General features: G+C 53.3%; 44 protein-coding genes (2 of these 44 running past the window's edge). 22 read left to right on the forward strand and 22 right to left on the reverse strand.

Going from position 1 to position 57,671, the window contains the following annotated elements; genetic code table 11:
- The 3 genes in view from U5L07_10420 to U5L07_10430 are tightly spaced (at most 50 nt apart) and all read right to left on the reverse strand, a layout consistent with a single transcriptional unit that may run on beyond the window.
- On the reverse strand, window positions 1–581 hold the start of the coding sequence (locus tag U5L07_10420) for a PAS domain S-box protein (GenBank protein ID MDZ7832154.1). Its footprint begins 1,417 nt before the window's first position; the window shows 581 of its 1,998 coding nt (coding positions 1–581); the start codon lies at window positions 579–581; its stop codon lies beyond the left edge, outside the window.
- Complete coding sequence (locus U5L07_10425) at window positions 578–1,249, reverse strand: hypothetical protein (GenBank protein ID MDZ7832155.1); 672 nt, start codon at window positions 1,247–1,249, stop codon at window positions 578–580. The genes U5L07_10420 and U5L07_10425 overlap by 4 nt, the downstream gene beginning before the upstream one ends.
- Window positions 1,250–1,299: 50 nt before the next feature.
- Window positions 1,300–2,271, reverse strand: coding sequence for an electron transfer flavoprotein subunit alpha/FixB family protein (locus U5L07_10430; protein ID MDZ7832156.1), 972 nt, complete (start codon window positions 2,269–2,271; stop codon window positions 1,300–1,302).
- A gap of 366 nt (window positions 2,272–2,637) precedes the next feature.
- On the opposite strand from U5L07_10430, the gene U5L07_10435 reads away from it, so the two are divergent.
- On the forward strand, window positions 2,638–3,396 hold the full coding sequence (locus tag U5L07_10435) for an SDR family oxidoreductase (protein ID MDZ7832157.1): 759 nt from the start codon (window positions 2,638–2,640) through the stop codon (window positions 3,394–3,396).
- 171 nt (window positions 3,397–3,567) lie between these two features.
- Window positions 3,568–4,452: a Rossmann-like and DUF2520 domain-containing protein gene (locus U5L07_10440; GenBank protein MDZ7832158.1), complete on the forward strand. Its 885-nt coding sequence runs from the start codon at window positions 3,568–3,570 to the stop codon at window positions 4,450–4,452.
- Window positions 4,453–4,517: 65 nt separating this feature from the next.
- Here U5L07_10440 and U5L07_10445 read toward each other — a convergent pair whose 3' ends face one another.
- Window positions 4,518–7,511, reverse strand: a complete 2,994-nt coding sequence (locus U5L07_10445) for an insulinase family protein (protein ID MDZ7832159.1) — start codon at window positions 7,509–7,511, stop codon at window positions 4,518–4,520.
- Window positions 7,512–7,834: 323 nt separating this feature from the next.
- On the opposite strand from U5L07_10445, the gene U5L07_10450 reads away from it, so the two are divergent.
- Window positions 7,835–8,257 carry a four helix bundle protein gene (locus U5L07_10450; GenBank protein MDZ7832160.1) on the forward strand — a complete coding sequence of 141 codons (423 nt, stop codon included), beginning with the start codon at window positions 7,835–7,837 and terminating at the stop codon, window positions 8,255–8,257.
- A 179-nt stretch (window positions 8,258–8,436) separates the two neighbouring features.
- On the opposite strand, the gene U5L07_10455 is transcribed toward U5L07_10450, so the two are convergent.
- Window positions 8,437–8,817, reverse strand: a complete 381-nt coding sequence (locus U5L07_10455; protein ID MDZ7832161.1) for a hypothetical protein — start codon at window positions 8,815–8,817, stop codon at window positions 8,437–8,439.
- A 220-nt stretch (window positions 8,818–9,037) separates the two neighbouring features.
- Here U5L07_10455 and rsmA point away from each other — a divergent pair, with 220 nt between their 5' ends.
- Window positions 9,038–9,901, forward strand: a complete 864-nt coding sequence (gene rsmA, locus U5L07_10460) for a 16S rRNA (adenine(1518)-N(6)/adenine(1519)-N(6))-dimethyltransferase RsmA (GenBank protein MDZ7832162.1) — start codon at window positions 9,038–9,040, stop codon at window positions 9,899–9,901.
- 12 nt (window positions 9,902–9,913) lie between these two features.
- On the opposite strand, the gene U5L07_10465 is transcribed toward rsmA, so the two are convergent.
- Window positions 9,914–10,321, reverse strand: coding sequence for a hypothetical protein (locus U5L07_10465; GenBank protein ID MDZ7832163.1), 408 nt, complete (start codon window positions 10,319–10,321; stop codon window positions 9,914–9,916).
- A gap of 169 nt (window positions 10,322–10,490) precedes the next feature.
- Here U5L07_10465 and U5L07_10470 point away from each other — a divergent pair, with 169 nt between their 5' ends.
- Window positions 10,491–11,099, forward strand: coding sequence for a hypothetical protein (locus tag U5L07_10470; GenBank protein ID MDZ7832164.1), 609 nt, complete (start codon window positions 10,491–10,493; stop codon window positions 11,097–11,099).
- A gap of 53 nt (window positions 11,100–11,152) precedes the next feature.
- On the opposite strand, the gene U5L07_10475 is transcribed toward U5L07_10470, so the two are convergent.
- From U5L07_10475 to U5L07_10485, 3 genes are read right to left on the reverse strand one after another with little or no spacing between them, the layout of a single operon-like run.
- Window positions 11,153–11,803, reverse strand: coding sequence for an ABC transporter ATP-binding protein (locus U5L07_10475; protein ID MDZ7832165.1), 651 nt, complete (start codon window positions 11,801–11,803; stop codon window positions 11,153–11,155).
- On the reverse strand, window positions 11,803–12,498 hold the full coding sequence (locus U5L07_10480) for an ABC transporter permease (GenBank protein MDZ7832166.1): 696 nt from the start codon (window positions 12,496–12,498) through the stop codon (window positions 11,803–11,805). Before U5L07_10480 ends, U5L07_10475 begins: the two co-directional genes overlap by 1 nt.
- A gap of 20 nt (window positions 12,499–12,518) precedes the next feature.
- Window positions 12,519–13,343 carry a substrate-binding domain-containing protein gene (locus tag U5L07_10485; protein ID MDZ7832167.1) on the reverse strand — a complete coding sequence of 275 codons (825 nt, stop codon included), beginning with the start codon at window positions 13,341–13,343 and terminating at the stop codon, window positions 12,519–12,521.
- A 311-nt stretch (window positions 13,344–13,654) separates the two neighbouring features.
- Between U5L07_10485 and U5L07_10490 the strand changes: the two genes are divergently transcribed.
- The 3 genes from U5L07_10490 (at window position 13,655) to U5L07_10500 (ending at window position 19,258) form a co-directional block, all read left to right on the forward strand.
- The gene (locus U5L07_10490; protein ID MDZ7832168.1) at window positions 13,655–14,572 is read left to right on the forward strand and encodes a helix-turn-helix transcriptional regulator; all 918 of its coding nucleotides are present in this window, start codon (window positions 13,655–13,657) and stop codon (window positions 14,570–14,572) included.
- Between the two features lie 231 nt (window positions 14,573–14,803).
- Complete coding sequence (gene nifJ, locus U5L07_10495) at window positions 14,804–18,358, forward strand: pyruvate:ferredoxin (flavodoxin) oxidoreductase (protein ID MDZ7832169.1); 3,555 nt, start codon at window positions 14,804–14,806, stop codon at window positions 18,356–18,358.
- A gap of 255 nt (window positions 18,359–18,613) precedes the next feature.
- On the forward strand, window positions 18,614–19,258 hold the full coding sequence (locus U5L07_10500) for a YkgJ family cysteine cluster protein (GenBank protein MDZ7832170.1): 645 nt from the start codon (window positions 18,614–18,616) through the stop codon (window positions 19,256–19,258).
- Here U5L07_10500 and U5L07_10505 read toward each other — a convergent pair.
- Window positions 19,239–21,866, reverse strand: a complete 2,628-nt coding sequence (locus U5L07_10505; GenBank protein ID MDZ7832171.1) for an MMPL family transporter — start codon at window positions 21,864–21,866, stop codon at window positions 19,239–19,241. The two genes, U5L07_10500 and U5L07_10505, sit on opposite strands and share 20 nt — an antisense overlap.
- Before the next feature lie 728 nt (window positions 21,867–22,594).
- On the opposite strand from U5L07_10505, the gene U5L07_10510 reads away from it, so the two are divergent.
- The 8 genes from U5L07_10510 (at window position 22,595) to U5L07_10545 (ending at window position 35,083) form a co-directional block, all read left to right on the forward strand.
- Window positions 22,595–25,333, forward strand: a complete 2,739-nt coding sequence (locus U5L07_10510; protein MDZ7832172.1) for an efflux RND transporter permease subunit — start codon at window positions 22,595–22,597, stop codon at window positions 25,331–25,333.
- Window positions 25,323–26,063, forward strand: coding sequence for an outer membrane lipoprotein-sorting protein (locus U5L07_10515; GenBank protein MDZ7832173.1), 741 nt, complete (start codon window positions 25,323–25,325; stop codon window positions 26,061–26,063). Before U5L07_10510 ends, U5L07_10515 begins: the two co-directional genes overlap by 11 nt.
- A gap of 188 nt (window positions 26,064–26,251) precedes the next feature.
- Window positions 26,252–27,736, forward strand: coding sequence for a DUF1302 family protein (locus U5L07_10520; protein MDZ7832174.1), 1,485 nt, complete (start codon window positions 26,252–26,254; stop codon window positions 27,734–27,736).
- On the forward strand, window positions 27,723–31,106 hold the full coding sequence (locus U5L07_10525; protein ID MDZ7832175.1) for a hypothetical protein: 3,384 nt from the start codon (window positions 27,723–27,725) through the stop codon (window positions 31,104–31,106). Before U5L07_10520 ends, U5L07_10525 begins: the two co-directional genes overlap by 14 nt.
- Window positions 31,107–31,300: 194 nt before the next feature.
- Complete coding sequence (locus tag U5L07_10530) at window positions 31,301–32,179, forward strand: TRAP transporter TatT component family protein (GenBank protein ID MDZ7832176.1); 879 nt, start codon at window positions 31,301–31,303, stop codon at window positions 32,177–32,179.
- A 12-nt stretch (window positions 32,180–32,191) separates the two neighbouring features.
- Window positions 32,192–33,247 carry a TRAP transporter substrate-binding protein DctP gene (gene dctP / locus U5L07_10535; GenBank protein MDZ7832177.1) on the forward strand — a complete coding sequence of 352 codons (1,056 nt, stop codon included), beginning with the start codon at window positions 32,192–32,194 and terminating at the stop codon, window positions 33,245–33,247.
- A complete protein-coding gene (locus U5L07_10540; protein ID MDZ7832178.1) occupies window positions 33,247–33,804 on the forward strand; it encodes a TRAP transporter small permease in 558 nt (185 codons plus the stop codon). Before dctP ends, U5L07_10540 begins: the two co-directional genes overlap by 1 nt.
- 1 nt (window position 33,805) lies before the next feature.
- Window positions 33,806–35,083 carry a TRAP transporter large permease gene (locus U5L07_10545; GenBank protein MDZ7832179.1) on the forward strand — a complete coding sequence of 426 codons (1,278 nt, stop codon included), beginning with the start codon at window positions 33,806–33,808 and terminating at the stop codon, window positions 35,081–35,083.
- Between the two features lie 158 nt (window positions 35,084–35,241).
- Here U5L07_10545 and U5L07_10550 read toward each other — a convergent pair whose 3' ends face one another.
- The 8 genes from U5L07_10550 to U5L07_10585 all read right to left on the reverse strand — a co-directional run bounded on the left by U5L07_10550 (window position 35,242) and on the right by U5L07_10585 (window position 43,874).
- Window positions 35,242–36,051 (reverse strand): nitrilase-related carbon-nitrogen hydrolase, encoded by an 810-nt coding sequence (locus tag U5L07_10550; protein MDZ7832180.1) that lies wholly within the window; start codon window positions 36,049–36,051, stop codon window positions 35,242–35,244.
- Window positions 36,052–36,564, reverse strand: a complete 513-nt coding sequence (locus U5L07_10555) for an AsnC family transcriptional regulator (protein ID MDZ7832181.1) — start codon at window positions 36,562–36,564, stop codon at window positions 36,052–36,054. It lies immediately after the preceding gene.
- A gap of 239 nt (window positions 36,565–36,803) precedes the next feature.
- Window positions 36,804–37,121, reverse strand: coding sequence for a TusE/DsrC/DsvC family sulfur relay protein (locus U5L07_10560; GenBank protein ID MDZ7832182.1), 318 nt, complete (start codon window positions 37,119–37,121; stop codon window positions 36,804–36,806).
- 269 nt (window positions 37,122–37,390) lie between these two features.
- The gene (locus U5L07_10565) at window positions 37,391–38,236 is read right to left on the reverse strand and encodes an FAD/NAD(P)-binding protein (GenBank protein MDZ7832183.1); all 846 of its coding nucleotides are present in this window, start codon (window positions 38,234–38,236) and stop codon (window positions 37,391–37,393) included.
- Between the two features lie 15 nt (window positions 38,237–38,251).
- A complete protein-coding gene (locus tag U5L07_10570; protein MDZ7832184.1) occupies window positions 38,252–39,325 on the reverse strand; it encodes a 4Fe-4S dicluster domain-containing protein in 1,074 nt (357 codons plus the stop codon).
- Between the two features lie 59 nt (window positions 39,326–39,384).
- A complete protein-coding gene (locus U5L07_10575; GenBank protein MDZ7832185.1) occupies window positions 39,385–40,332 on the reverse strand; it encodes a 4Fe-4S dicluster domain-containing protein in 948 nt (315 codons plus the stop codon).
- A 2-nt stretch (window positions 40,333–40,334) separates the two neighbouring features.
- Window positions 40,335–40,766 (reverse strand): hydrogenase iron-sulfur subunit, encoded by a 432-nt coding sequence (locus U5L07_10580; protein MDZ7832186.1) that lies wholly within the window; start codon window positions 40,764–40,766, stop codon window positions 40,335–40,337.
- Window positions 40,767–40,829: 63 nt separating this feature from the next.
- The gene (locus U5L07_10585) at window positions 40,830–43,874 is read right to left on the reverse strand and encodes an FAD-dependent oxidoreductase (protein MDZ7832187.1); all 3,045 of its coding nucleotides are present in this window, start codon (window positions 43,872–43,874) and stop codon (window positions 40,830–40,832) included.
- 407 nt (window positions 43,875–44,281) lie between these two features.
- Between U5L07_10585 and miaA the strand changes: the two genes are divergently transcribed.
- The 3 genes from miaA (at window position 44,282) to gltA (ending at window position 47,662) form a co-directional block, all read left to right on the forward strand.
- A complete protein-coding gene (gene miaA / locus U5L07_10590) occupies window positions 44,282–45,220 on the forward strand; it encodes a tRNA (adenosine(37)-N6)-dimethylallyltransferase MiaA (protein ID MDZ7832188.1) in 939 nt (312 codons plus the stop codon).
- Between the two features lie 157 nt (window positions 45,221–45,377).
- Window positions 45,378–46,211, forward strand: coding sequence for a sulfide/dihydroorotate dehydrogenase-like FAD/NAD-binding protein (locus U5L07_10595; protein MDZ7832189.1), 834 nt, complete (start codon window positions 45,378–45,380; stop codon window positions 46,209–46,211).
- 38 nt (window positions 46,212–46,249) lie between these two features.
- Window positions 46,250–47,662: an NADPH-dependent glutamate synthase gene (gltA, locus tag U5L07_10600; protein ID MDZ7832190.1), complete on the forward strand. Its 1,413-nt coding sequence runs from the start codon at window positions 46,250–46,252 to the stop codon at window positions 47,660–47,662.
- Between the two features lie 76 nt (window positions 47,663–47,738).
- Here gltA and U5L07_10605 read toward each other — a convergent pair whose 3' ends face one another.
- The 4 genes from U5L07_10605 to U5L07_10620 form a co-directional block, all read right to left on the reverse strand.
- A complete protein-coding gene (locus U5L07_10605) occupies window positions 47,739–48,413 on the reverse strand; it encodes a response regulator transcription factor (protein ID MDZ7832191.1) in 675 nt (224 codons plus the stop codon).
- Window positions 48,414–48,702: 289 nt separating this feature from the next.
- Window positions 48,703–49,629 (reverse strand): zinc metalloprotease HtpX, encoded by a 927-nt coding sequence (gene htpX, locus U5L07_10610; GenBank protein ID MDZ7832192.1) that lies wholly within the window; start codon window positions 49,627–49,629, stop codon window positions 48,703–48,705.
- A gap of 298 nt (window positions 49,630–49,927) precedes the next feature.
- Window positions 49,928–51,025, reverse strand: coding sequence for an SMP-30/gluconolactonase/LRE family protein (locus U5L07_10615; protein ID MDZ7832193.1), 1,098 nt, complete (start codon window positions 51,023–51,025; stop codon window positions 49,928–49,930).
- Window positions 51,026–51,239: 214 nt separating this feature from the next.
- Window positions 51,240–53,078: an alpha/beta fold hydrolase gene (locus U5L07_10620; protein MDZ7832194.1), complete on the reverse strand. Its 1,839-nt coding sequence runs from the start codon at window positions 53,076–53,078 to the stop codon at window positions 51,240–51,242.
- A 485-nt stretch (window positions 53,079–53,563) separates the two neighbouring features.
- On the opposite strand from U5L07_10620, the gene glpK reads away from it, so the two are divergent.
- From glpK to U5L07_10635, 3 genes are all read left to right on the forward strand, one after another.
- Window positions 53,564–55,066 (forward strand): glycerol kinase GlpK, encoded by a 1,503-nt coding sequence (glpK, locus tag U5L07_10625; GenBank protein ID MDZ7832195.1) that lies wholly within the window; start codon window positions 53,564–53,566, stop codon window positions 55,064–55,066.
- Between the two features lie 164 nt (window positions 55,067–55,230).
- Window positions 55,231–55,479: a ferredoxin gene (locus U5L07_10630; GenBank protein ID MDZ7832196.1), complete on the forward strand. Its 249-nt coding sequence runs from the start codon at window positions 55,231–55,233 to the stop codon at window positions 55,477–55,479.
- A gap of 142 nt (window positions 55,480–55,621) precedes the next feature.
- Window positions 55,622–57,671 carry the 5' portion of a hypothetical protein gene (locus U5L07_10635; GenBank protein MDZ7832197.1) on the forward strand. It continues 65 nt past the right edge of the window, so only the first 2,050 of its 2,115 coding nucleotides appear in the window; its start codon is at window positions 55,622–55,624; its stop codon lies beyond the right edge, outside the window.

Below are 57,671 nucleotides of genomic sequence, written 5' to 3' on the forward strand. Positions count from 1 at the left end.
ATAAATTCTCCGGATCTGGCGGTGATGTAAATGGTGTCGCGGGAATCCTCAAAAAGGGCCCGGTATTTGGCTTCGCTTTTTTCAAGCGCCCGCTGGGCGGCCACCCGGTCCGATATATCCCGGGAAACTCCGATTATCCGGGTCATTTCATCGTTTTCATCCATTATAGGCCGGGCGGTGACTTCCACCCATACCGTTGAGCCGTCCTTGCGAAGATATTCCAGCTCCAGTTTATGAGTTTTTTGGTCGGCCCCTTTTTTGTCTTTAAACTCCCGGCTCGCGGCGGCAAAATATCGGGTCGCATATTCAAATGATTCAGGCGTGATAATTTCGGAAAACGGCTTTTTCAGGATCTCTTCCAGGCTATAGCCGAGCATCTGCTCCGCAGACGGGCTTAAGTAATGGAGCGTTAGTTTCTCCGTGGACATGATCCATATCATGTCCGGCACATTTTCAACCAGCAGGCGATAGGTCCGGGCGTTTTGTTTGAGGCTGTTGATTTCAGACTGACAGCTCTCAACCTGGGCTTCCAGCTCTTTTATTCGTTTCTGCGGGGATTCCGGGTTTTTGGGATCAATCATGGCAAAGACTCCATCGGGCCGCTGCACTGGTCTGCCAGCGGGCACTGGGCACAGATCGGCTGCCGTTTTTTGCATATCCGGTTGCCCAGATGCACGATCTGGGCATGATAGTCATTGAATAATGCGACGTCTTGGGGAAGCCGGGACATGAAAAACGCCTGGTATGCCTGGTAAGACCACCCCGCTTCAGTCAGGCCCAGCCGTTCAAAGATCCGCCGGGTGTAGGCGTCAATGACAAAAATCGGCTTCTCCGCGGCATAAAGCAGGATGGAATCCACGGTTTCTCCGCCGAAGCCCTTTAATTTGAGCAGGGCCTTTCGGGCCGGGGCAGGGTCTAAACCAAACAACGCATCCAAATCCCCGTCAAACTGGTCGAATAACAGGGTGGTGAAATTTTTGAGCCGTTCGGCCTTTTGGTGATAGAACCGGGAAGAGCGGATCAGCGGAGCCAAATCTGAAGTGTTTGTCTGGTGGATGGCAGAAAGGGACAGGAGACGGTGCTGATTGAGGGCTTCCATGGCTTTGCGCGCGTTTTTCCAGGCCACGTTCTGGGTTAGTATCGCCCCGATGACCACTTCCTCGGCGGTATCTGCCGGCCACCAGTGCCGGGGGCCGAAGGCGGAGAGCAGTTTTTGATATATGGATTCCAGGTGCGCGCCGGTTGTCATCGGTGATTTCCTAAAAAATTCGTAGCATTTTTAAGCGCGGGCCACAGCAGTCAATCCCCATAGCCTTTATAGGTCTTTATTAACAGGGGAATAAAGGTGGTCAGGTCCTCGATAACACAGATATCCGCCGCATTGCAGATGGCGGCCCGGGCATCCTTGTTAATGGCCACAATGGTTTTGGTCTGCCGGATGCCGGCCAGATGCTGGCTGGCGCCGGAGATACCGCAGGCGATATAGAGCCTGGGGCTGACAATCGCGCCGGTCACGCCCACCTGCCGGCTGTGGGGCAGCCAGTTCTTGTCGCAAACCGGGCGGGAGCCGCAGACCGCGGATTTGGCAAAAAGGGCGGCCAGTTGATGGATAAGCTCCAAATTTTCCGGCTCCTTAACACCGTTTCCGGCGGCTACCAGCACATCCGCCTGATCCAGAGAGGCTGTGTCCGCAGATTCTTTGAAAATTTCCTTAAATCGGGAGCGTTTTTTGGCTGTTTCGACATGGCGAACCGAGTGCGCGCCGGCTGTCTTAGAGGCTTGGGGCTCAGCGGCAAAAGCGCCGGTTTGAGCAGTGATCACAGCATTTTTCGTTTCAGGGGTTAGACGGGCTGTGAGTTTGCCGTTAAAGATTTCCCGGGTAAAGCAGATGCGACCATCCGCTGTTTCAATTTTTTCAACCCCGGTTATGCAGGCCGCACTTAACTTTACGGCCAGTGCCGGCGCGGCATCCAATCCGGCGGCGGTATGCGGCAGGACAATCCATGCAGGGGCTGTCTCTGCAGCCATATCCGCAAGAACGTCGCTAAAGACTTCCGCCGTAGCCGCTTCAGGGCGCTCGATCGGTACGGTTAAGACATCAATGCCAGTTTCGTCAGCAATTTTTTGGCCGTCTACCATACCCTGAAAACCGACACTTAGCATCCGAATCGGTGTTTCGGTAAGCGCCTGAAGCCTTCGGGCGCACGCCACCAATTCAGAAACCACGCCTTCTGATGCTGTATGCGGGGGTATGGCAATGATGATCGACATAATATTATCCATCCATATGTTGTAAATACCCTAATCTGTGCAGAAAAGCACCAAATCTCAAATTACAAATTACAAACAATAATCAAATCTCAATGACCAAAATTTCAAACAACAAGCGAGGCCGAATGGGGTTGTTTGGAAAATTGGTGCTTGGAATTTGGGATTTGTTTGATATTTGGGATTTAGAATTTGGAATTTAGCGGTCGCGTGCGGGATTGTCAATTTAAAAAAGCGAACAATCGCTCGGTTTTTTAAATTGACACAAAATCTGCCGGATCGTATGATGAACCTGAATTTGATGGTCCATAGACGGCACAAGCTTTTGGGGTGCGAAATATAGTCATTGGTAAATGAAAGGAGACAGGTATGGTCGATTTTTCCCTAACTGACAAAATTGCACTGATTACCGGCGCAAGCCGGGGCATCGGCGAATCCATCGCCAAAACCCTGGCCGCCCAGGGGGCCAAATGCATACTGGTGAGCCGAAAGCCCGAGGCCCTTGACAGGGTGGCCGGTGAAATCAACCAGGCCGGCGGACAGGCGGAAACCATGGCCTGCCATGCCGGGTATCTGGATCAGATCCAGGCCCTTTTCGATAATGTCAAAGAAAAGCACGGCAAGCTGGATATTCTGATCAATAACGCGGCCACCAATCCCCACTTCGGGGAACTGACCTCCGCGGAGGAGAGTCACTGGAATAAGATCATGGATGTCAACCTGAAGGGGCCGTTTTTCATGATCCAGAAAGCCGTTCCCTTGATGGAGGCGGCCGGCGGCGGGGCCATATTAAACGTGTCTTCGGTAAATGGTCTGCGTCCGGCTTTTCTGCAGGGCGTCTACTCCATATCCAAGGCGGCCCTGATATCCATGACCAAAGCCTATGCCAAGGAACTGGTAGCCAAGCAGATTCGGGTCAATGCCCTGCTGCCGGGGATTACGGATACCAAGTTTTCCCAGGCCATTCTTGGCAATAAGGAGATCCATGATTATGCTATTCAACAGATCCCCATGGGCCGGGCAGCCCAGCCGGATGAAATGGCCGGAGCGGCCCTGTATATGGTTTCCAATGCGGCCTCATTTACCACGGGCACATGCATCGTCTGCGACGGCGGCATGCTGGCGTGAGAAAAAGGCAGGGTATAGGGGATAGGGTGTAAGGTGTAAGGTGCAAGGTGCAAGGTTAAGGGGGGCAGGAATAAGGACGAAGCAGGGGCATGCCCTAAACCCTGGACCCTAAACCCTGAACCTTGAACCCTGCACACTAGAATCGCGTAGCAGGACAAAAAAGGTGTGTTCATGAAACCCTCATTTGCCGTTATCGGGTGCGGGCGGGTCGGTACGGCGCTCGCCCGCCATCTGTCTAAAGCCGGGTATCAGCCGGCGGGTTTTGCCAGCAGAACCCGGGAATCGGCCCTTCAGGCGGCCGAAGCCGCTGGTGCGGAAGGCGCCGTGTACGATCATGCCTGGGAGGCTTCCGCCAAAGCGGATGTGGTTTTTATCAGTACACCGGATCAGGCCATCGCCCCTGCCTGCGAAGAGATTGCCGAAAACCGGGGGTTTCAGGAAAACGCGGCGGTGCTTCACTGCTCCGGGGCGTTTTCCTCCGACATCCTTACTGCTGCCAGGCAATGCGGGGCGGCAATTGGCTCCATGCATCCGCTCCAGAGCTTTGCCGCGGTCACGGAGGAAAATCCGTTTGCCGGCATTAAAATGGCCATTGAGGGAGACGCCGGGGCAGCGGATCAGGCATGGCAGATGGCCGAGGCGCTCGGTGCCGATCCCGTCAGCATCCTGACCGAGGGCAAAACCCTTTATCATGCCGCGGCGGTGGTGGCCTCAAACTACCTGGTTACCCTGATGCGGCTTTCATTCGATCTGCTGAAAGCTTCGGGTGTGCCCGAATCCGAGGTGTATGGGGTGCTAAAGCCGCTGATCAGCGGAACTTTGAAAAATATTGAACAGGCAGGCATCCCCGACGCCCTGACCGGCCCGATTGCCCGGGGGGATGTGGCCACGGTCGCGGACCATTTGGCCGCCATCCGGGAAGTATCGCCCGAGGCAGCCGAGCTCTATACCCGCCTGGGGCTTGCCACCATTGATATTGCAACGGCCAGGGGCACACTGTCCAAAAATGCCGCTGAGCAGCTGGCCGGCTTGCTAAACGGACAGACGGGGCAGTGAGTTTGGTTCAGGTTTCAGTGTTCAGGTTTCAGTGTTTCAGTCCTGAAGACTGAAACCTTAGAGTTCTAAATCCGTCTGAGCGCCAGCGGTTTTTCCTTTAGCTGCCGGTTGGCCTCCTTGAGTGCGGCTTCATTTGAGATCACCGCCACAGCAATGGGGCCTCCTTTATTTTCTCCAAAGTATTTTTGGGCGGTTTCAACGACGGTGTCGCGATCCAGCTGCACCAATTTTTCCTTGAACGCCCGGCGCGTGTCATCACTTAGGTTGATCAGTCTCCGGTAAAAGTCCTTTGAGGCCGCCCCGCCGGGTGCATCCGGCCGGTCAATGTCCGCACAGGTCTGGAGGATGGCCTCCTGGATGTTCTCATCCGAATAATCGCCGGAAGTAATAAAACGCGCGGCCGCGTCGTAGACCTTGAGGGTGTTTACGATATGCGGATCCCGGTATGAGCCGAAGTAGAACAGACCGCTCTCGGCCTGGTATGCGGCGAATCCCCCGTATGCGCCGCCCTTCTCCCGGATTTCCCGATGGATAAACATGGAGCGCAGGGTTTTGCTGATCACCGCAAGCGCCGGGGCGTCCGGATGATCCATTCGGACGGTTTCAAAAGCGCTGGCCACAAAAGAGACCGAAGAAGAGGTGCTCCACCCCTCCCGGGGGATGTCTCCGGGCATCTGGATAGGCGGGGCGCGGAATGTATCCGCCGGTTTTTTGCCGAGTTCCCGGACAAGTGCCTGCATATGCGGCATGGCCTGATCCAGATCAGGGGGCTCGCCGATAAGCGCAACCTTCATTTTGCCCGCTCTGAACAGATTGTCCCGGATCTGGTGAAGATGGTCGGCAATGGCGTGGAGCTTGTCTTCGGATAAGTCCTCGCTTAAATTCTTGATGGTTTCAAGTTGATGGATGCCGTGCCAGGCTTCATTTAAGGTGTTGGTCAGGGTGAAGTTTCGGGCGGCCAGTGAAATGGCAAACCGGTGGCCGTTTGCCACAATCGCGGATTCCATCTCTGCCCGGTATTCCAGGAGCAGCCGCTTTAGCAGGCCGGTATCCGTGAATTCAACGTTTTTAAGCACCTCGGTCACCAGCTCAAACATTTTTTCCTGGTTCCGGGACAGGCACTTGGAATTAAAGCTCACCATCGGCAGGCAGTTGTTCTCCCCGCCGTCACCAAAGCGGGTGCCGGCATTAACGCTTAGCCCCATACCGCCGGTATATAAATCAATTAATTGGGCAAGTTCCGAGTAATCGTAGTACTTGGTGCCCAGGCGGGTGAGGGAATAGCAGAAAAAGGGAATAATCGGCAGCATGTCCGAAGGCATCGTCTCAATATCCATGACCGCCGAAAGATAGACAATCCCCAGCGTAGGCTGCGCATACTGATAAACCGGCGGATTTTCATGTTCGCGGGGCGGATCCACGGTATTGACGTCAGGCGATATGTCCTCGCGCGCCAATGTGGGCAGGCAGGAAAGATCTTCCTTAGCCTCCTGGAGTTCGACTAGGGACTGCGTGTCCTGCTGGATGGTTTCGATATCCTCAGGTGTGAGCTCTTTTTCGAGCGTCGCCAGTTCTTCGGCAGTGCGCCGGTTTTCTTTTTCCGCCTGCTCCGGATCCGGGCGAAGCAGCAAACGGACCCGGTGCGGGTTGTCGAGAAAATAGGCTTTGATTTTTGATTCCAAAAAGCCCTTATTTTTCATCTCGGCATTCAGCCGCTCCAGCAGGGAGTCAAACTGCAGGATCACCGCCGGATCACCGCCATGCAGCCAGTCCCCGCAGAAGCGGAGCAGAAGTTTCAGGCCATAGGGAAAGGGCGAGTTGGTGACTTCCTTTCGATAAAATTCGATCTGGTGGATGGCGGATTCCACCAGCCGGTCGTCAATGCCGGTGTCCACGATTTCCTGCAGAGTGTCAAATATAAGGGCTTCGATCTCCTCCCCCGCGTCCTGGGCCACGTCCTTTAACCCGCAGGCAAACATGGTATCCTTGTTTTCCCCGTCAAATCCCGTGCCATCCGATAGGGTGCTGCCGATTTCGGAATCTAGCAGCGCTTTTCTAAGCGGGGAGCCGGGGTTTCCCAGCAGAATCTGCTCGAGTATGGTAAGCACCAGAATTTCAAATGCATCCCGTATATCCGCCGTCAGCCAGGCCAAACAGATCTGGCATTTTTTGCCGTCATCTTCGGCCGGATCAATGGGATACGTATATTCGGCGGTCTTTGGCGCCTGCCAGCGCGGCTGGGTGGGCACATCCGTGTCCGGGTCAATGGCATTGAAATGGGTGAGAATGGTCTCATCTATATATTTTAGGTGCGCATCCAGCGGCATGCTGCCATAGGTGTAGAAATAGGCATTGCTCGGGTGATAGTGGCGCCGGTGGAATGCGATGAGCTGTTCATGGGTGAGATTGGGGATCTCGGCCGGGTTGCCGCCGGAATTATACCCATAGGTGGTATCCGGATACAGGGCGTTTAGAATGGAGCGGGCCATGACCTGGTCCGGGGAGGAGAGGGCACCCTTCATTTCATTGTAGACCACGCCTTTGTAGGCCAGGCGCAGCTGGTTGGGGTCGCTGGGATCCGGCTCGAATTCCAGGCGGTGCCCCTCCTGTTTAAAGCTCAGCCGATCCAGTTTGGGGAAAAAGACCGAGTCCAGATAAACCGCCATGAGATTGTAATAATCCTTGCGGTTCTGCGTACAAAAGGGATACATGGTCCAGTCCGAGGCGGTGAGCGCGTTCATGAAGGTGCTCAGGCTCCGCTTCATCATGGAAAAAAACGGATCCCGGACCGGATAGTTAATGGATCCGCACAAAACCGTATGCTCAAGGATATGGGCCACTCCGGTGGAGTCCCGGGGGACGGTTTTTAATGCCACGCAAAACGTGTTTTCCGTATCATTGTTGCTGATATGGATATGCCCGGCCCCGGTGCGGGTATGGGTCAATTCATAGTAGATGGATTTGATTTCCGGCAGTTCGGCGATTTTTTGGACGGTATAGCCGGCGATTTCTGTTCCTTCAAATAAGCCGGGATTGTTGGGGTCTTTGGGCTGCTTCATGGCGTTGATCCTTTTGTTAAAAATTTAAGCAGACAATATAACGGCTTAAGGATGTTTACGCAATGGAAATTGCCTGATAAACAGGGCTAATTTGTTCTGTATCCAAATCGAAATCGCTATCGGGATCGGGATCGAAAAAAATATGACCCTTGGACGCGAAAAACTGGACGTCTATCGCCTTTCAATAGGCTACGTTGCATGGGTTTACGAGAAGGCCCACAGCCTGAACGGAGTCCATCGGCCCGCCCGGGATCAATGGCTTCGGGCCAGATCCAAATCGAAATCGCTATCGGGATCGGGATCGAAATCGAAATCGAAAAAATATGACCCTTGGACACGAAAAACTGGACGTCTATCGCCTTTCAATAGGCTACGTTGCATGGGTTTACGAGAAGGCCGACAGCCTGAACGGAGTCCATCGGCCCGCCCGGGATCAATGGCTTCGGGCCAGCCAGTCGATACCGCTCAATATCGCCGAAGGTAATGGCAAGACCGCGGAAGCCGACCGAAGGCGTTATTTCGAAATCGCTCGTGGCTCCGCGCTTGAGTGCGCGGCGATTCAAGATGTGCTGGTTGTCGGCAAGGCGCTGGACAAGATGGAAAGCCGGAACCGCAAGGATGAACCCGACCGTATGGCCGCGATGCTCAGCCGTCTCGGCGGAAGAGGATACCAAGTTCGAGAGGATCAGGAAGTCTACAGCATCGATTTCGATCCCGATAGCGAAGAAAAAGAATCCCAACCTTAGCGTTAACAGGACCGGGGGTATGGATTTTGCGGTTAGAACAAATTAGCCGTGGCCGGATAAAGCGGTCGCCCAAAATGGTGGAAAAGTATGGCGCGGCTGGCAGGTACTGGCTTGCTATCCTGCTCCAAAAGCCGCAGGGCAGAAAAATGGCGGAAACGTGATGGGGCCGGATGGGGGGCTTAAGCGGGAATATAAATTCCCCGTTTTTTGTTTTTTATCTTGCCGAGTTTGCCCAATCGGTAAATAATGTTTCTCAGTTTCTTGTCGTTAAAACCGGTTTTCGCCTTGATCTCGGGGAAATTGATGCCTGTTTTGGCCTCGGTAATCACGTCAAGCACCGCATCCGAGGCGTTCTGCTGGGTCAGATCGACTTTTTTCCTACTGGGCGATTTTTTCGCAGCGGGCTTCTGCCGGGTCGGCAGCACTTCTTTGATCGATTTTTCAAGCTCATCGATTTTATCGATGAGCCGGTTGATGTCCTGCTTTGTCGCAAAATTGTAATGCTGCTGGAAGAATTTGACCATGGCATCAAAGCTAGGAGAGCGCTTTTGTTTTGTCATAAAACCTCCTGATGGGAGTTTTAAGGGATCTACAAAATAAAAATAAGAAGTTATAAGCCAAATTAGTTAGGGTGGGTTGAAAAGTCAAGCAAAAGCATGAAAAATTAGAAAGATGAGAAGAAAAAAATAGCTATCCGTTTGATTAGGGAGCATTTGTTCGGCCTAAATTGAGCGATTTCCAAGTGATCGCAGCTTGGAATAAGAGGAAAGTATATAGTCTATGTCGAATGCACCATGGAAATTATTAGCTGAATACGATTTGCGCCCTAGAAAAGCCCTGGGACAAAATTTTTTAACCGACCCGTCGACAGCGGAGATGATTATCCGCAAAAGCGGGGTGGGCCGGTCGGATACGGCGGTCGAAATCGGCGCCGGTTTAGGGGCGCTGACATTTCCGCTGGCCGGGGCTGCCAGAGGGGTCTACGCAATCGAAAAAGATCCCGAAGTGGCCGGAATTCTTGACGGCGCTTTAAAGGAGAGAAGCGTTGATAATGTTTTGCTTAAAAACCAGGATATATTTGATATCGACCTGGCTGCGATTGCCGGCTTTGAAGGCCAGAGGCTCCGGATTTTCGGGAATCTCCCGTATTATATCTCCTCCCAGGTGCTTATTTACCTGATCAATGCGCGCACAGCCATTCACCAGGCGGATCTCATGTTTCAAAAGGAGGTGGCCCGGCGGCTGCTCGCCGGCCCGGGCGGCAAATCCTACAGCCGGCTGACCGTGATGCTTCAGTACTACACAGAGATTTGTCGGACCGCCACGGTTAATGCCCACCTGTTCTGGCCGGTGCCCAAGGTGGATTCGGAGGTGCTGCAGTTTCGGTTCAAGAAACGCCTGCAGCCCGAACTTAAAGACCACGCGCTTTTTGCTGAAGTGGTTAAGGCCGCTTTTGGCAGGCGCCGAAAAACCCTGCGAAACGCTTTGTTATCCGGCAATCTGGGGGTTCGGGGGGCGGATCTGGACGGCATGTGCAGGCAAAGCGGGATTGATCCGCAGAAGCGGGCGGAAACTTTGCCGGTTGAGCGGTTTGCCTATCTGGCCAACGCAATTTATGAATACCGCGAAGGCGGCTGCCTCTGATTTTTTTGCTTTTCAGGAACCGCCGAGGCGTTTTTTGACCCGGTAGTCCAGCTCAACCTCGTCATAGTCGTAGGCTACGATTCGGTTGTGGCGGATCCAGACCACATGCATGTCCGGACCGATGTATTTGCCATTGGCATTTTTCACGTCAAACGTGATAAAGATTTCCCATACCTTCTGGCCTTCATATAGCGGGATAAAACCGTAGTAGGTGTCCAATGTGACGATTTCCGCCGGTTTCAGGGCGTTAAAATCCTTCAGGCTCTCCGGGTTTTGAAGGGTTTGCCCAAGATAGCCTTTGATCATTTCCCGATAGTTTTCCGGGTAAGGGCCGGCATTCTGGATAACGGCTTCATGGGGCGGGGCGGCACAGGATACCAGGAAAAGCAGGCATATAGAGATAAGCGTATATTTTTTCACGAGCGGCTCCTTATCGGATTAATCGTTGTGGTTAAACAGGTTCTTTGGTATTGTTTATAAATTCATTTTTCATTTTTTTGAGCAGTTTTTAAGCATTAAACATGTTCTACTGATATTCAAAAACCTTGTCAATTCCTTTGACCCTGAATTGCCAGTGAAAGGACCGGTCATGAAAAAATCCGTTTTACGGTGCTGCATCATCTTAATATTGGCCACCACCATGGGCTGCTCGAGTGTTTTGACGTATCTGGGTCCGTTAAAATCGGAGCTCAAGGATGGTGAAACCACGGTTGGGGATTTGAGCCATTATCAATATGGCTACCACGCCATTAAAAACACCATCACCCTTAAAAAAATTCCCATGTGCGACCAGATGCGGCAGAAGCTTCGGGTGATGCAGAAGCAGCGGCGGGGCTTATATATGGCGCTTCTGGAGATGCCGTTTTTCGGGCTCGGGCTTTTTGACATGCTGCGATCCTATGCCATTGTCGATGAAAGCCGCCGGGTCCTTCCCCTGGCCAAATACCCGACCGGCGAGACGGTCCAGTGCGGCAAAGAAATGCCGGCTGCTGATGAATCCCTGATTATCAAAAATGAAGAAAAGGGTATTGAGGTAAGGGCAAAGACCGATCCCTCGGGTGAAGTGGATTTAAGCATGGTGCTGCCGGAGGTGTCCGGTGCCGTGGAACTTGAGATCCAGCTTGAACAAAAGCCTGAATTTTCCTTTTCCTATTTGTATAACGCGGATTTGAGCAAACTTGAAAATCGCTCCATTTAGGTTAGAATATTCGGTTCGTTTGGCGGTTTGCGGCCGGCTGTATCCAGCTGATATCAGGATATTTGAAGCTGTCCGCGATCCATCTTCAGGATGCGGCCGCAAACGGAGCTTAGCCAGGCATGGTCGTGACTGACCAGAATCAGGGCGGTGCCCCATTTCTTTTGGGCGAACAGGGCAGCCGACCGGATCTTTCCGGCACTTTTTTCATCCAGATAAGCGGTGGGTTCATCCAGGAGCAGGGCTCTGGGCTGAAGAACCAGCCGGGCGGCCAGGGCCACGCGCTGCGCCTCTCCGCCGGATAGTTCATACCACATTCTGCCGGAAAATTCCTGCGGATCCAGGCCGACCATGCTTAATGCCCGGCGGCTTTTACTTTTTTTATCAGAGATCCCGCGGATTTTTAACCCATACGCGACATTGTTGAGCACAGACCGTTTCAAAAGATAGGGGGACTGCGAAAGCAGGGAGATCTGTCTTCGAAAGTCTAGTGTGTTCGGATGAACCGTCCTGCCTTGAAATAAAATCCTGCCGCCAATCGGAGCTTCCACAAGCGCCATTGTTTTGAGCAGGGTGCTTTTGCCGCTCCCGTTTGGACCGTAGATGCCAATGATTTCCCCCTCGTCTACGACCAGGTGTTCGATATCCAGAACCACCCGTTCGGCATAGATCTGCCTGATATTTTCGAGTTCATACAAGGGGGGCATCAGGCTTGCGTCCTTTTCTTGAGTATATTGAGCGCCAGGTTGACCACAAAAGCGATCAGCAGGAGCACGATGCCAAGCGCGATGCCGAAGCTGAAACGGCCCTTGTTGGTTTCTAAGGCAATGGCCGTGGTAATGGTCCGGGTGTACCACTTGATATTGCCGCCGACCATCATTGAAATGCCGACCTCGGAAACGATACGGCCGTAGGCGGTCACTGCCGCAGCCAGCAGGCTGAACCTGGATTCCCAGACCGTGGTTAAAAGCATTTGTTTTCGGCTCGCCCCGAGGGTCAAAAGCAGCGGGGGAAGCCGTTGATCCAGGGATTCCACGGCAGCGGCGGTCAGGGCCATGACAATCGGGAGCCCGAGTATGGTCTGCCCGATACAGATGGCAGGAAGGGTGTAGAGGAATCCAAGTTCGCCCAAAGGTCCCTGTCTGGAAAGCAGGGTGTACACCAGCAGTCCGATGACCACGGTGGGAAGGGAAAGAAGCGTATCCACAAGCAGCCTGGCGGCATTTTTGCCGGCAAAATCATAGTGGCCGAGCAGAAATCCGGAAGGGATGCCCAAAATCAGACTGAACAGGATAGATGCTGTGGAGACCCGGAGGGTCACCCAAATGGCCGAATAGGTTTCCGGGTCTCCCTGAAGCAGTAAATTCAGGGCTTGAGCGAGCCCCTCTCCGATATAATCCATGTTTAAAAGTTTTTTTCCTGTTACTTCCCGGCGTTGGGTGTGAATAAGGGCTTGCCGAGCAATTTGTAGTTAGCGATGAAATTCTGAGTCCGCTTTGACGTAATCCAGTCTATGAACTTTTGGGCCGGATCGTATTTGACATTTTTGCAACGGGCCGGGTTTATGGCAATGGCACTGTACTGATTAAACAGTACCGGCTCCCCCTGAACAAGGATTTTCATTGACGGGTTACCGCCCTGAATGTGGGCATGCTTGATATAAGTGCCCCGGTCGGTGAGCGTATAGCCGTCACGTTCCAGCGCAACGCGGATGGTGCTGATCATTCCCTGGCCGGTTTCCAGATACCATGGCTCGTTGACGGGAATTTGCACACCCGCTTTTTCCCATAGGGAGAGTTCTTTTTTGTGGGTTCCGGAGGCATCCCCCCGGCTGACAAACAAAGCCTTTTCCCCGGCGATTTTCTGCAGGGCCGCAGTCACCGGCAGGCCTTTAATCCCTGCCGGGTCCCTGGCCGGACCGATCACCACGAAGTCATTATACATTATTTGTGTCCGGTCTATCCCATATCCCTTTTTAACAAATTCTTCTTCCGCCCCGGGGGCGTGCACCATTAACAGGTCAACATCACAGTTGCGGCCGATCTCAAGGGCCTTGCCCGTTCCGACCGCTGTCCATTTCAGCGTGATGCCGGTATCTTTTTTAAACTGGGGGGCCAGCTCGTCGAGAAGCCCCGTGTTGTCTGTGCTGGTGGTGGTGGCCATCATCAGGGTTTGGGCCGTCACAAGCGCGGGAAATGCCAGTAAAAAAGAAAGAAACAGGATTAGATAGATTTTAAGCGAACGCATTACCACACATCCTTATTAAGTTGCCGTTGGCATCTGTGCGGCCAATCGCACCGCAGATATTGATTTTTTCCTCTAAGCCGGGTAAAAGAAGGCTTTTAAGGGGAAAATGCGATAGGCGCAGGAGAAAAATCTTGTCCATCAGAACTTGCCATAACTTGCTCGTTGGCACTTAGAGCACGAAATAATGGTTATTTTTTATCACTTTTAGTTATTTTTTGTCAATTTTTGATTGGATATTTTTGGCTTGACACTATCTCTTACAGGCGCAGGCTGCTAAAAACAGGAAGCCTTTGAAAAGGGGATCGGTGCCCATGAAAAAGCTTTTGTCAACAAAGGAAGTTGCCGAATTCTTGGGCGTTAATGAAAAGATGGTGTATTCACTCGTTGCGGAAAAGGGCCTTCCGGCAACCAAGGTAACCGGCAAATGGCTGTTTCCGCTTGACCTGGTGGAGCAGTGGATTGAAACCAATACTTTGAATTATCCGCGGGCGACCGCCTCGCTGCCCTCTTACGAAGGCCTGCTGATCATAACCGGCAGCAATGATCTGCTGCTGGAGCGAACCATCGCCCTGTTTAACAAGAGCTTTCCGGAAGAAATCGCCGTGTTTGCCAATATCGGGAGTATGGGCGGCCTGCGGGCCCTCCGCCGGAATCTGTGCCATATGGCCGGCAGTCATCTGCTTCAGGAAAACGGAACTGACTATAATTTTGATTTCGCAGGCCAGGAATTCGCTCAACTGCCGGCCGTGGTTAATTTCTGCCGCCGGGAGCAGGGGATTCTCATTCAGCCGGGCAATCCCAAATCGATTCAGTCGGTAAAGGATTTGGGCCGGGCCGGCATCAAAATTGTCAACCGGTCCCTGTCTACCGGAACGCGATTGCTCCTTGACCGGGAACTCAAAAAAGAGGGAATCCGGGTCGGGAAAATAGCCGGCTACGACCATGAAGTGGCAAGCCACATGGACGTCGGTATTGCGGTTTTATCCGGCAGAGCTGACGCGGGGCCCGGCATACGGCCCGCAGCTTCACTTCTGGGGCTCGATTTTATTCCGATTCGCTGGGAACGCTACGATCTTTTGATTACCCGGGAGCGGTTTTTTGACAAAGGAGTCCAGAATTTCCTGGGGCTTCTTCTGAGCCCTGAATTCAAAGATATGGCCCAGTCCATTGACGGCTATGATGTGGGGAGAGCCGGCAAGATGGTGTATTCCCAGGAGAGCAAGGAGTAAAGTCCTCCCTCAGTGCCTTAGTACCTTAGTGCCTTAGTACCTTAGTGCCTCAGTACCTCAGTGTATTTACCTCACAGCAAAAGTTACTTACAGGTTCGGCGCTGGATTTCAAATTTTATGCTTTACACAATTGGACAATTTGGCTAATTTTATTAGCTTTAAGGTATTGTGTAAAATTTATCAGGATTAGAAAATTTAACCGCTTAACAGCAATAATGGAGTGAATGGATTATGGCAAAAGAAATGCAAACTATTGATGGGAATACCGCAGCCGTGCACGTGGCATATGCCTTAAGTGACACAGCGGCAATATATCCCATCACCCCGTCTTCGTCAATGGGAGAGGTGGCAGATGAATGGTCCGCCCAGGGCCGCAAAAATATCTTCGGCCAGACCCTGAACGTCAAGCAGCTTCAATCCGAGGCCGGCGCGGCCGGTGCGGTGCACGGCGCCCTGGCCGCAGGCGCGCTTACCACCACATTTACCGCCTCCCAGGGGCTGCTTTTGATGATTCCCAATATGTATAAAATCTCCGGTGAGCTGCTGCCGGCTGTGTTCCATGTGTCTGCCCGCTCGGTGGCCGGTCATGCGCTTTCGATCTTTGGCGATCACAGCGATGTGATGGCGGTTCGTCAGACCGGTTTTGCCGAAATTGCCTCCGGATCGGTTCAGGAAGTCATGGATATGGCCCTGGTATCGCATCTTTCCGCAATCGACGGGAGTCTGCCCTTCCTGCACTTTTTTGACGGGTTCCGGACATCCAGTGAAATCCAGAAAATCGAAATGATCAGCTATGATGACATCGCCAGCCTGGTCAACTTTGATGCGATCGAGGATTTCCGCAGCCGGGCCATGAACCCCGAACACCCGCACATCCGGGGAACCGCCCAGAATCCGGATATCTTTTTCCAGAACCGGGAGGCGGCCAACCCCTTCTACGAGGATATCGTGCCCATCGTGGATGAATATATGGATCGGGTGAGTAACTTGCTGGGCCGGCGCTATAACCTGTTTGATTATGTCGGCCATCCGGATGCCGAACGGGTGATTGTGGCCATGGGCTCCGGAGCGGAAACCATTGAAGAGGTGATCAATTACCTGAACAAACGCGGGGAAAAGCTGGGCCTGGTCAAGGTTCGGCTCTATCGCCCCTTTTCCATCGATCATTTTATGCGGGCCCTGCCGGCCAGTGTGGAGCATATTACGGTGCTGGATCGCACCAAGGAGCCCGGCGCCATTGGCGATCCGCTTTACATGGATGTCTGCACGGCATTCAAGGAATACGGCGACATGCCGATTATCACCGCCGGCCGCTATGGGCTGGGCTCCAAGGAGTTCACGCCGGCTATGGTCAAGGCGGTCTATGACAACATGGCCTCCCTGGGCCCCAGGAATCATTTCACCGTGGGGATTAAGGATGATGTGGCCCATACGTCGCTGCCGCAGAAAGAGGACTTTGACCCCACGCCGGAGGGCACGGTGCAGTGTATGTTCTGGGGGCTTGGCTCTGACGGGACCGTGGGCGCAAACAAGAGCGCCATTAAAATCATCGGCGATCATACGGATCAATACGCCCAGGGCTATTTCTCCTATGATGCCAAGAAATCCGGCGGGCTGACCGTATCCCACCTGCGCTTCAGCAACCATCCGATTCTATCCACCTACCGGGTCAACACCGCCGATTACATCGCCTGCCACAATCCGAGCTATGTGCAGCTCTATGATGTCCTCGAAGGCATCAAGGAGGGCGGCACGTTTGTGCTCAATTCGCCCTGGACCTTGGAGGATATGGAAAATACCCTGCCGGCCCATATGCGGCGCACCATTGCCCGCAAAAAACTTAAATTCTACAATGTGGATGCCATTAAAATCGCGGAATCCGCGGGGCTCGGCGGGCGGATCAACATGATCATGCAGACCGCGTTTTTCAAGTCGGCCAACGTGCTGCCCTTTGATGAGGCGATTGATTATCTCAAAAAAGATATTGAAAAGACCTACGGGAAAAAGGGCGAGAAAGTCGTCCGGATGAATATCGACGCGGTGGACCATACGCTGGAGAACGTGATCGAGATAAATTATCCGGAATCCTGGAAGGATGCGGTGGATGAAGTCAAAGAGCCGCTGACCCGAAAGGAGGAGCCGGAGTTTGTCAAAAACGTGATGCGCCCCATGGTTGAGCAGAAGGGGGATGAACTGCCGGTGAGCGCCTTTGAGCCGGACGGCATCTTCCCGCTGGGGACCACCAGGTATGAAAAGCGCGGGGTGGCCATCAATGTGCCGGAATGGGTTCCGGAAAACTGCATCCAGTGCAATCAGTGCGCGTTCGTCTGCCCGCATGCGGCCATTCGGCCGGTGCTGGTCACGGACGAAGAATTAAAAGAGGCGCCGGCCGATTTTGAAACCAAGCCGGCCACCGGCAAAGAGCTCAAAGGGTATCAATTCCGCATGCAGGTCCACCCCCTGGACTGCCAGGGCTGCGGCAACTGCGCGGATATCTGCCCGGCCAAGAAGCCGGCGCTGGTCATGCGGCCGCTCAATACCCAGGCGCCCACCCAGGTGCCCAACCAGGAATTTGCGGAAACCCTGCCGACAAGGGACGACCTGGTCAAACGGGAATCCGTCAAGGGCAGCCAGTTCTGTCAGCCGCTGCTGGAGTACTCGGGCGCCTGCGCCGGATGCGGAGAAACGCCTTATGCAAAGCTGTTGACCCAGCTCTTTGGCGAGCGGATGATTATCTCCAATGCCACGGGCTGCAGTTCCATCTGGGGCGCTTCCGCACCGTCCGTGCCCTATTGCACCAATGAAGACGGCCATGGCCCGGCCTGGGGCAACTCGCTGTTTGAGGATGCCGCGGAATTCGGCTACGGTATGACCATGGCCTATCATCAGCGCCGGAATAAACTGGCGGATCTGATGCGCGAGGCATTGGAGAAGGATCTGCCCAAGGACTTAAAAGACGCCATGTCCGGCTGGCTGGACAGTATGTATGATGCGGAAAAATCAGCCAGCTACGGCCGCGAGATTGAACAGCTGATTGCCGGCGTGGATTCGGATCCGGTACTGGATGCCATCTATGAAATGGGCGATCTGCTGGTCAAGAAATCCATATGGGTCTTTGGCGGCGACGGCTGGGCCTATGATATCGGATACGGCGGTCTGGATCATGTGCTGGCCTCCGGCGAGGACATCAACATTCTGGTCATGGACACCGAGGTCTACTCCAATACCGGCGGGCAGTCTTCCAAGGCCACGCCCACCGGCGCGGTGGCCAAGTTCGCCGCTTCCGGCAAAAAGACCGGCAAAAAAGATTTGGGCCGGATTGCCATGACCTATGGCTATGTATATGTGGCCTCTATTGCCATGGGCGCAAGCAAACAGCAGACCCTTAAGGCGTTTCTGGAAGCCGACCGCTATCCCGGGCCGTCTTTGATTATCTGCTATGCACCCTGCATCAACCAGGGATTGAAGGCTGGTATGGGCAAGAGCCAGGCCGAGGAGAAGCTGGCCGTGGATTCCGGCTACTGGCCGATGTATCGGTATAATCCGCTGCTGGAAAAAGAGGGCAAAAATCCGTTTACGCTGGAATCCAAGGATCCGGACGGCACCATCCAGGATTTTCTGGCCGGCGAAAACCGGTTTGCCTCCCTGGAAAAGACGTTTCCGGGCGAATCAAAGAAGCTCCGGAAGCAGATCGAGGAGGAAATTAACCATCGGTACAAGACCCTGAAGCAGCTGGCCGATCCCACCGTGGTCTGCAAGGAAGGCGAAGCGGAAAAAGAAGAGTAAACGTAATAAAGGTTTCAGTGTTCAGGTTTCAGGTTTCAGGGCCTGAACGCTGAAACCTCCTCTATTCATGACGATATAATAAATAATTGCGCATACAGCGCCATTAACTTAAGAGTGAAATTCGGTTCGGTTGTCATTTCGAGCGCCAGCGAGAAATCTTATAATTATTAGTTTTTCAAGATTTCTCGTCACTGGCGTTCCTCGAAATGACAGCATCGAAAGGCTAAAATTAATGCCCTTTTTATATAGCGGACAATGAAGAACCCATCTCAGCAAAACCATAAAGTCTGTCAGCGCTGCGGCGAATGCTGCATGCGGGGCGGGCCGGCACTTCATGAGTCGGACGCTGAATTGATTCTAAACGGCAGCATTCCGTTAAACTGTCTCTATACCATCCGACCGGGCGAGCGCGCCTATGATAACGTAAACGGCGGCCTGTTTCAGGTCACCACCGATATTATTAAAATCAAAAGCCGGGCGGATGACACCGCCTGTGTTTTTTATGATGACACCAATCACGCCTGCAGGATCTATGATAGCCGCCCCATGGAATGCCGGCTGCAGGCCTGCTGGGATAATACCGCGCTCCAGGAAGCCTATGCCGGGGAGCGCCTGTCAAGACGGGAGATTCTTGTCAATTCGGAGTGGCTCCGGGAGCTGATTATCGCCCATGAGGAGCGGTGTCATTTTCAGTTTATCCATGAACTGGTGGAAAAGCGGGAATCCGGGGACGCATCCGCTGCCGCCGAATTAACCGAGATCATTAATTATGACGCCCAGCTTCGAAACCTTGCCGTTGATAAGGGCCATGTGCCCGCGGATCTGCTGGATTTTCTGCTGGGCCGGCCGCTGGCGGAGATCCTGCAGAAGCAGTTCGGGGTCAAGATTGAGCGGACCTGAAAATCCGGTCCGGCCGGTCCAGATCAATGCCCGTCAGCCGGATGGCTGCCGGAATCAGCAGAATTGAGCCGATGGTCGTGTTGATCATGGTCAGCGCGATCAGCAGGCTGAACAGGATGATCGGCAGAAAATTGGAGGTTACCATGGAGAGGAAGCCAAAGGTCAGGGCCAGGGAAGTGAACACGATGGCCTTGCCGGCCACAAACAGGGTTTTCTCGATTGTTTCCGCAACATTCGAAGTACGCGGGTGATAGGCCCGGTAAGTATTGAGGAAATGAATCGTATCATCCACCCCAATGCCGATGGTGATGGTGGCAATCACCGAGGTCACCATGTCCAGCTCGATTCCGAACCAGCCCATGATGCCGAAGTTGATCAGGATGGTGACCCCCATATCGATTAATGCCAATGGGCCGGCCGTGATTTTTCGAAACAAGACGATGATCACGCCCATCACAAACACCAGGGATAAAGCAAGCCCCCAGAGCTGACCCATCACCACGTAATGGGCGAGTTTGACGTTTATCGCCGGATAGCCGGTCACGGTGTAAGTATAATTGGCCGGCAGGTGCTTATCCAGATGCGCCTCCACCTTGCTCAGAATGTATTGTATTTCCGTGGTGCCCAGCCGGTCCGCCTGCTTCCGGGTCAGGCGCGCCAGCACATTGGTCTTTTGGTAGAAAACATCCACAAAGGATTCAAAATCATCATATACCCCGTCCGAGTCTTTATCCTCGCCGGCGTAGATTTCCAAATAATCCATGATGGTCAGCCGGTTGTTCGGAATCCTGAAATAGGAGCGGTCCCCGTTATTCATGGCCATGTGCATGCGCTTGATAAAATCGGTGAATGCGTCCGTACGGCCGATGTTTAAATCGGCATTTTTTTCGGAAACCAGCCAGCTGCGCAGGTTTTCAATGGTTTTTAAAAACTTTGGCGACTTGACGCCGTTGGTTTCGCCGGAATCAATGATAATGTTAAACCCCCACCCGCCGCCGAATTTATCCCCGATTATTTCGCCGTTCTGGCGCACCGGATCACTTTCCCTAAAGTAGTGGAGGAATTCCGTATCCACCCGCAGGTGCGTCATGCCGGCAATGGAAACCGCGAGGATGAGGAAAACCACCGCATAGATTTTTTTATAATGATATACCGCCCCGCGGGCTGAAGCCGCCAGCAGACGGTCCACCAGGGTGGGGCCCGTGGATATTTTTCTGCTGATAAACCGGGACGGGTAGCGATGGGGCAGATAGGCGAGTAAGGCGGGGATCAGGGTGATGGCGATAAAAACGGCAAACATGATTCCCACCCCGGAAAAGATCGCCCACTCCTGGATCGCGCTCACCTGGCTGGAAAGCAGGGTAAAAAACGCCGCCGCGGTTGTCAGGCCGGCCAGGGTGACGGTCACGCTGATGTGTGACATGGCGGTCCGCAGTCCCTCTCGCTTGGTCTGCGGCGAGATCAGGTTGAAATCCGCGTAATATTGATTGAGCAAGTGGATGGCGTAGGAGCTTCCCACCGCGATCAAGAGCGGCGGCAGGGTGATGCCGATGGCGGTGATGGGCCGGCCTAGATGGCCCATCAGCCCCAATGTCCATATTTCAGCCATCGTCAGCGTGGCCAGCGGCAGGATAACCCCTCGAAAAGACTTGAAGTTCAGGAAAAAAATCAGGGTGACCACAAGCAGCACCAACGGGGTGGTGCGATACAGGTCGTTCTCCATATAGGTATTGAACTGCCGGCTCACATAGGGGACACCGGACATGACAATATCCAGGCGGTCATGAAATTCTGTGATCTCGATGATTTCACCCACCATTGCCGGTCGGTTTTCAGTTTTGGCGAATTTGACAACTACCCCGAAATCCGTGATTTTCCCGGTCTCCGGGTCAGCGGCGTAAATGCCGTTTTTAAACGCCGGGTTCCGTTTCAGGCGCTCTTTAAACCGGGTGATTTCTTCACGGTTCTGGGGGATGACGCGCTCGCCCGGATCGTTTTTGCCCAGCAGATGGTAGGTCTCCAGGATATCGTTTTTTCCGGTAATATCGTTTGAGGTAAAAGGCGATAAAACGGTGTCGATCATCTCGGCCCGCCGGAGTTCAAAATCCTGGCGGAGGGCCTGTTCGAGCCGGCTGATGGCTTTCGGCGGAAGGGGCTGATTATTTTTCCACTTGCCTGGCGTTTTTCGTTTAAGCAGCCGCACAAACCCCGGATCATCCGAAAAGGCGGCAATGATATTTTTGAAGGAGACATCCGGCCGGCGGATGATTTGATTAAACCGTTCAATCTGTTCTTCGGCCGTTTCTTGGTTAAATTCCTTGTAGGCCTCAATATCCTTCAGGAACCGGTGGAATGCTTCAAATGCCGGAACCGACCAGAGATCCTTGTGGGTGACCGCCATGATCAGAAACCGGCTGTTGTCGCCAAAGGTTTTTTTCGCCTGCTCATATTCAATGTATTCCGGATCATCTTTGGGCATGAAGGCTTCGATGGAATGATCAAACCGGAGATCTTTCAGGCCCGTTAAAAGGAGGGCGGAGATCAGCAGCAGCAGCAGAATAAACAGGGCGGGGGCCCTGAGCACCAGTTTTAGATAGGCATTAATCATGGGCGGATTCAGTTTTTTTCGGGTTGTCAGGCAAGCCGGCGGTCATCCGCATAAAACCGGCGATTAGATAGTCCGCAAAGAAGCAATACTTTCTTATATCAGATCAAGCGCTTATTCGTCTATGAGAATACCTAAATTGAGCGTTTCAAATTTTTGAAAATTTAATTTTTACATTAACCTTAAGGTATTGAATCATTTTCAGTTCAAAAATTTGAAACCCTCCGGGATTTTCAATTTCACCGCATCTACTGCGTCAAATGATGTCTCACATAGGCCACTATAGCTCGACATCATTTTCCTTGTATCTGCGGCAAACTTGAAAATCGCTCAATTTAGGAATAAAAAAATATTGACTGACGTATCAGTCATTGATAATAAGAAGTATTCCCCCCGGGCCGTGCGCCCGGGACCGAGCCTAAAAATAACTTTAAAGGCACTGAGGCACGGTAAATTTGTTCTATCTATTTTTCAGGCGGGCACGGTGGCTCGCCCTACGAATGGGGGAAAACCCGATTCATCGTAGGGTCGGCCACCGTGCCGACCATAAATTCTTGATTTCATTAACCTAATACCTAATACCCAAAACCTAATACCCGTGAAGTTACTTAGAAGGTTCGTTCAAACATGTAAAATATATACATAGGTGTAATTAATGGGCTGGCGGGAAAGCCGATTTTTTTGTGGAAATCTATGACTGACGGATCAGTCATAATCCTCGGGAGGTTCATATGAACCGATATATCCGTTTTGTGTTAAATCACCCCATTGCCATGCTGGCAGGCTGTATGATCATTACGCTGGTTCTGGCGGCAGGCATTGCCAATTTGCGGTTTGACACCTCCATTTCCACATTTCTGCCCAAAACCGATCCGGCCTATAAGCATTACGAACAGGTCAAAGAGATATACGGGGATGTGGATACATTCGTGATTTTATCGGTATCCCACAAAAATTTATGGCAGCATGAGACCTTTAAAAAAATCAACCGGTTGCTGATCGATCTCGAGGCTTACCAGGATTATGACGAAAACCTGGAGGCGCGCCGAATGGAGCGGTTAAGCGCGGTCCTTGCAGACGTCCCGATGACAGAGGCGGCATTTTTGGACCGGTTTTCAGGTGATCCCGCTTTTCAGCGCCTTCTGCGGCGAAAGCTCTCCGTCCTTGGCTGGGATGGCGGAATGGTGGGCGCCCGCATGGCCGGCCGGTTAAAACAGTCGGCGGCTTCCGCCAGAGAGCTAAAATCGCGGGAAATGATCGATGAGATCATCTCCCCGCTTACCGTCCGCGACATCTCCGGGGCAAATGATATGCTGGAAGAGGTCCGGCTGATTGAAACCGACGCGCACGGCAACCGGATACTGCCCGATACCGCCGCTATGTTCAACACCTTTATCTCCAGCCTCAAGCGCAATCCGGTATTTGAAAAAGGGATTTACGCCACGGATGAAAACGGCAGCATCACGGATCTGGGCTTTATCATCCGGTTTCCGGACATCTCAAACTCTGACCCGATTGCCCGGGAAATCCTTGAAATCGTTAACAGCCATGACGAACTCGATATTATTGCCCAGGGCGAGCCCATTGTCTATATCTGGATGAACAATTATATGCAGCGGGATCTTTCCCGGCTGGTGCCCCTGGTCATGCTGGTGGCGGTGATCATTTTCTTCATCAACTTCAGGTCATTGCGGGGCGTTGTGCTCCCGTTTCTCACCCTGTCCATGTCAACGATCTGGATCCTTGGCCTTATGGGGTATCTCGGGGTTAATATCACCACCGTGGGGGTCTCGATTCCGGTGTTGATGATCGCGGTGGGCAGTTCCTACGGGATTCATATTCTGAATCAGTATTACGCGGAGTTTGATCAGATCACCCGAAAAGGCAAAAGGGCCGGGCTCCAGCATTCCATGAGCCATATTTCGGTCACCGTGCTGCTTACCGGACTGACCACATTTGTGGCCTTTATGACCCTTGCGACCCATCAACTGAGCGCCATCCGGGACTGGGGGATTTTCTGCGCTTTGGGGATTATGTTTGCCGTATTGATTTCCGCAACCATTATTCCGGCCGGCCTGGAACTCATGCCCCACCGGGCGGGCGTAAAGCTTAAAAAGAAGCGGGACAAGGCCGGCGGGGCTTCAGTTATTGATGGGGTGATCAGGCTCATGGTGAAGGCTTCTGTCGCCCACTACCGTAAAGTATTGGCGGTTGTGCTGATTTTAATCATTGCCTCGGTTTTCGGCCTCACCAGGCTTAAGGTGGAAACCGAACTGCTCCAGTATTTCAAGACGGAGGACCCGATCCGCACCACTGCCAAAATTATCGGGGATAAATACGGCGGCCGGTGGGGGTTTATGATACTAATCGACTCAGGCGAAATAAACGGCGTCAAGTCGCCCGAGTTTTTGCAGACCGTTGAAGAGTTTCGCAGATGGCTGGAAGCGGAATCCAACTCGGATCTTTGCATCGGCCGGACCGATGCCTTCTCCGATTTTATCAAAACCATGCACATGGCCATGCACAATGATGATCCGGCATATTTCAGGATCCCGGAAAATAAATGGGATGTGATGGACTACCTGGAAATTTTCTCCGGGACGGATGCCAATTCAGACGGCCGCGTGGACCGGTTTGAGCCCTATGTCGATCCGTTTTTCCAGACCTCAAACGTCATTGCCCGTTTAAACCAGAAAAACGGCCAGCTCATTGGGTCTGCGGGACTCAAGCATATTTTCAGCCGCATATCGACCCATCTCGACCAGACGCTTCCCAAGGGGTATGATTACGAAATTACCGGGCATCCCAAGATGCTTATAAAAAGCATCGACTATATCGTGGGCGGCCAGCTCCAGAGCCTGTTTCTGACCTTTGGGGTGATCGCCGTTGTGGTGCTTTTGCTCTTAAGAAATTTCCGGGCGGCACTGCTTTCCTTGATTCCCCTGAGCGTTGCTGTTATGATCAATTTCGGTATTATGGGCTGGTTCGGGATTCAGCTGGATATCGCCACGTCGATTATCGCCGCCATCACCATCGGTATCGGGGTGGATGACACCATTCATTTTTTAAATACGTTCCGTTGTTACCGGAAATGGGGGGAGGATGTGGACACGGCCATTCGGAAAACGCTCGAGGTCGCCGGTAAAGCGATCATATTCACCTCGCTGGCGCTTATATGCGGATTTTCCGTGCTGGAGCTCTCCCCGTTCAAGCCCCTGATGCTTTTCGGCCTGCTGATGGCCGTTACCATGGTGGCCACCACACTGGGCGCGCTGGTGGTCCTGCCGGCGGCCATCAAGCTCACCGGTGTAAAACTGACCGGCAAGGCGATCTGCCCGATGCCGGTACCTTCGTCCGGAGATGTCCCCGCCGCGCGGCCGCTGCAGCCATCGCCCCATTATGCCGCTGCGCAGGTGAGTTTAATCGCATTCATCCGTCATCAATTCAAGGAGGGCAGCAATGAGAAATAGGATTTTTCTGGTTTTAATTTTGGTTTTTTTCATGGCCCAGTCCGCTTCTGCCATGACCGGCCGGGAGATTATGGAAAAAAGCGACGACCTGCCGGAGGCGGATACCGCGGCCAGTAAAATATTAATGCTGATTCACAAGGGCGGGCGCGTTTTGGAAAAGGAATTTATCCTGCAGATGAAGCAGTATGAAAATGACGAAGACAAGGCGCTGATCGAGTTTATTCGGCCCACCAAGATAAAACTTCTGACCCATTCCTATAAAGGCAAGGATGATGATCAGTGGCTGAGGCTCTCCTCCGGACGGGTAAAACGGATTGCCTCTTCAAGCAAGGGCAAACCGTTTGTCAACTCCCATTTCTACTATGAGGACCTGACCTCTGTAAAGATCGACGATTATGAATTCGAAAAAATCGGCGAGGCAGAGGCAGTGGGCGAGCCCTGCTATAAGGTGGCGGGTGTGAAAAAAGTCGGGGAGAAAGTCTACGATAAGGTGGTCTTCTACCCCCGCAAATCGGACTATTTCGTCAGCCGCATCGATTTTTATCTGGACGGGGAGTTCCACAAGTTTCTGGAAAACCATCATGTCAAAAAAATTGACGGCATCCTCACCCCCCATAAGGCCGTTATGAAGCGGGCGGACGGCAAGGGCCGGACGGAATTGATTTTAAAGGGAATTAAGTATAATATCGATATTGATGACATAAAATTTAAGAAAGAGGCGCTGCGGTAAAAAAAGTCCATACCAACCCGCCCGCGGCTTAAGATTTGCCGGGGGCGCACCATACTCAGCGGGGAGAATTGGCCATCCATACCAGCCGGACCAGCCGGGAAACATCATTGCGGGGGCGATTCCGTCGATCGATTGAATGCCGGCGCAGTCTGCGGGTTTTTCTTTTCTTGTGGCTGGCGGCTGCTCTGATGTTCTTACCGCAAAGCGCCGCGCAAGAGTTATCCCTCCCCGATTCATCAGACAGCACCCGCCTGTATGCCCAGGATGACGGTGAATCCGGGGAATCCTGGGATTATGATGAGGACTGGGATCTGGAATCCGATTTCTCAGTCACGGATGATTCCCCGGATTTGACCTGGCGCGTTGAGGTGGCGTTTGAGAATTATGTAAACACCAACCGCGAGCTTCATTTTGAGGATGCCTATGAAAAGCAGGAAGTCCACACGCACCTGGATCTGAAATACGGCACCGGCGACCGGTATCTTAAATCCATCACAGATATCTATTTCTTTCCCACCTTCTTAAATGAAGATGTCGGCGATGACTATCCGTATTCCACGGAAACCCGGACCCATCGCAATTTAAGAATTTCCAGCGAATCGAGCGAGATCATATTCCGGGAACTCTACTATAACTGGCTGATCGACAAATACCGGATTCGGATCGGCAATCAGGTCTATCCCTGGGGGACGGCGGATTTTTTAAACTCCACATCCTATCTAAACCCCAATGACCTCCGCGAACTGATTCTAAAGGAATCGGATGAAGTGCGCCTCGGCGTACCCTCGGCCTCGGCCATGCTATTTTTCCCGGATTTTACCATGGAGCTCGTGTTTGTGCCGGTCCACACAGCGGCCGCCATTCCCTCCACCGGCCATTTCTGGGCAGTAAAGGAGGTGGAAGGCCAGTTTCCGGTCTATTTTGACGACTCCGACCCCATGGATGCCAGCAGCGAGAATTTCGGGTATGCCGCGCGGATCAGCAAGACCTACCGGGGCATGGACTTTTCTTTAAGCGGCTATCACGGCCCGGATAATGATCAGCTGCTGGTGCCGGTGCGAACGGTGCTTGAGCCCAATCAAACGGTGGGCGTCATGCTTGAACCCCGGTATTTTGTGGTGGATTATGTGGGCGCGGATTTTTCCACCACTTACGAGGACTTTGCCTTTAACGTGGAGGCCGCCTATTCGCCGAATAAGCACGGCATTATCGAGCAGAATACGGATAAGCCCCAGACTCTGGAATTTCCCTATGACACGGAGAGGACCGATTACCTGTCCTATTCAATCGGGCTCAATTATTTCATCCCTATGGAAAAGCTTTTGCCCGGCCATGCCGGAGACAGCCTGTTTACCATGGAGTGGTACCAGGCCACTTATTTTGACGACCAATTCGATTCCCCGCAGATCACCGATCTGTTGAGTTTTCAGTTTCAGGACAGCTACTTTGACAAGCGGGTGAATGTCTGGCTGGCCACGGTATTTGAAACCCGCCGCGGCGGGATGATCTTCTGGCCCAAGCTGGGGTATGACTTTAAAAACGGCTTTGAAGTCGAAGTGGGCTATGTGGGCATTAACGGACAGGGTGAAGGCGATTATGACGAAGACTCGATTTTTTATTACTACCGGGACAATGATATCATTATGGTAAATTTCACCTATGCGTTTCCTTAAATTCCATGTCGGCATATTATGCTGCCTGGTGCTTTTGATTGGCGGCTGCGGGGATGACCCGGATCAACAGGAGATTATTCTTTCCGGAACCCTGGGGCTGCCGCCGGCGGCCATGGAGACGGATGCGCCGGTCCTGGTGGCGGTGACCAATACCGTGGATGCGCATATTTTAGATAATCGGCCCAAAGAGGCGGTGATCGACTACATAACAGCGGATAAAAAAGCGGCCGGGTTCCGCGTCGACTTAACCGATAAGGGGGTTAAGCCCGGGGATGAGGTCTTTTTGGTCGCTTTTGTGGATAACAACTATACCGGTGATGTGCCGTTTCCGGACAAGGGCGACATGATCGGGATTTATGTGGAAGAAGGCCGGATTACGCCGGCCTACGAAGTCCAGGCCGGTGAAAACACCGGCATCCATATTGATATTACCCGCGAGGTCTTTGATTTTGAGGCCCGAATATCCGGTGAAATTTTAGGCGATGAGGCCGGTTCGGTGGTTTTGGTGGCCTATGCGGGCGAGATCACTTCCTCTGATTTTACGGCCCTGGACTTTGACCAGGTGATAGGGTTTACGACCGTCTCCAAAGAAGCGGGCTCAACCGCCTATACCCTGGATATCCTGCCCTATGGCAAAGACGTGCCCATTGAAAACGTGCAGGTATTTGCGCTTTTGGATAAAAATGGGAGCGAAACCGTGGACCCGGGCGATCAAATCGGGTTTTTCAGCCAGGGCGAAGATTTTTCCACGCCGTTTACTGTCACGGAAGGCGAAACCCCGGGTATTGATCTGGAATTTAAGTTCATCGTGGAGGAACCCTCGGGCGATGATGTGTTCATCAGCGGCAGCTACCGCCTGCCGGCAGGCGAGGCTTCGAAGGACGCACCGGTCTATATCGCGGTGTTTGACGGGGAAGATGCGGAATCGATACTGGATAACCCGTTTGCCGCGGTACGCTATTTTAGGCGGATCCCGGCCGGCGAGACGGAATTTACGCTGGATCTGGCTGATACCGGCCTTTCTGCCGGCGATGAGGTCCTCGTGATCGGGTTCTGGGATAAAGACTATAACGGCGCGATCCCGGCGCTTTCTGTGGGCGACGTGATAGGGGTCCATGCCGGGCCGGGAGAGATCACCCCGGCCATTGAACTGGCAGATGGCGGCAATACCGGCATTGAAATCAATATCAGCCGCGAGGTGTTTGATTATGAGGCGTCCATATCCGGCGAGATTCTGGGTGATGAGACCGGTCCGGTGACGCTTGTGGCGTATGCGGGCGAGATTACATCGTCGGATTTTACAACCCTTGATTTTGATCAGGTGGTGGGGTTTACGACAGTTAGCAAGGAAGCCGGAGCAACGCCCTATACCCTGGACATCCTGCCCTATGGCAAAGACGTGCCCATTGAAAACGTGCAGGTATTTGCGCTCTTGGATAAAAACAACAGCGAAACCGTGGACCCGGGCGATCAAATCGGGTTTTTCAGTCAGGGCGAGGATCTTTCCACCCCGTTTACTGTCACGGAAGGCGAAACCCCGGATATTGATCTGGAATTCAAGTTCACCGTGGAGGAACCCTCGGGCGATGATGTGTCCATCAGCGGCAGCTACCGCCTGCCGGCAGGCGAGGCTTCGAAGGACGCACCGGTCTATATCGCGGTGTTTGATGGGGCGGATGCGGAATCCGTACTGGATAATCCGTTTGCCGCAGTGCGCTATTTTAGGCGGATCCCGGCCGGCGAGACGGAATTTACCCTGGATTTGACCGATACCGGCCTTTCTGCCGGCGATGAAGTGATCGTGTTCGGGTTCTGGGATAAAGACTATAACGGCGCGATTCCGGCGCTGTCTGTGGGCGACGTGATAGGGGTCTATGCCGGGCCGGGAGAGATCACCCCGGCCATTGAACTGGCAGATGGCGGCAATACCGGCATTGAAATAAACATCAGCCGCGAGGTGTTCGACTTTGAGGCGTCCATATCCGGTGCGATTTTAGGCGATGAGACCGGTCCGGTGACGCTTGTGGCCTATGCGGGCGAGATTACCTCATCTGATTTTACAGCCCTTGATTTTGACCAGGTGGTGGGGTTTACCACGGTGACCAAGGAAGCCGGAGCAACGCCTTATAACTTGGATATACTGCCCTATGGCAAGGACGTGCCCATTGAAAACGTGCAGGTGTTTGCGCTGTTGGACAAAAATAGGAGCGGCAGGGTTGACGGGGGCGACAAAATCGGATTTTTCGGGGAAGGCGATCAGTTCTCCACACCGTTTACCATCCCTGAAGGCCGGATCGGAGGCATAGACATTGAATTTAAATTCGAAGTGGCCCAACCCTCCGGCTTTGATATCTCGCTTGCCGGGACGGTGCCCGGACCGGCGAACCGGACAAAGCCTGTCTATATCACGGTATTTGACACTGATAATCCGAATGAAGTGGTTGAAGATCCGTTTGCCGGGATCAAATATTTTTACAAAGTGCCGCAGACCGTGGTTAATTATACGATCGATCTGTCGCGAACCGATATTTATCCCGGGGATAGTGTTTTAGTCGCGGCATTATGGGACAGGGATTTTTCCGGCGGGGTTCCCGAGCCCTCGCGTGGTGATAAATTGGGCATTGTCCAGAATAAGGCGAGCTATGAATTCACGACAACTTTAAACTGCGGCACCAATGTGATGCCGCCCCCTGATTTTGAGTTTAAACTAAATAAGAATGTCTTTGAATTCGACGCCTCAATCGAATATGGACTGGATCTAACCGATGCCGGCCAGTTCGGGCAGGAAAGCCGGATCATCGTTTTGACCATTCATGTGGATGGTGTTGACGTCAGTGTTTCAGCCGCCGGACAGATTGACTTGAATATTGACATCGATTATCTGCTCGGGGTTGATATCCTGCCGGCCACGGAATACGATTTTATCGGTATCGATGAAGCCGGTTCATCCATGTTTTCTCCGGTATCAGCCGAATATAAGCGGCTGCCCATCTTAACCGCGATTTATGAAAAAGTTCTGGTAAAGGAGAACAGCCAGCCGCCGGAGCCTTTGATCAAAGGCTATGATCACGGCAATGCCAAGGAACGCACCGCCTATCTGGTGGCCATTTTGGATAAAAACGGCAATGCCCGCCTGGACCGGGGCGATGAGATCGGCTATTACAGCTGTACGCAAATCAGCGTCAATGAGAATGATGAGCGGGTCATCGATTTGCCCTGCTGCCCGGAAGGGATCCGGATCCCGGACTGGTTTACCGGCATACTGCATTTCCCCACCCCGATTCCCCGCATTACCAAGGGGATAAATCGCGAAGCAAGAAGCGACGGCTCCCAGGGGCCGTACTGGATTTCGCATTTTATTGAGCCTTAGCCCCGCTTTAATCGTCCCACCTCTGACACCCGAAACCAATTATAAAGTTGAATGAAATCCAAAATTGTGTCATTCTAACTTTTGCTTAGTTAATGTTCGATATCAATTAAAGCGGATCTTTTAATACCCGTCATTCTGGACCTTCATTGGCTGAATTTTAGAATAAACCTTTCGGCAAAAAGGAGAAAACCCGCTTGAAATCTTCGATTTTAAGACTCGTATGGCTCTTCCTCCTGCCGGCAGTACTGTTGTGTGCCGGCTGTTCCCCGACCCGCTTTATGGTCAATCAGATGGACCCGCTGATGGAAAAGATGAATACCGCGGTCTACAAGAACAGCGATGTGGCAATGATCAAGGACGCCCTGCCGGCCCTGCTGGTCCAGATGGACGGGCTGATCGAGGTCTCCCCCAACAATGCCAGCCTGTTGATCCGGGCCGCAGAAGCCTACTACGGCTACAGCTTCGTGTTTGTGGAGGATGCGGACAAGGCCCGGGCCGGCCGGCTTTATGACAAATCCTTCCGGTACGCGGCCCGGGCGCTTAAACAGAATAAAAAGATGAAGGCCGCGTTTGACGGCAAAATGTCAGAATTTAATGAAGGACTGGCGGATCTGGATCAATCGGATGTGCCGGCCTTGTTCTGGGCGGCCAATGCCTGGTTAAGCTGGGTGGGCATGAATGTGGATGATCCGGAGATTTTTCTGGCCCTGCCCAAAATCCGGGCCATGCTGAAGCGCGTCATTGAACTGGATGAAACCTATCAGTATGGGGCGGCCCATGCCTCGCTCGGCGTGCTGCATGCGAGCCGGGCGCCGGCCCAGGGCGGAAAGCCGGAAAAGGCAAAGGCCGAGTTTGACCGGGCCTTTGAGCTGTCCGATAACAACATGCTGCTCTTTCATCTCATGTATGCCAAATATTATGCCTATCAGGTGCAGGACCGGCAGCTTTATGTGGACACGTTAAACCAAATTCTCTCCACCCCGGATGATATGTTTCCTGAGATGGCATTTATCAACGCTGCAGCCAAAAACAAAGCCCGGCAAATGCTAGACAATGTCCACCAGGTATTCTAACAGGCGGAAAATATGATAAAAAAATTATTTGTTGGCGGATTGTTGGCCGCCGCCGTTTTCTTTGGCGGCAGCCCGGCGGGTGCCCAGGAAGCGCCGGATATCATGATAAAGCTTGCCACCATCGCCCCGCGCGGCTCCTATATCATGAACCGGATGAATGAAATAAACGCCGAGATAAAGGCCAAAACCGATAATGCCGTGGGGATTAAGATTTATTACGGCGGGGTGCAGGGCGATGAAAAGGACGTGCTGCGAAAAATCCGCCTGGGCCAGCTTCACGGCGGGATGTTCACCGGCCACGGCCTGGGCCAGATTGTTCCGCAGGTGCGGGTCACCGAAGTGCCCTTTGTCTTCAAAAATCACGCAGAAGTCGAATATGTGCGGGAACAACTGGCCCCCACCATGCGGGAGCTGTTTAAAGAGGCGGGCTATATTGTTTTGGGCTGGAACGAAGTCGGGTTTGTCTACAATTTTTCAAAAGTCCCCATAACTTCCATCGAGGTCGCCAGAGATCAGAAATGGTGGATGTGGAAGGGGGATCAATTGAGCCGGGCCATGTTCGAGGCCATCGGTATCACGCCTGTGCCGCTGTCCTTTACGGATGTCATGACTTCGCTTTCCACCAAGCTCATTGATACCGCCAGTATCACGCCATACGGGGCGGTGGCTTACCGCTGGCATGAGCGGTTCGACTATATGAGCGAGTACCCCACCACCAACGTCCTGGGCGCCACCATTGTCACCCGCCGGATATGGAATAAAATTGAACCGGCGCATCAGCAGGCGATTCTGGAGACCTGTTCGCCCTATTTTGAGAAGATAAATGCGCACATGCGCCAGCAGGACCGCAAGTCAATTGAGATCCTGAAAAAATCCGGTATTGAAGTGGTGCCGTTTGATCCGGAAAAGAACCGGGAACAGTTTGAATTCATCTTTGAGGCTTCGCGTAAGGCGCGCGAGAATCTGGTCGGAGAAATGTATTCCAGGGAACTGCTGGAAAAAACCCTTGCCATTTTGGAAGAATACCGCAATGCCCATCCAAACAGCACGGTGGAAAAAGTGCGCTGATGCAATGCCTGAAATGCGGTTCTGAATTCGATCCGATTCGCTTTGAATGTCCGGTATGCGCGGCCCAAAAACCGGGCGGCCCCATCAGCCGCTATGTCAACCGGGCAGAGGACATTTTGATCGAGGCGGTGCTGTTTTTGATGGTGGCCATGGTCCTGGCCCAGATTCTTCTGCGCAATATTTATCAAACCGGCATTCCGGGCGGAGATGATCTGATACGGCACCTGGTGCTGTGGCTCGGGTTTTTGGGGGCTGCCATTGCCACCCGGAGCAGCTCTCATGTAAAAATTGATGTGGCTGCCCGGCTGCTGCCGGACTTCTGGCGCCGGCTGTCCGGGGCGGTCACCAATCTCTTCTCCTTTGCGGTTTGCGGCATCCTGACCTGGGCTTCAGCCACATTCGTACACATCGAATATCAGGTCCATGCGCACAGCCAGTTCTTGAACCTCCCGGTATGGGTACTGCAGATAATTCTGCCGGCCGGCTATCTGATCATCGGCCTTCGTTTTGCCAGAAACGGCATCGGCTTAATCGTCGAACTTTACCGGGGGCAATGATTTGACGGCCGCCCTGATCGGACTCATCATTTTTATGGCCGCGCTCGGCGCCCCGGTTTTTATCGTGGTCTCCGCCTTTGCCATGCTCGGCTTTTATGCGGCGGATATCCCGTTTGCCGCCCTGGTGGTGGACACCTACAACAAGTTTGCCAATAACCCGGTCCTCTACACCATCCCCCTGTTTACGTTTGCCGGCTTTATCCTGGCGGAAAGCCGGGCCTCGGTTCGAATCGTAAATTTTTCCCGGGCGGTGCTGGGGTGGCTGCCCGGGGGGTTTGCCATCGTGGCGCTCGCGGCATGCGCTTTTTTTACCGCCTTTACCGGCGCCTCCGGGGTCACCATTATTGCCCTGGGCGGGCTTTTATATCCGGCCCTGATCAGTGAGCGCTACCCGGAACGGTTTTCCCTGGGGCTTTTAACTTCATCCGGCAGCCTGGGCCTGCTTTTTCCGCCCTCTTTGCCCCTTATCATATTCGCGGTAATTGCTGAAACCAGCGTCAACCAGCTCTTTGTGGCGGGTCTGTTGCCGGGGCTGCTCTTGATTATGCTGCTTTCCATCTATAGTGTGGTGACCGGGACGCTCGCCGCTGTGCCCCGCCAGAAGATCTCCGCCAGGGAAGTCGTAAAGACCGCGTATGCGGCCAAATGGGAGCTTCTGATCCCGGTCATCGTGATTGTCGGTATTTTTGGGGGTTATGTGACGCTGGGTGAGGTGGCCGCCCTGATCGTACTATACAGCCTGATCGTGGAAGTGTTGATCCACCGCGAGATCAAGCCGGCGCATCTCCCCGCGGTCATGAACCAGAGCATGGTTTTGGTGGGCGGTATTCTGATTATTTTAGGCTCTGCCCTGGCGCTGACCAACTACCTCGTTGACGCGCAGGTGCCCATGCACATCCTTGAGACCATGCAGAGCTTAATTAAGTCCAAATGGGTGTTTTTAATCGGCCTAAATATTTTTCTGCTGATCGTGGGCTGCCTCATGGATATTTATTCCGCGCTTTTGGTGGTGGTGCCCCTGATTCTGCCCATTGCCATCAGCTACGATATCCATCCCATCCATTTGGGCATCATCTTTCTCACCAATCTGGAGATCGGCTACTCCACGCCGCCGGTGGGGATGAACCTCTTCATTTCATGCTTCCGCTTCAATAAATCCGTGCTGTCGCTTTATATGGCGGCGATTCCGTTTCTGCTGATCCTGCTGGTGGGATTGATGATTATCACCTATGTGCCGGAGCTGAGTCTGGGGTTGATCTCAATTTTAGGAATTCGCTAGCTTATAGTTCATGGACTCGTAAAAAGTCGATTCCGGGACGGCAAAGAAAAAAGTTCAAGATCGCGGCGCGCAAATCCCGAGGAATGCAGCGTACTTACTCGTACGTGAAATTTCGAGGGATGCAGCGCAACAAAGATATTGGACTTTTTACGAAGCCGTCATAGGTGGTAAAGCTCCGGCCGCCGGTTCGGCAGAAAATAGCGCATCCGGTGGCCTCTCACATTGGACAGGTCCCTTTCCTTCAGATCAGTTACGATCATATGCTCCGCCGCGCCGGCATAAGATTCCATGACCCCGCCTGCCGGACCGATCACTACACCCGCCCCCGGAAATGACAGTCCGCGGCCGTTTTCCCCGGTCTGGTTGCAGGCGATGATGAAAATGCTGTTGTCAAAGGCGCGGGCCGGCAGATGCCGCATCCAGGAGCTGAGCTTGGTATCGGGCTTATCCCCGGGCGAGGCATGCGGGATAAATATGGCATCACCGCCTTTAAGCGCCATAGACGTGGCAAGTTCCGGAAAATGGCTGTCATAGCAGAGCTGTATACCGAAACGGAAATCCCCGGCTGAAAATATCGGGATGTCCTGGTCGGGGGTATAAACCGCTTTCTCCGGGGGACCGAGGTGAAGCTTCCGGTATTTGCCGGCAAGGCCCTCCGGCCCAATGACCAATTGCGCGGCATATATACTGCCTTTGGCATCGGTTTCCGCCAGACCGGCCAGGATGGTGAGACTGTGCTCGCGGGCAAGATCCTCTAAATACCGGCTGGCCGGCCCGGGCACCGGCTGGGCAAATTCCTTGATATCAGCATGAATGTGGTAGCCGGTGACCTGCATCTCCGGAAAGCAGACGATGGCTGCCCCTTCTGCGGCGGCTTTTTCCACCCAGCGGGAAATTTTTGAGAGGTTTTCTTCCGTGCGGCCGACCCGGGCGTTGGAGATAATGACAGCGATGCGGATGTCTTGCATTTATAAATTAAACTGCGCTTTTATCTTGAAGACCCTGGTCGCCGGCAGGCTGATGAGGCTGGTCACGCCGGTTTTTTCAGCGATTTCAGCCAGGCTCTGGTCAATCTCATCCATAGACGGGGCGATCATGGTAAACCAGATATTATAGGTGTTGTCCCGCACATAGTTGTGCGTTACCCCCCGGTATTCATTGACGATCCCGGCGAATTCGTCGATTTTTTCCTCCGGTACCCGGCCGGCGCACAGGGTGCTCACAAATCCGAGCTTGCCGGGCACGAAGTTGCCGCCGATCCGGCGGATTATGCCTGAGTCCTTGAGGCTGCGGATACGCTTGATCACCTCGGCCTCACTCAGTCCAAGTTCCCGGCCGATGGCTTCATAGGGCTGCCCGGTGATCGGAAAGTCAGACTGGATGTGGTTGAGTATTCTTTTATCGGTTTCGTCTATGGCTGGCGTCATTCTTGTAATGTCGATGAGCCCGGTTTTTTGCCAGGATTTAACTGAGATTTTCATTGTTGACGGCTTCGCAAAAAGTCCAATATCTTTGTTGCGCTGCATCCCTCGGAATTTCACGTACGATTAAGTACGCTGCATTCCTCGGGATTTGCGCGCCGCGATCTTGAACTTTTTTCTTTGCCGTCCCAGAATCGAGTTTTTACGAGTCTGTCATTGTTGAAATAAAAAAAGCCCTGCCGGTCAGCACAGGGCTTTTTTAAAGCGCGTCAAAAAATAAGCATTGTAGGGCTTGCGGATTAGACGCAGCCGGTCGGTTTCGGCAATCCCGCCATCTTGCATGCACCTTTTCCTGGTCCGGACGGAAACAGTTCATAGATGTATTTGAGTTTGTAGCCGGTCAGCTTGGAAAGAACGCGCACCATCGGTGCAATACCGTTTTTCTTGTAATAGTCCTGCAGCACGTTGATGACTTTCCAGTGCTCATCGGTCAGCTCATCGATACCTTCCTGCTGTTTGACATGCCGGACCCATGCTTCGTTCCAGTTTTCGAAACTATCGATAAACCCGTCTTCGTCTACGTTAAATGTATTTCCTTCAAATTCAACTGTTGGCATTGAAACATCCTCCTTTAAATTGGTTTATGCTTTGACTTTTCACGTGTTAATTTTACCAGTTTTTTTTATCAAAATATTCAAGTATATGAAAAAAAAAATGTTGTCAATATCAAAATTTTTGCCGCGGCATGCCCTGCGGCATTGTCACACGGTCAATTGATTCCGTCTGTTTTTCTGGCAGGCGCGGTGGCCTGCCATAAGATGTGTCTGGGGCTAAACCGTCGTAGGGTCGGCCACCGTGCCGACCTTATATGCCTTGCCCTCATCCGCTAATACTCCCGCGGCATCTGATTCAGGGTGTCCAGGGTAAATACCGGCCCGTCTTTGCAGACAAACTCCTTGCCGATGTTACAGTGACCGCACATGCCGATACCGCATTTCATACGGTTTTCTAAAGACATGAAAATTTGATTGTGCTTATACCCGAGGTTATCCAATACCGGCTGGGTAAACTTAATCATGATGGGCGGGCCGCAGACAATGGCATAGGTATTGTCATCCGCCTTGGGGGCTTCCTGTTCGGTGACCGCGGGCACAAACCCGGTGTGATGCTTCCAGTTCGGGTCATCTGTCCCGTCGACGGTGATATGCATATTCAAGTCGTCGCGCTTGGTCCACGCCTCCAGTTCCTCCTTGTAGAGCAGCATACCCGGGGAGCGGGCCCCGTAAACCACATGGATATCCTTGAACTTGTCGCGGTTGGCCGGATCGAGCATGTAAACGATCGATGCGCGCAGCGTGGTAAAGGCAAAGCCGCCGCCTATGATCACCACGTTCTTGCCCTCCAGGATATCCCAGGGAAAGGCGTTGCCCAGCGGGCCCCGTACGCCCATGATGTCGCCTTCCTTCATGGAATGCAGATAGCTTGTCACTTTACCGGTTTTAAACACGGTAAACTTCACAAATCCCTTTTCCGTGGGCGAGGAGGCGATGCCGATCGGGATCTCCCCCAGGCCGGGGATGGAGAGTTCGGCGAACTGGCCGGCCCGATAGGCGAAACGCTTCTCGTCGTCGGGGTCAAGGAATACGAATTTGAATGTTTTTAAACTTTTATCTTCGGTTTCGGTGATGATCTCATCGATCCGAACCGGATATGGATAGTATGGATTCTGCAAAATCAACCCCCTTGGCTATACTGTAGTGACTTCACACATGGCGGATTCCGGGTCATAGCTGTTCATCATGTTGCATACCCGGCGGATATCGATATTTACCGGGCAGGATTGGACGCAGCGGCCGCAGCCAACGCACTGGATGCCCTTTTCATATTTATCCACATAGTATTTCAGCTTATGCATGAACCGTTGGCGGACCCGGTCGAGTTTGGTGCCCCGGGGATTATGACCGGAGGCATGGAGCGTAAACAGCGGGTACATGCAGGAGTCCCAGTTCCGCAGCCGAACGCCGGATTTGCCGCTGGTCTCATCCTGGATGTCAAAGCACCAGCAGGTCGGGCAGACATAGGTGCAGGTGCCGCAGTTAATACATGAAAAGGCAATTTCCTCCCAGAACGGGGCCCCATAGAGATCCAGCATTTTCTGCTTTTTGAGGTTGTCTGTGCCGATCGTAGAGGTGACTTTGGATTCAGCATCCGCCTTCAGCTTTTCGATCCGGGACTCCGCGGACGTATCCGCCTCGCTGGTCCAGCCGGCCGCCTCGAAAAGTTTTTCCCCTTTTTCGGAGAGCAGTTTGGCCAGGTAATGCTCCCCGTCATCCACGACCAGGGCATCCAGGCACTGTTCATCATAGGGACCGGTGCCGGCGCTGGTGCAGAAGCAGGTGGTGCAGGGGGCATTGCAGGCCATGCCGATAAAGGTGCTTTTCTCATATTCCGCCAGCCAGTATGGGTCCTGGTAATCCTCTGCGTCGAAGTTTCGTTTGACCAGATGAAATGAATAGGCATCGCAGGGCCGAATTCCGATAACCGCTTTGGGCGTCTTATCTTTTTTATCTTCCTTTAAGATGCCGTAGTCGTCGCTGTTTTTGTCCAAAGAGTACCGGAACAGGATTTCGGACTGGGGGTAAACAACGGACTTGGGCGAACGCCGGGTATTCTGGAAATCAAAGTCCGCCGCATCCCCTTTACCAAGGGCCTTGAAATCATGGAAGGACTCGTATTTGACCGGCGCATATACGCGATACGCGTCCTTTAATTTCTCGATGCCCGCCATCCATTGGCTTTTATCAATTTGAACGATCTTCATTGTGTATAGCCTTTATCCAAATGCAAATTTAACAGGTTTTAACGCTCAACAAGCCGGAGTTATTTGATAAACTCCTCCGGATCATTGGGCCGATACGTATCCAGCGGCGGGCGCTCGTCAGCGGTTAAGCCGGCTTCCCACCCGTAGAGCTCATAGCAGTCTTTGTTGAGTTTTTTGGTAAATTCCCGGATTTTGATGTCCATGGGGCATGCCCGTTCGCATGCGCCGCAGTCCGTGCAGCGGCCGGCACAATGATAGGCCCGCAGCCAGTGAAAGGTCCGGACATCCATGGGGTCCTGGCCCTTGCCCACCCACTGCGGATTGGATTCATCCACAAAGCAGAGCGGGCAGTAGCAGAGCGGGCAGGCGTTGCGGCAGGCGTAGCAGCGGATACAGGTGGAAATGAGATCCTCAAAGTAGTCCCATTTTTCATCCGGGCTTTTGCCCTCGATTTCCCGGACCGAGGCGAACATGTCCGTATCCGTCTGCTCTTCCACCGGCTCGGCAATCATCTCATCGTATATCACGGGATTGCGGTGGCTGCAGTCAGCACAGTTCTGCTGCAGAACATCCGCCTTGTTGAAGCTCTGGGCGCCGCCCGCGGTTTTTACCGTGATGGTGTCCCCGTCTTCTTCCACGTCTGTTATTTCTGCGTCTACCATTTTGGGGAGCTTATGCCGGTCCACCATGCCGGTGCAGGGCACGCCGATGATATAGACCTGATCCCGGCTGATTTTGTTTTCCACGATATGGTTGGCGATATTTCTGGAGTCGCAGCCCTTGGCCACCACGCCCACCTTTTCCTCGCGGTCCGTGAGGTAGTTGGCCAGATTCAGCCCGCAGTGGCTGTCCCATATAAACTGTTCAGCGTCGCCGGCGGCCTTGGCGTAATGCGGCTGGTTCATCATGGGCACGCTTCCTTTGCGGAAACCGATGACAAAATCGACCGTGCCGTCATTTAAAAGCCGTTTGGCGGCTTCTTGTATCTTATCCGTGTATGTCGTCATCTCTATTCAACCCTGGGTTCGGTTTTCACGTATTTTTTTTCCGGATTCAGTGACTTGACTTCTTCGGTGATATTTTTGACCACGTCAACAAATTTTGTGGACTCTGCCGAGGAGATCCAGGAAAACTGGACCCGGCCGGGCTCGATCCCCGTATGTTCCAACAGGTTCTTTAGAAGCGCGAATTTTCTTCTGGCATAGTAATTACCTTCCAGGTAATGGCATTCACCGGGATGTCACCCGGAGGTCCACACGGCATCCGCCCCCTGACGAAGCCCCGCCAGGATGAATTTGGGGCTCATGCGGCCGGTGCAGGGGATCCGGATGACCCGGATATTCGGGGGATATTCCAGGCGGCTCACGCCGGCCAGGTCAGCGGCCCCGTAGCTGCACCAGTTGCATAAAAAACTCAATATTTTTGGTTCTTTATCAGACATCTGCATTGATCTCCTTAGATTAACTCCCCGGCGGGAAAGACCCGCCGGAGCCCTGTTGTTGGATTAAATCGCCGCATTCATTTCAAAAATCTGGGACATGATCTGATCGGTATCAAACCCTTTCAGATGAATCGCGCCGGATCGGCAGGACGCCACGCAGAGGCCGCAGCCCTTGCAAAGCGCCGGGTTGACCTGGGCCCTCCCGGCAAACCGGCCCTCTTCAGTAAAGGACGGCGCCGAATAGGGGCATATCGAAACACAGACTCCGCATTCCGCGCAAATCGACGGGTCGACTTCTGCCACCGTGCCGCTGCTGAAAAGTTTATCCTGGGAGAGCAGGGTGACCGCCCGGGATGCCGCAGCTTTGGCCTGGGCGATGGATTCGTCGATAGGCTTCGGATAATGCGCCATGCCGCAGAGGAACACGCCGTCGGTGGAGAATTCCGCCGGCCCAAGCTTTGCGTGGCGTTCAATAAAGAAGCCGTCTTCATTCATGGGCACCTTGAAGAAATTGGCCAGCCGGGTGTCCCCGTAGGGGATAATGGCGGTGGCCAGTGTGACGAGATCCACATTTAATTCAATCGGCCGGTTCAGGATGTGGTCGGTGACGGTGACGGCCACGCCGTCGTCTTTGACTTCAACTTTCGGCTTGTCATCCAGGGAGAACCGGATAAAAATAACCCCTTCCTCCCGGGCCTGTTTGTATAGGTATTCTTTTTCCCCGTATGTCCGGATATCCCGGTACAGGATATAGACGTTCATCTCGGGGTTTCGTTTCTTTAAGGCAATGGCATTTTCAATGGAATGCGTGCAGCAGACCCGGGAGCAGTACATGCGGCCGGGCTCTCTGGAGCCCACACACTGAATAAACACTGCCCCGTTGACTTTATCCAGCATGGGATCATTGTCATTGAACTTCCGGTCCAGCTCAAGGGCGGTCAGTATCCGTTCATCGGTGCCGTAGCTGTATTCCTCCGGGGTATAGGGGGCGGCTCCGGTAGCCAGCATGACCACGCCATGCTCCAGCAATTCCGCCTCCTTGCCGGATTTGGATAGTTTGGACTCGAAGTTGCCCACAAACCCGTCGACTTTTTCAAGCGAGGTATTCAGGTGCACCTTAAGCTTGTCATGGCTGTTAATGGCGTCCACCATTTCCTTAAGCTTCTCCTGAACCAGCTCGCCCTTGGCCGTATGGTAGAGGTTTATTGCCTGCCCGCCCAGATGGTCGGTCTGCTCGATCAGGTGGGTTTCAAACCCCTGGTCGGCAAGGCTTTTTGCCGCTGCCATGCCGGAGATGCCGCCGCCCACGACCATGGCGGTCTGGTTGATCGGCAGTTCGGTTTCTTTCAAAGGCTCCATCCGGGCCACTTTGGCTACCGCCATCCGGACCAGATCCTTGGCCTTTTCCGTGGCCATCTCCGGATTGTTTTTATGCACCCAGGAATCCTGGTTCCGGATATTGGTCATTTCAAAGAGGTATTTATTCAGGCCCGCATCCGTCAGGGTCTCCTGAAAGAGCGGCTCATGGGTTTTAGGCGTGCAGGCTGCCACCACGATCCGGTTTAAACCCTTTTCCTTGATCAGCTCCGCCATCTTATCCTGGGTGTCCTGGGAGCAGGAGAAGAGGTTGTTCGTGGTAAACTCCACATATGGCAGGGTGGATGCATATTCCACAACCTTTTCCACATCCACGACACCGGCGATGTTGATGCCGCATGAGCAGACAAAGACCCCGATCTTGGGCCGATCACCCTTGACGTCGGTTTCCGGCGGGATCTCGCGCTCCTTGATCTGCGTGTTCCGGGCGGATGCCAGAAGTTCAGAGGAGGCTGCGGCCGCCGCACTGGAGTCAATCACAGACTGGGGGATGTCCTTGGGGCCCTGGAAGGCGCCGCAGGCAAAGATGCCCGGAACCGAAGTGGCCACCGGGTTGAATGTGTCGGTTTTGGCGAAATTGCCCGGTGTCAGATCAACGCCCAGCTTCTTTGAAAGCTCGATCAGCTGCGGCGGGGTCTGAAGCCCCACTGAGAGCACGATCATGCCAAAAGTCTCGGTCTGAATCTCGCCGTTTTCATCTGCATACCGAAGCTCCAGATCGCCGGTATCGCCCACCGGCGTTATGGTATGCACCCGGCTTCGCACAAACCGTACGCCGCTTTTGTTCTTGGCGCCGTCATAGAATTTTTCAAAATCCTTGCCCGGGGTCCGCATATCCATAAAAAATATGGAGCAGTCAAGATCATCCCCGATATGCTCCTTGGCGATAACCGCCTCCTTGATGGCATACATACAGCACACCGAGGAGCAGTAGGAGTTGTCGCACTTGTTCATATCCCGGGAGCCCACGCACTGGAACCAGGCAATCTTTTTGGGCTCCTCTTTGTCCGAGGGCCGCACCACATGTCCCATGGTGGGGCCGGAGGCAGACAGCAGCCGCTCAAATTCCATGGAGGTGACGACATTCGGCAGATTGGCGTACTGGTAGTTGTCAAACCCCGAGGGGTCGAATGCCTCAAACCCGGGCGCCAGAATCACCGAGCCCACGTTCAGGTTCAGGTGTTTTTCCGTATCCTTGAAATTTACGGCATCCACCGGGCATTTCTTTTCACATACCCCGCATTTGCCCTTTTGCAGATAAATACAGGTATCCGGATCGATCCGGTATTTCAGGGGCACCGCCTGGGGGTAGTCCACATAAATGGCTTTTCGCTTGTCAAGCCCGGCGTTGTATTCGCTGGGGACCTTTTTGGGACACTTTTCAGCGCACGCGCCGCAGGCGATACATTTGTCCAGGTCCACGTATCTCGGCTGCTGAAGCAGCTGTACCTCGAAATTACCAGCTTCGCCCGAGATACCCTCAATTTCTGCCAATGTTACGATTTCAATGTTTAAGTGCCGGCCGACCTCGACCAGTTTCGGTGAAATAATTCACATGGCGCAGTCATTGGTGGGAAAGGTCTTGTCCAGCTGCGCCATAACGCCGCCGATGGACGCCCCCTTTTCCACCAAATACACGTAGTATCCGGAATCCGCTAAATCCAGGGCAGACTGCATGCCGGCGATCCCGCCGCCGACAACCATTACAGATCCACTCAAATTGTTTGCCATGATAAAACTCACTCCTTATAAATAAGGTTGGCAGGTTCGACGTAAAATCCGTCAAACCTTTAATTGATCATTTCCCGCTAAGGAGGCTAAAGATAACCATCTCGATCAGTTATGCAAATGTTAAGTCAAAAGCACGGTAAATTTGTTCTATCTATTTTTCAGGCGGGCACGGTGGCCCGCCCTACGCGACAATGCCGACATTTTGTAGGGTCGGCCACCGTGCCGACCTTACATGCGAACAACCCCATGGTTATGGGGTTGTTCGCCAGAACAAATTCATCGTGAAGTCAAAAGGTCTTGATATCTGTTATGGATTATGTTGTCAATAAAATTTTGAGTTATCTCTCAGTTTTGGAATTTTTAACCGGTTTGAATTATAAGGTTTTTTAAACGCGGGGGCGTGACGGGTGCCTGAATCAGCCAAACCGAAAATTGTTGTCCTGGCCGGGCCCACGGGCATCGGCAAAACCTCGCTGTCGCTTGAGATTGCCGAGCGGTTTAACGGCGCCATTGTGGGCGCCGATTCCATGCAGGTTTTCCGGCATATGGATATCGGCAGCGCCAAACCGGAACATAGCGAGCAGCAGCAGGCGCCCCATTATATGATCGATGTGGCAGATCCGGATGAACCGTTTGATGCGGCCGCCTATGCCCGGATGGCCCGCGCCGGCATCGACCAGATCCTTGATCAGGGCCGTCTCCCCGTGGTGGTGGGCGGTACGGGGTTTTATATCAAAGCCTTGCTCCATGGCCTGTTTCCGGCAAAACCCGCGGATGCCGCGGTACGGGACCGGCTGCATAAAGAAGCGGCCGAAAAAGGCATCCACTGGCTCTATGATCGCCTCAGGCAGGCCGATCCCGCGGCAGCGGAGCGGATCCATCCCAATGACACCTATCGGGTCATCCGGGCACTGGAAGTCTGTGAACTCACCGGCCGTCCCATGTCCGCCTATCAGGCGGCTCACGGGTTTTCCGAGCAGCCCTTTGCCCCCCTTAAATTCTGCCTGTATATGGAGCGGGAGGCGCTTTATGAGCGGATCAACCGCCGGGTGGCGGCCATGGTGGCCGCCGGGTTGTTGGAAGAGGTAAAGTCGCTTTTGGAACGCGGCTATTCAGGGGATTTAAAACCCATGCAGTCTTTGGGATACCGTCATATGCTAAGCTATCTTTACGGTCAGATGGACTGGGCGGCGGCCGTGGATCAGCTTAAAAAAGATACCCGCCGCTACGCCAAGCGGCAGCTCACATGGTTCCGCAAGGACCCGGAGATGATATGGAAGACGCCGGATGAAAAATCATCGATTTTTGAATGGATTGCTCAATTTATTCATTCAAATATCGGGTAATCGTTGTTATATTTTTTTTAAAACTTGATTCGGGCAAGTAGCGGGGATATATCAAGTTTTTCCGTAACCGTTCACGGTTTTCGGTTCACGGTTGACGGTTTACAGCTGTAAACTGAGAACTTTGAGCGGTTGCCAATCTATATGACGGAGGCTTGCTATGTTTAAAATCGTAGATCGCAAGGAAATGGCCGACGGCACCATTATTATGAATGAGATCGAAGCGCCGCGGATTGCGGCCAAAGCCAGGCCCGGCCAGTTTGTTATCCTCAAGGCCAATGAGACCGGAGAGCGGATTCCGTTGACCATCTCGGATTTGGATACGGAAAAAGGCACCATTGAAGTTATCTACATGGTAATCGGCAAGTCCACCGCACTTTTTAAGGAACTGGGCGTGGGCGACGGCTATCAGGATGTCATCGGTCCGCTCGGCAAACCCACAGATATTGAGAAGCTGGGGCATGTGGTCTGCGTGGGCGGCGGCACCGGTGTTGCGGTGCTGTTTCCCATCACCCGGGGCTTTAAAAACGCCGGCAATAAAGTGACCAGCATTATCGGCGCCCGGACCAAGGATTTGCTGATCCTGGAGGACAAAATGAAGGCGGCTTCTGATGAGCTGCGCGTTTGCACGGATGATGGCTCCTACGGCACCAAAGGCTTTGTTACGGAAGCGTTAAAGGATGTTTTGGAAAATACAAAGGTGGATCTCGTGGTGGCCATCGGGCCGGTGCCCATGATGAAGTTTGTTTCCAAACTGACCCAGGAGTATAATGTCAAGACCCTGGTGAGTCTTAACCCGATCATGATTGACGGCACCGGCATGTGCGGCTGCTGCCGGGTCTCTGTGGGCGATGAGACCAAGTTCGCCTGTGTGGACGGGCCCGAATTTGACGGCCACCAGGTGGATTTTGACGGTTTGATGCAGCGCCTTCGGGCCTACGAGGAAGAAGAGAAAAAGGCATATGATGAATACTGCGCGGCAGTGGGTCAATAGGAGATCGGCCACGCACCAGTTGTTGATGGAGGATACTCATGGCTGAAAAAGCAGCAAAAAAAGAGAAAACCCCCCGCCAGCCGATGCCTGAGCAGGCACCGGAGGTCAGGCGGAGAAATTTTGATGAAGTGCCGACGGGTTATTCAGCGGAAACGGCAATGACCGAAGCCCAGCGATGCCTGCACTGCAAAAAGCCGGCCTGTGTATCCGGCTGTCCCGTTGAGATCGATATCCCCAGCTTTGTCGGCTTGGTTTCAGAGGGGAAATTCAGTGAAGCCATACGTAAAATCTGGGAGAAAAACAGCCTGCCGGCAATATGCGGCCGGGTATGCCCCCAGGAGATCCAATGCGAGGGTGAATGCGTATTGGGGAAAAAGGGCGAGCCTTTGGCGATCGGCAATCTGGAGCGGTTTGTGGCCGATTATGAACGGGCGCACGGCAGCGGGGAAGCCCTGCAGACCATGGAGCCTACCGGAAAGAAGGTGGCGGTTGTCGGGTCCGGGCCTTCCGGTTTAACGGTTGCCAGCGATCTTTTGTTAAAGGGGCATGAAGTTACCCTTTTTGAAGCATTCCACAAAACCGGCGGGGTTTTGGTGTACGGGATTCCCGAATTCCGGCTGCCGAAAGATATCGTGGCCTCAGAAATCAATTTTTTGGAAAAACTGGGGCTTAAAATCGAATGCGACGAGGTGGTGGGAAAAACCGTGACCCTGGATGAGCTTTTTGAAGAAGGCTATGACGCCGTATACATCGGCGTGGGCGCCGGTCTCCCCAAGTTTCTGAACATCCCCGGGGAAAACCTGGTGGGGATTTATTCCGCCAATGAATACCTGACCCGGGCCAACCTGATGAAGGGCTACCGCTTCCCCGAGTATGACACCCCGCTTGCCAAGGGGAAAAACGTGGTGGTGCTGGGGGCCGGCAACGTGGCCATGGATTCGGCGAGGACCGCCATGCGGCTGGGCGCGGATAAGGTTCGGATCGTCTACCGCCGCTCAAGGGATGAGATGCCCGCCCGGGCCGCGGAGATCCATCATGCCGAGGAAGAGGGCATTGAAATGTATCTCTTGACCAATCCCACGAAGTTTATCGGGGATGAAAACGGCCGGGTCACCAGCATGGAATGCATACAGATGGAGCTTGGCGAACCGGATGAGTCGGGCCGCCGCCGGCCGGTGCCGATCGAAGGCTCTGAATTTATTCTGGATTGTGATCTGGCGGTGGTGGCCGTGGGGGCCGGTGCCAATCCGGTGCTGACCCAGTCAGACCCGGAGATTGCGCTAACCAAGCGCGGCTATATTATTGCGGATGAGGAAACCGGAAAAACCACCAAACCGGGCGTATGGGCCGGCGGGGATATCGTGACCGGCCAGGCCACCGTGATTCTGGCCATGGGCGCGGGCCGCGCGGCCGCGGATTCCATTCACAAGTATTTGACCTGGGGCTGGTAGGCGCTCGGCTGGCGGCGGATGCGCTGGCGCTTATCCGCCCTACGGCCTTTACACCCTAAACCCTAAACCTTACACCTTAGACCTTAGACCCTAAACCCTCCTCGTCCAGCACGCCGATTTTCATGGCGTAGCGGACCAGGCTGGCGATGTTAAAAATTTCCAGTTTCTCCATGAGGTTGGATCGGTGCTTGGCAACGGTTTTCGGGCTGATATAAAGCAGTTGGGCGATCTCATCTGTGGTATTGCCGGCAATCAGCATCCGGAACACTTCCTTTTCGCGCCGGGTAAGGAGGTTGTATTTGTCGTGGACCGGGCCTTCATCGGTTTGTTTAATGAAATGATCGATAATATCGGTTTTGATTTCCGGGCTCAAATAGTAGCCGCCCTGATGAATTGCCTGAATCGCCTCACCGAGTTCTTGAAAATCAGATGTTTTGAGGATGTAGCCCCGGGCACCGCCATGAAGCGCCTGTCGCACATGGGACTGCTTGATGCTGTTGCTCACCACGATTACGCTGGTTTGCGCCGAGGCCTCTTTGATGAGCTGAATGGTATCAAATCGCGTCAGGATCGGCAGGGTTAAATCCAGCAGCACGATATCCGGTTTATCGGATTTAACGCGCTCCAATGCTTCCTGACTGTTGGCGGCTTCCCCGACGACTTCAAACTGACTTTCCCGATCCAGCAGCGCCTTCAACCCCTCTCTTACCATTAGATGATGATCAGCGAGCAAAATTTTGATGGTGTCCATAGTCTGTCAACCTTTACGGGTTAATATGCACGGTAAATTTGTGCTATTTTTCCGGCAGGCACGGTGGCCTGCCCTACGAGAGAATACGCCCTTCTGTAGGGTCGGCCACCGTGCCGACCTTAGCCGGAACAGAGTCACCGTGGGTTTAGGTTAATATGCTCCCGCGGAAAAATCAGATGTTCATGCATAGACCGGAATTTCAGCGCGGCAATATTTATGCATAAACATGTTAAATCGGAAAGTAAATAAGCATAACACGTATTTTAAGGGAGTTATTAACGACCCCCCATCATGACAGCCGGTTCCAGAAGTTTCTGGCCGTATCGCTCATGGTTTTTTCCTCCGGTCCGGCTGAAGCATTACTGCCGCCGGATCCGCCGCCGGTAAGACGCGCAATCCGTTTTTCAATGGGCGGATGAGTGGAAAACAGATGCATCAGGCTTTGGCCGGAAAGCGGGTTGCTGATAAACATGTGCGCCGTAGCCGGTTCTGCCTGCATGGGTATCTTTTTGGAATAGGCCCCCAGTTTATCCAGCGCCCGCGCCAGCCCTTCGGAGTTGCCGGTGATCTGGGCGGACGTGCTGTCTGCTAAATATTCGCGGGATCGCGAAATGGCCATCTGAATCAGCATGGCCGCCAGCGGGGCAATAATGGACATCGCCAAGAGCCCGATAATGCCGCCCCCTTCTTCGTTGTCTCCGCCGCCCATGCCCCCGAATATGGCCGACCAACGGGCAAAGGTGGCAAGCATCATCACCGCCCCCGCCATAGTCGCGGCAATGGTTTGAATCAGCATGTCCCGGTTTTTAACGTGGCCCAGTTCATGGGCGATAACCCCGGCCAGTTCATCCCGGTTCATATACCGAAGCAGTCCCTCCGTGACCGCAACCACTGCATTTTGGGGGTTCCGTCCGGTGGCAAACGCGTTCGGCGACTGCTGCGGGATAATATAGAGCGTGGGCATGGGGAGATCGGCCTTAGCGGCCAGGTTTTCCACAAGGCCATAGAGATCCGGGGCATCCTGCCGGGTAACCGGCTGGGCCCGGTACATTTTAAGGACCATCTTGTCCGAATAGTAGTAGGAAAAGAAATTAATGCCGCCGGCAAACAGCAGGGCGATAATCATCCCCCCGGTGCCGCCGATCATTTGGCCAACCCACATGATAAGGACGGTAAGCACCGTCATCAGCGTTAATGTTCGAATTCGGCTACCCATAAATTACGCTCCCGATATAAATTTAGGTTTTAACGATCAGTCATTGAGCCGGGCACAATGACATTAATTTCGACCATCTGCTGCTGTCATTTCGAGGAACGACAGTGACGAGAAATCTTAAAAAATCATCTAATTATAAAATTTCTCGCTGGCGCTCGAAATGACAACCGAGCCAATTTTTACTTTTATGTTAACGTCATTGAAGCTGAGTCACTTTGTTACCGCGTTTACGCTATATAAGATAGGACAGTTTTGGCGGAAAGCAAGAGGGGGGGCGTTATTATGGGGTCTGCGCGGTTTAGAGCCCGGCCCTGGATTTGGGCAGCCGGGGAATAAAATCTGTGGTCAGGCTGCCGATGTAGAGGTACCTATCGGTTTCAGTGACACTGGTGTTCAACGGTACCGCCGGATTCGGATGCTGGAGGTTTTGGACGACCCGGCCGTTCTCGTCAATGGCCATCACATGCCCATAGTGGGCGGGCTTGGGCCGAAGCGGCACCGGGATCCGCTGAATCATTTTCCGGATCAGCGGCTTGTCCGAGAGCTTGTCCAGCAGGGGATTGCGGGGGGAAACAAACGCCACCCAGAACCGGCCGTCCCTGCCGGCGGCGATGTTATCCGGAAATCCGGGCAGGGCTTCAATCAGGGGTTCAACCGTTCCTTTGTCGGGGCCGGTCAGCCAGTAGCGAAGTACCCGATAGGTGCCGGTCTCATTGACCAGCACATACCGCTGGTCCGGGCTGACTGCCACGCCATTGGCAAAATTGATGCCGTCAGCAAGGGTTTTGGTGTTTCCGGTGGCCGGCTCATAAACCAGGAGGCGGCCGTGTCCGCCGTGTTCCATGATATCCACTAGACTGGTCGCCAGTGTGCCCCCGAAATCCGCCGGCGAAAATTTGGCGGAGGCGTCTGAAAAATAGATTTTTCCGTCTTTTGCCACATCCACATCATCCGCATATCGGATGGGCCGGCCATCCGCCTCGGTGGCAAGGACGGTGATCTCTCCGGATGGCGCCACGGACAGCAGGCCGCGATAGCCGTCCGCCACAATCAGGCTGCCGGCTGCGTCAAATTCAATGCCCAGGGGCCGGCCGCCGGTATCCGCCCATTTTTCCGGTTCTGCCGAAGCGTTTTCCAGTCGGACGATGATCCCCTCATGGGTGGGGGCATAGATACGGCCCTGTTTATCAACGGCGATATCCTCCGGTCCATGGAGGCCTGCCAGGGGAAGCTTTTCAATGCCGGAGAGCCGGGTATTGGATTTAAAATCGCCCGTATATCCCGGATTCGGCGGAGTCTCCCAGGCTTTGGGGTCAATGGGCACCGGCCAGGTCAGCAGGTAAACCACCAGCAGCGCGATTAAAATTCCCATTGCAGCGAGTAATTTTTTTAGCACAGTGGATATCCCTTTTCAGGCGGGCACGGTGGCCCGCCCTACGAATGGGAAAAAACCTGATCCATCGTAGGGTCGGCCACCGGGCCGACCATAAATTCTTGATTTCATTAACCTAATACCTAATACCTAATACCTAATACCTAATACCCAAAACCTAATATCCGTGAAGTGACTTGGAAAAAGCAATCAATCTCTCGCGGCCCCAAAAAACAAATTACGCGGCGGAATCTTTTTTCATGGCCTCATACGACCAGTCGCCCCAGACCTGTTCGATGATTTTTAAGAGGAGCGGATAGACGATTTCCTGGGCCACTTTCCCATAGAGCAGATCCAGGTGATTGGCGTTTTCAATCACAAAATCGATCACCTGGCTTCTGGTGTCCGCAATATCAATCCGCTCAATATCCCGATAGGATTCAATATGATAGATTTTCTTGCGCTTATGCGGGTATGATTTGCTGTAATACACATTATCCGGCGGCGCCAGCGGGTCCTTATCCCCCCAGATATGAAACAGGGGGATATCCTTTGAAAAGTAGTTGAGATGGGTGGAATAGTTGAACCGGCTCTGGTCCATGCGCTTGAACCCTTCGCCGTTGTAGATGGCTTTGAGAAACTGAAATCCCAGTCCCAACGGCACGGATTCAATGGCATTATGGATGTATTGTTTGGTGAAGAAGTTATTGTCGGAAATATGGTTCTCCGGGCACATGAGGAAATTGAGATCGCCCACATTGGTTTTCACCAGCTGATTCGTGGCCTGGCTCAACCCCGGCATATTGGACAAAAACATCATGGCCTCTTTAACCGGCACCTGCTGCAGCCGGAAGATGCGGGACAGATGGTTTAGCCACAACATGGTCGGGAAAATAACATGGGAATGCCGGTTGAAGAATTTGGGAGACCCCATGGAGATGATGCCGCGGACCTGCTTCAGATTTTCGGCGGCCACGTCCGCCGCCGGCAGCAGCTGGTTGAGCAGGGCTTTCTGCTCGGCGGTGAGATCGTCGATATGGTTTAAATGCCGCCGAAGGCTCCAGTTCAGCACCATGTTTTCGGCGATAATCCCCCCCATGCTATGGCCAACCAGAACCGAGGGTTTTTTCTTGCTGCGCTGATAAATAAATTGCAGCACCGTGGGCAGATCATAGTCAATCAGCGTGTCCACGGTATACCAGGGGTCGAATTTGCCCTGGTTGATGCCCATGCCGCGGGGATCGAATAAATAGACCCAATGCCCTTTATCCGCCATATCCTTGGCCAAAGACTGTTTGTTGGAGAGGTCATAGCAGTTGCTGTTATTAACAAAGCCCGGGATCATGAGTACGGACGGCCGGTTGTCGCCGGAGGTAACATCTTCAATGCTCACAAGCCGGCGGAATTTGATTTCCTTGCCTTCCTCGGTATAATCCCGGTAAAAAACGAATTCATAATCCCCCCGGCCGTTTTGGGTGTTTTCCTCGATTTCGCTGTCAAAATAGGCCGGCAGGCGGTTGTTTTTAAGGGTTTCCTTAAGGATGCGCCGACTGGTGGCCTCCTCCAGAATGGCTGAGAAAAAATAGCCGGGTATTTTACACCGGTTTATTGCCAGGTATTTCAGCTGGCTGCGGGTCAGGATGATAACGTTTTCGGTAAGCTGCAGATTGCCGGCTTCCAATTCGGTGATCAATATGTCTTTAATCCCGCTTCGCGGCACTCTGATCCCCGTGACCTGGAGGAATATATGATACAGGGTCAGCGCCAGTTTGCCGGCCGCCCGGGCGCGGATTTCCTCACGGGATTTAAGCAGCTCCTGGGATACGGGAAGCCCCAGCCGCAGCTGGCCCTCATAGATTTTGCTGTAAAAGTCATAGGTAAAGTTAATCCATCGGGTGAACAGATCGTTGGCCACAAACCGCACCGCGGATTTTCGGATGCGCTGGACCTGGCTGGAAACGATATTTATTGAAAACTCCAAGTTAAAATTATTCAGGGAAGGCGGCCTGGCGACAGGCTGTTTATTCGGATGCGTCGCCTCTGTTATTTCTTTATTCATCTGTTTTTTCTTATCCATTGGGTTGTTTATCCTGAATTGCTGGGCAACTAATATGCCAAATATTTTCTGAATCTTATTTTAAGCCTGTTTAACAAGATTTACAACAAAAATCAATATCCATGTTACGTAAAGGGTAAATTGTAGCAGTTGGGGCTGCTTCCTCAATAGAAAAAACTTTACGTAAAGTGCTTAATATGTAAGTTAAAACCCATTGCCATTAACTTAAGAGTGGAAACGGGCTTGGTTGTAATATCGAGCGGCAGCGAGAAATTTTACAATTGCAAGATTTCTCGTCACTGTCGTTCCTCGAAATGACAGCGGCGGAAGGCTGAAGTTAACGATATTGATATGGTTAAAGGGCAAAGGAATAAATCTCATATACTCAGTGCCTTAGTACCTTAGTACCTTAGTGCCTCAGTGCCTCAGTGCCTCAGTGCCTCAGTGCCTTTATCACCTTATGACCCCGCTTGCAGCCGGGGGAACAATCTTAAGGAGAAGATTATATGACAAAGCCAGCCTATGTGGGGGCGGTGGACCAGGGAACCACCAGCACCCGGTTTTTCGTATTTGATCATCACGGAAAAATTGTATCCCGCGCCCAGCTGGAACACCGGCAGATTTACCCAAAGCCCGGGTGGGTGGAACATGACCCCATAGAGATCCGGGACCGGGCCTATGAGGTGATCCGGCAGGGGCTTAACGCCGCGGACATCAAACCGGGCCAGCTTTCGGCCGTGGGCATTACCAACCAGCGGGAGACCACTGTGCTCTGGGATCCCAAAACCGGCAAGCCCTATTATAACGCGATCGTGTGGCTGGATACCCGCACCGAGGCCATATGCCAAAGACTGGCGGCTGACGGGGATATGGGATGCTTCCGGGATCGGGTGGGCCTGCCGCTGTCCACCTATTTCTCAGGGCCCAAGATCAAGTGGCTGATTGAGCATGTGGACGGGCTTAAATCCGCCATGGAAAGGGGCGAAGTCCTGTTCGGCAATATGGATGCCTGGCTCATGTGGTGGCTGTCCGGCGGGCCGGACGGCGGCATCCATATTACGGATGTCTCCAACGCGAGCCGGACCATGCTCATGAATATCGAGACCCTGGCCTGGGATCCGGAAATGCTTTCCGCCATGGATCTCTCCGATAGGATCCTGCCTGAGATCCGGTCCTCCAGTGAAGTCTACGGCCATACCGCGCCGGACGGGGTGTTTGGCGAAAAAATTCCGCTGGCCGGAATTCTGGGGGATCAGCAGGCCGCGCTTTTCGGCCAGGCCTGTTTTACGCCGGGAGAGGCCAAGAATACCTATGGTACCGGCTGTTTCCTTTTAATGAACACCGGCGGGCAGATGGTGCATTCCACCCACGGGCTGCTGACCACGCCGGCCTATCGGATCGGTGACAAGCCCCCGGTGTATGCGCTGGAAGGCTCGATTGCCATCGCCGGCTCCCTGATCCAGTGGGTGCGGGACAATCTGGGGCTGATTACCGCCTCAGAAGAGATCGAGTCCCTGGCGCAGACCGTGGATGACAATGGGGGCATCTATTTCGTGCCCGCGTTTTCCGGCCTCTTTGCCCCGCACTGGCGAAGCGATGCCCGGGGCGTGATCACGGGGCTTACCCATTACATCAACAAGGGCCATATCGCCCGCGCCGCCCTGGAGGCCAGCGCGTTTCAGGCCCGGGAGATTTTTGAGGCCATGGAAAAGGATTCCGGCATCCAGCTGAAAGCCTTGAAAGTGGATGGCGGGATGGTGGCCAATAACCTCTTGATGCAGTTTCAGTCCGATATTCTGGGCCTGCCGGTGATATGCCCGAAAAACGGGGAGACCACTGTGCTGGGTGCGGCCTATGCCGCAGGGCTTGCCGTGGGATTCTGGTCGGATCTTCAGGAATTGCGCAGGCACTGGGAAATCGCCCGCCAGTGGGACAGCCGAATGGGCGAAGACGAGCGCCGGCGGCTTTATGAGGGCTGGATGAAGGCGGTCTATAAAAGCTATGCCTGAGGCCCGGCCATCCCCCTAACTTTATAGAATTCCACAAAATATAACCTCTGCGTCAATTTTTTAGATTTGACAGCAGAGGGCATTCCTGTTATTGATTTCGGATCTTATAAACACTATTACTTATTAAGTAGAACAATTTTTATTTATATGAACACCGTTTCACCATGCCGGATAATACGGAAAAGTTTCAAATCAATGCGGCCGGGCCTTTTTATGTAGCCAGGGTCTGCATCGGGTGCACCCTGTGCGGCGGCATTGCCCCCGATAATTTTCAGGAAAATATGGATCAAAACCTATCCATCTCGCACAGCTATGTATACAAGCAGCCGCAAGATGCCGCGGAGTTCGAGTTGTGCGAAGAGGCCATGTATACATGCCCGGCCAATGCCATACGAAATGACGGCTCCGAATGATTCCATACTGTCATTTCGAGCGCCAGCGAGAAATCTTAAGATTCCTCGTCGCTCGCGCTCCTCGGAATGACAGGGCGGAAAGTTATGCCGTTAATGACATTAGGGTGCAATGATAGAAACCTTAAATAAGGAGGGGGCGACAGTGAAGCAGATCGTGAGTATCAGCCTGGGATCCAGTTCGGATGATTATGAATTCGAGACCGAATTCCTCGGGCAGCAGTTTAATATTAAGCGCCTCGGCACCGACGGGGACCCCGATGTGGCGGCTGAATACCTTAAGGATTGGGACACGCAGGCGGATGCCCTCGGCCTGGGCGGTGTGAATTTTGGCTATGCTATGGGCTCCAATCGGCTGGTGGAGCAGCAGAAACGAAAAATCAATAAACTGCGGGCTCAGATCAACTCCCCGCTGACCACGGGGGAATCTTTGCGCCGGGTGTCTTTTGAATGGGCGATCCGGCATCTGCAGTTCAAATTCGGCAACAACTATTTCAACCACCGCAAGACGCTTTTCATGTCCGGCCTGATCAACTACAACATCGCCAAGGTGCTTTCCGAATACACGGATAATCTGAGCTTTGCCGATCCGGTGTTTGAAAACGGAATCCCCAAGCTCTTAAACTCCATGGATGACCTGCATACCTATGCCAAAGGCGTCCACGATGTGCTGGAGTGGGTGCCCACCAAACGGCTGTCCATCTCCGCGGTGCCGCTTAAAAAATGGAATGACTATGTGGTCTGCAAGGCCATACAGAATTCTCAGGTGCTGGTGGTGCCGTCCAACAATTTCTATGAGTACCTGGCGCATTGCTCGCTGGAGGAGCTGGGCGGTAAGATCGTGATAACCGCCACCGCCTATCCGGAGCGGGTCAAATTTTTACAGGAACGCGGCGTGGATGTGGTGTTTGACTGCACGCCCAAGATCCTTGAGCAGGTGGTGGGCTTTAATGTGCTGGAGGCCATGATCGCTGCGGCATTGGATATGTCGCTGGATAAAATCACGGATGACGATTTGCTCGAGGTGATCAGCGAGCAGCACATGGACCCGCGGGTGATTTATCCCCAGGGGGAATTCCGGCGGGTCAACCGCTTTGCCTTTGTGATCCATCCGCTCTCCCAGGAGCAGCTAAGAAAAGATCCGAATATCGAACTGGCGGCAAGATACGCCCCTTCGTTTTTTATGGACACCGTGGAAAAGGCCATGGCCTATTCACCCGCATTCGTCTATACAAAGATGAGCGGCATCAAATCCCCCACCGGCGTTGAAGCCGAGGGGTGGCTGATCACGGTGGGCGGAACGCCCAAGCAGATGCTCGCGCACACGCCGGAATTTACTTATAAGCGGCTCTTGCAGGCCGCCAGGCTGGCCAAGCGCATGGGCGCGCAGATTATGGGGCTGGGCGCTTTCACCAAGGTGGTGGGCGATGCCGGCATTACGGTGGCCAAAAAGGCCGATATTCCCATTACCACGGGAAACAGCTACAGCGCATCGGGCGCTTTGTGGGCGGCCGCGGATGCCGGACGCCGTATGGGGCTTCTCGAAGTGGATCAGCGGAGCAAGAAACTTCACGGCAAAGCCATGGTAGTGGGCGCCACCGGCTCCATCGGCTCCGTCTGCTGCCGGCTTCTCGCCATGGCCTTTAAAGAGGTTTATATGGTGGATATCCGCCATTCCAAACTTTTGGCTTTGAAAGAGTCCATCCAGGAAGAGACCCCGGATGTGAAGGTGGAGATTTCCACCCGGGCGGACAAGTTTCTTGAGGACATGGATGTGATTGTAACCGCCACCTCCGCGGGCGGCGGCAAAAGCGTCATTGATATCATGCAGGTCAAACCCGGCTGCATTATTACGGACGTGGCCCGGCCCCTGGATCTTTCCGCCGAGGATGTGGCCAAGCGGCCGGATGTTCTGGTCATCGAGTCGGGCGAAATCCTGCTGCCCGGAGAGAATGTGGAGATGCGCGATATTGGCCTTCCGCCCAAGGTGGCCTATGCCTGTCTGGCCGAGACCATCGTGCTGGCGCTTGAGGGCCGGTTTGAAACCTATACCATCGGCCGCGAGATCGAATGGCAGAAGGTAAAAGAGATTTATAAGCTGGGCTTAAAGCACGGCATGCGCCTGGCGGCCATCTCCGGGGTAAACGGCGTGTATTCGGATGCGGATATCGCCGAGGTCGCGCGCCTGGCCAAGG

The organism is Desulfobacterales bacterium (assembly GCA_034520365.1).
Classification (GTDB): Bacteria; Desulfobacterota; Desulfobacteria; order Desulfobacterales; family Desulfosalsimonadaceae; genus M55B175.

What these genes read in the sequence shown, in the direction of transcription:
- U5L07_10485 (MDZ7832167.1), bottom strand. Translation starts at nt 13,343, where the DNA reads ATGCGTTCGCTTAAAATCTATCTAATCCTGTTTCTTTCTTTTTTACTG.
- U5L07_10525 (MDZ7832175.1), top strand. Translation starts at nt 27,723, where the DNA reads ATGCGTTTCCTTAAATTCCATGTCGGCATATTATGCTGCCTGGTGCTT.
- U5L07_10480 (MDZ7832166.1), bottom strand. Translation starts at nt 12,498, where the DNA reads ATGGATTATATCGGAGAGGGGCTCGCTCAAGCCCTGAATTTACTGCTT.
- U5L07_10605 (MDZ7832191.1), bottom strand. Translation starts at nt 48,413, where the DNA reads ATGGACACCATCAAAATTTTGCTCGCTGATCATCATCTAATGGTAAGA.
- rsmA (MDZ7832162.1), top strand. Translation starts at nt 9,038, where the DNA reads ATGTCGAATGCACCATGGAAATTATTAGCTGAATACGATTTGCGCCCT.
- htpX (MDZ7832192.1), bottom strand. Translation starts at nt 49,629, where the DNA reads ATGGGTAGCCGAATTCGAACATTAACGCTGATGACGGTGCTTACCGTC.
- U5L07_10445 (MDZ7832159.1), bottom strand. Translation starts at nt 7,511, where the DNA reads ATGAAGCAGCCCAAAGACCCCAACAATCCCGGCTTATTTGAAGGAACA.
- glpK (MDZ7832195.1), top strand. Translation starts at nt 53,564, where the DNA reads ATGACAAAGCCAGCCTATGTGGGGGCGGTGGACCAGGGAACCACCAGC.
- U5L07_10430 (MDZ7832156.1), bottom strand. Translation starts at nt 2,271, where the DNA reads ATGTCGATCATCATTGCCATACCCCCGCATACAGCATCAGAAGGCGTG.
- U5L07_10575 (MDZ7832185.1), bottom strand. Translation starts at nt 40,332, where the DNA reads ATGACGACATACACGGATAAGATACAAGAAGCCGCCAAACGGCTTTTA.
- gltA (MDZ7832190.1), top strand. Translation starts at nt 46,250, where the DNA reads ATGGCTGAAAAAGCAGCAAAAAAAGAGAAAACCCCCCGCCAGCCGATG.
- U5L07_10570 (MDZ7832184.1), bottom strand. Translation starts at nt 39,325, where the DNA reads ATGAAGATCGTTCAAATTGATAAAAGCCAATGGATGGCGGGCATCGAG.
- U5L07_10490 (MDZ7832168.1), top strand. Translation starts at nt 13,655, where the DNA reads ATGAAAAAGCTTTTGTCAACAAAGGAAGTTGCCGAATTCTTGGGCGTT.
- U5L07_10470 (MDZ7832164.1), top strand. Translation starts at nt 10,491, where the DNA reads ATGAAAAAATCCGTTTTACGGTGCTGCATCATCTTAATATTGGCCACC.
- U5L07_10475 (MDZ7832165.1), bottom strand. Translation starts at nt 11,803, where the DNA reads ATGCCCCCCTTGTATGAACTCGAAAATATCAGGCAGATCTATGCCGAA.
- U5L07_10595 (MDZ7832189.1), top strand. Translation starts at nt 45,378, where the DNA reads ATGTTTAAAATCGTAGATCGCAAGGAAATGGCCGACGGCACCATTATT.
- U5L07_10500 (MDZ7832170.1), top strand. Translation starts at nt 18,614, where the DNA reads ATGAAGAACCCATCTCAGCAAAACCATAAAGTCTGTCAGCGCTGCGGC.
- U5L07_10520 (MDZ7832174.1), top strand. Translation starts at nt 26,252, where the DNA reads ATGTTCTTACCGCAAAGCGCCGCGCAAGAGTTATCCCTCCCCGATTCA.
- U5L07_10620 (MDZ7832194.1), bottom strand. Translation starts at nt 53,078, where the DNA reads ATGGATAAGAAAAAACAGATGAATAAAGAAATAACAGAGGCGACGCAT.
- U5L07_10540 (MDZ7832178.1), top strand. Translation starts at nt 33,247, where the DNA reads ATGCAATGCCTGAAATGCGGTTCTGAATTCGATCCGATTCGCTTTGAA.
- nifJ (MDZ7832169.1), top strand. Translation starts at nt 14,804, where the DNA reads ATGGCAAAAGAAATGCAAACTATTGATGGGAATACCGCAGCCGTGCAC.
- U5L07_10455 (MDZ7832161.1), bottom strand. Translation starts at nt 8,817, where the DNA reads ATGACAAAACAAAAGCGCTCTCCTAGCTTTGATGCCATGGTCAAATTC.
- U5L07_10560 (MDZ7832182.1), bottom strand. Translation starts at nt 37,121, where the DNA reads ATGCCAACAGTTGAATTTGAAGGAAATACATTTAACGTAGACGAAGAC.
- U5L07_10435 (MDZ7832157.1), top strand. Translation starts at nt 2,638, where the DNA reads ATGGTCGATTTTTCCCTAACTGACAAAATTGCACTGATTACCGGCGCA.
- U5L07_10515 (MDZ7832173.1), top strand. Translation starts at nt 25,323, where the DNA reads ATGAGAAATAGGATTTTTCTGGTTTTAATTTTGGTTTTTTTCATGGCC.
- dctP (MDZ7832177.1), top strand. Translation starts at nt 32,192, where the DNA reads ATGATAAAAAAATTATTTGTTGGCGGATTGTTGGCCGCCGCCGTTTTC.
- U5L07_10630 (MDZ7832196.1), top strand. Translation starts at nt 55,231, where the DNA reads ATGCCGGATAATACGGAAAAGTTTCAAATCAATGCGGCCGGGCCTTTT.
- U5L07_10425 (MDZ7832155.1), bottom strand. Translation starts at nt 1,249, where the DNA reads ATGACAACCGGCGCGCACCTGGAATCCATATATCAAAAACTGCTCTCC.
- U5L07_10440 (MDZ7832158.1), top strand. Translation starts at nt 3,568, where the DNA reads ATGAAACCCTCATTTGCCGTTATCGGGTGCGGGCGGGTCGGTACGGCG.
- U5L07_10550 (MDZ7832180.1), bottom strand. Translation starts at nt 36,051, where the DNA reads ATGCAAGACATCCGCATCGCTGTCATTATCTCCAACGCCCGGGTCGGC.
- U5L07_10555 (MDZ7832181.1), bottom strand. Translation starts at nt 36,564, where the DNA reads ATGAAAATCTCAGTTAAATCCTGGCAAAAAACCGGGCTCATCGACATT.
- U5L07_10505 (MDZ7832171.1), bottom strand. Translation starts at nt 21,866, where the DNA reads ATGATTAATGCCTATCTAAAACTGGTGCTCAGGGCCCCCGCCCTGTTT.
- U5L07_10450 (MDZ7832160.1), top strand. Translation starts at nt 7,835, where the DNA reads ATGACCCTTGGACACGAAAAACTGGACGTCTATCGCCTTTCAATAGGC.
- U5L07_10510 (MDZ7832172.1), top strand. Translation starts at nt 22,595, where the DNA reads ATGAACCGATATATCCGTTTTGTGTTAAATCACCCCATTGCCATGCTG.